The 57,671-nt window shown below is 38.4% G+C and carries 40 protein-coding genes and 1 pseudogene (1 of these 41 running past the window's edge); 22 read left to right on the forward strand and 19 right to left on the reverse strand.

Annotation, left to right across the window (positions count from 1 at the left end):
- The coding region (locus ACFFHT_RS04365; protein ID WP_382373818.1) for a tetratricopeptide repeat protein at positions 1–362 on the forward strand (362 nt) is incomplete at its 5' end.
- A gap of 57 nt (positions 363–419) precedes the next feature.
- Here the strand turns inward: ACFFHT_RS04365 and cysS are convergent.
- Positions 420–1,799: a cysteine--tRNA ligase gene (cysS, locus tag ACFFHT_RS04370; RefSeq protein ID WP_382373820.1), complete on the reverse strand. Its 1,380-nt coding sequence runs from the start codon at positions 1,797–1,799 to the stop codon at positions 420–422.
- Between the two features lie 117 nt (positions 1,800–1,916).
- On the opposite strand from cysS, the gene ACFFHT_RS04375 reads away from it, so the two are divergent.
- Entirely contained in the window at positions 1,917–2,429 is a 513-nt protein-coding gene (locus ACFFHT_RS04375; protein ID WP_382371825.1) for a peptidylprolyl isomerase, read from the forward strand.
- Positions 2,430–2,519: 90 nt separating this feature from the next.
- Here the strand turns inward: ACFFHT_RS04375 and zapB are convergent, their stop codons facing one another.
- The gene (gene zapB / locus ACFFHT_RS04380; RefSeq protein ID WP_065235139.1) at positions 2,520–2,759 is read right to left on the reverse strand and encodes a cell division protein ZapB; all 240 of its coding nucleotides are present in this window, start codon (positions 2,757–2,759) and stop codon (positions 2,520–2,522) included.
- A gap of 171 nt (positions 2,760–2,930) precedes the next feature.
- Between zapB and glpX the strand changes: the two genes are divergently transcribed.
- Positions 2,931–3,947, forward strand: coding sequence for a class II fructose-bisphosphatase (gene glpX / locus ACFFHT_RS04385; protein WP_382373822.1), 1,017 nt, complete (start codon positions 2,931–2,933; stop codon positions 3,945–3,947).
- A gap of 58 nt (positions 3,948–4,005) precedes the next feature.
- On the opposite strand, the gene rpoC is transcribed toward glpX, so the two are convergent.
- The 11 genes from rpoC to ACFFHT_RS04440 form a co-directional block, all read right to left on the reverse strand.
- The gene (rpoC, locus tag ACFFHT_RS04390) at positions 4,006–8,229 is read right to left on the reverse strand and encodes a DNA-directed RNA polymerase subunit beta' (RefSeq protein WP_382373824.1); all 4,224 of its coding nucleotides are present in this window, start codon (positions 8,227–8,229) and stop codon (positions 4,006–4,008) included.
- 74 nt (positions 8,230–8,303) lie between these two features.
- Complete coding sequence (gene rpoB / locus ACFFHT_RS04395) at positions 8,304–12,341, reverse strand: DNA-directed RNA polymerase subunit beta (protein WP_382373927.1); 4,038 nt, start codon at positions 12,339–12,341, stop codon at positions 8,304–8,306.
- Between the two features lie 251 nt (positions 12,342–12,592).
- Positions 12,593–12,964, reverse strand: coding sequence for a 50S ribosomal protein L7/L12 (gene rplL, locus ACFFHT_RS04400; protein ID WP_382373825.1), 372 nt, complete (start codon positions 12,962–12,964; stop codon positions 12,593–12,595).
- A 52-nt stretch (positions 12,965–13,016) separates the two neighbouring features.
- Positions 13,017–13,514 (reverse strand): 50S ribosomal protein L10, encoded by a 498-nt coding sequence (gene rplJ / locus ACFFHT_RS04405; RefSeq protein ID WP_382371817.1) that lies wholly within the window; start codon positions 13,512–13,514, stop codon positions 13,017–13,019.
- 262 nt (positions 13,515–13,776) lie between these two features.
- A complete protein-coding gene (gene rplA / locus ACFFHT_RS04410) occupies positions 13,777–14,466 on the reverse strand; it encodes a 50S ribosomal protein L1 (protein WP_382373827.1) in 690 nt (229 codons plus the stop codon).
- A 3-nt stretch (positions 14,467–14,469) separates the two neighbouring features.
- Positions 14,470–14,898 carry a 50S ribosomal protein L11 gene (rplK, locus tag ACFFHT_RS04415; RefSeq protein ID WP_039133696.1) on the reverse strand — a complete coding sequence of 143 codons (429 nt, stop codon included), beginning with the start codon at positions 14,896–14,898 and terminating at the stop codon, positions 14,470–14,472.
- 230 nt (positions 14,899–15,128) lie between these two features.
- Positions 15,129–15,518 carry a hypothetical protein gene (locus ACFFHT_RS04420; protein ID WP_382373829.1) on the reverse strand — a complete coding sequence of 130 codons (390 nt, stop codon included), beginning with the start codon at positions 15,516–15,518 and terminating at the stop codon, positions 15,129–15,131.
- Between the two features lie 95 nt (positions 15,519–15,613).
- Positions 15,614–16,165: a transcription termination/antitermination protein NusG gene (gene nusG, locus ACFFHT_RS04425; protein ID WP_382373831.1), complete on the reverse strand. Its 552-nt coding sequence runs from the start codon at positions 16,163–16,165 to the stop codon at positions 15,614–15,616.
- A 2-nt stretch (positions 16,166–16,167) separates the two neighbouring features.
- The gene (gene secE / locus ACFFHT_RS04430; RefSeq protein ID WP_382373833.1) at positions 16,168–16,578 is read right to left on the reverse strand and encodes a preprotein translocase subunit SecE; all 411 of its coding nucleotides are present in this window, start codon (positions 16,576–16,578) and stop codon (positions 16,168–16,170) included.
- 147 nt (positions 16,579–16,725) lie between these two features.
- Entirely contained in the window at positions 16,726–17,193 is a 468-nt protein-coding gene (locus tag ACFFHT_RS04435) for a threonine/serine exporter family protein (protein ID WP_382373835.1), read from the reverse strand.
- Positions 17,194–17,195: 2 nt separating this feature from the next.
- Positions 17,196–17,972: a threonine/serine exporter family protein gene (locus tag ACFFHT_RS04440; RefSeq protein ID WP_382373837.1), complete on the reverse strand. Its 777-nt coding sequence runs from the start codon at positions 17,970–17,972 to the stop codon at positions 17,196–17,198.
- Positions 17,973–18,336: 364 nt separating this feature from the next.
- Here ACFFHT_RS04440 and ACFFHT_RS04445 point away from each other — a divergent pair, with 364 nt between their 5' ends.
- The 3 genes from ACFFHT_RS04445 (at position 18,337) to proA (ending at position 21,977) form a co-directional block, all read left to right on the forward strand.
- Complete coding sequence (locus ACFFHT_RS04445; RefSeq protein ID WP_382373839.1) at positions 18,337–19,530, forward strand: sugar transporter; 1,194 nt, start codon at positions 18,337–18,339, stop codon at positions 19,528–19,530.
- Between the two features lie 83 nt (positions 19,531–19,613).
- On the forward strand, positions 19,614–20,708 hold the full coding sequence (gene proB / locus ACFFHT_RS04450; protein ID WP_382373841.1) for a glutamate 5-kinase: 1,095 nt from the start codon (positions 19,614–19,616) through the stop codon (positions 20,706–20,708).
- A gap of 9 nt (positions 20,709–20,717) precedes the next feature.
- A complete protein-coding gene (gene proA, locus ACFFHT_RS04455; protein ID WP_382373843.1) occupies positions 20,718–21,977 on the forward strand; it encodes a glutamate-5-semialdehyde dehydrogenase in 1,260 nt (419 codons plus the stop codon).
- A gap of 70 nt (positions 21,978–22,047) precedes the next feature.
- Here proA and rho read toward each other — a convergent pair whose 3' ends face one another.
- Positions 22,048–23,310 (reverse strand): transcription termination factor Rho, encoded by a 1,263-nt coding sequence (gene rho, locus ACFFHT_RS04460; protein WP_382373845.1) that lies wholly within the window; start codon positions 23,308–23,310, stop codon positions 22,048–22,050.
- Between the two features lie 156 nt (positions 23,311–23,466).
- Here rho and rhlB point away from each other — a divergent pair, with 156 nt between their 5' ends.
- The 11 genes from rhlB to ACFFHT_RS04515 all read left to right on the forward strand — a co-directional run bounded on the left by rhlB (position 23,467) and on the right by ACFFHT_RS04515 (position 34,695).
- Positions 23,467–24,687, forward strand: coding sequence for an ATP-dependent RNA helicase RhlB (gene rhlB / locus ACFFHT_RS04465; RefSeq protein ID WP_382373847.1), 1,221 nt, complete (start codon positions 23,467–23,469; stop codon positions 24,685–24,687).
- 214 nt (positions 24,688–24,901) lie between these two features.
- On the forward strand, positions 24,902–25,204 hold the full coding sequence (rsfS, locus tag ACFFHT_RS04470; RefSeq protein WP_382373849.1) for a ribosome silencing factor: 303 nt from the start codon (positions 24,902–24,904) through the stop codon (positions 25,202–25,204).
- A gap of 4 nt (positions 25,205–25,208) precedes the next feature.
- The gene (rlmH, locus tag ACFFHT_RS04475) at positions 25,209–25,679 is read left to right on the forward strand and encodes a 23S rRNA (pseudouridine(1915)-N(3))-methyltransferase RlmH (RefSeq protein WP_382373851.1); all 471 of its coding nucleotides are present in this window, start codon (positions 25,209–25,211) and stop codon (positions 25,677–25,679) included.
- Between the two features lie 5 nt (positions 25,680–25,684).
- Positions 25,685–27,595: a penicillin-binding protein 2 gene (gene mrdA, locus ACFFHT_RS04480; RefSeq protein ID WP_382373853.1), complete on the forward strand. Its 1,911-nt coding sequence runs from the start codon at positions 25,685–25,687 to the stop codon at positions 27,593–27,595.
- Complete coding sequence (gene mrdB / locus ACFFHT_RS04485; RefSeq protein ID WP_382373855.1) at positions 27,592–28,704, forward strand: peptidoglycan glycosyltransferase MrdB; 1,113 nt, start codon at positions 27,592–27,594, stop codon at positions 28,702–28,704. The genes mrdA and mrdB overlap by 4 nt, the downstream gene beginning before the upstream one ends.
- Before the next feature lie 43 nt (positions 28,705–28,747).
- On the forward strand, positions 28,748–29,578 hold the full coding sequence (locus ACFFHT_RS04490; RefSeq protein ID WP_382373857.1) for a septal ring lytic transglycosylase RlpA family protein: 831 nt from the start codon (positions 28,748–28,750) through the stop codon (positions 29,576–29,578).
- A gap of 132 nt (positions 29,579–29,710) precedes the next feature.
- Positions 29,711–30,895, forward strand: a complete 1,185-nt coding sequence (locus tag ACFFHT_RS04495; RefSeq protein ID WP_382373859.1) for a serine hydrolase — start codon at positions 29,711–29,713, stop codon at positions 30,893–30,895.
- Positions 30,896–31,031: 136 nt separating this feature from the next.
- Positions 31,032–31,304 (forward strand): DUF493 family protein YbeD, encoded by a 273-nt coding sequence (gene ybeD, locus ACFFHT_RS04500; protein ID WP_382373861.1) that lies wholly within the window; start codon positions 31,032–31,034, stop codon positions 31,302–31,304.
- Between the two features lie 14 nt (positions 31,305–31,318).
- Entirely contained in the window at positions 31,319–32,029 is a 711-nt protein-coding gene (lipB, locus tag ACFFHT_RS04505; protein WP_382373863.1) for a lipoyl(octanoyl) transferase LipB, read from the forward strand.
- Positions 32,030–32,040: 11 nt separating this feature from the next.
- Positions 32,041–33,003 (forward strand): lipoyl synthase, encoded by a 963-nt coding sequence (lipA, locus tag ACFFHT_RS04510; RefSeq protein ID WP_382373864.1) that lies wholly within the window; start codon positions 32,041–32,043, stop codon positions 33,001–33,003.
- A gap of 162 nt (positions 33,004–33,165) precedes the next feature.
- A complete protein-coding gene (locus ACFFHT_RS04515) occupies positions 33,166–34,695 on the forward strand; it encodes a YifB family Mg chelatase-like AAA ATPase (RefSeq protein WP_382373865.1) in 1,530 nt (509 codons plus the stop codon).
- Positions 34,696–34,771: 76 nt separating this feature from the next.
- Here ACFFHT_RS04515 and dcuC read toward each other — a convergent pair whose 3' ends face one another.
- The 5 genes and pseudogenes from dcuC to ACFFHT_RS04540 all read right to left on the reverse strand — a co-directional run bounded on the left by dcuC (position 34,772) and on the right by ACFFHT_RS04540 (position 52,913).
- Positions 34,772–36,130, reverse strand: a complete 1,359-nt coding sequence (dcuC, locus tag ACFFHT_RS04520) for an anaerobic C4-dicarboxylate transporter DcuC (protein ID WP_382373867.1) — start codon at positions 36,128–36,130, stop codon at positions 34,772–34,774.
- 10 nt (positions 36,131–36,140) lie between these two features.
- On the reverse strand, positions 36,141–37,448 hold the full coding sequence (pepT, locus tag ACFFHT_RS04525) for a peptidase T (protein WP_382373869.1): 1,308 nt from the start codon (positions 37,446–37,448) through the stop codon (positions 36,141–36,143).
- 238 nt (positions 37,449–37,686) lie between these two features.
- Positions 37,687–49,188: an Ig-like domain-containing protein gene (locus tag ACFFHT_RS04530; RefSeq protein ID WP_382373871.1), complete on the reverse strand. Its 11,502-nt coding sequence runs from the start codon at positions 49,186–49,188 to the stop codon at positions 37,687–37,689.
- Between the two features lie 706 nt (positions 49,189–49,894).
- Positions 49,895–51,827 (reverse strand): annotated as a pseudogene (locus ACFFHT_RS04535) (nitric-oxide reductase large subunit).
- A 165-nt stretch (positions 51,828–51,992) separates the two neighbouring features.
- Entirely contained in the window at positions 51,993–52,913 is a 921-nt protein-coding gene (locus ACFFHT_RS04540; protein WP_382373872.1) for a LysR family transcriptional regulator, read from the reverse strand.
- Between the two features lie 106 nt (positions 52,914–53,019).
- On the opposite strand from ACFFHT_RS04540, the gene ACFFHT_RS04545 reads away from it, so the two are divergent.
- From ACFFHT_RS04545 to dctA, 5 genes are all read left to right on the forward strand, one after another.
- Positions 53,020–54,123, forward strand: a complete 1,104-nt coding sequence (locus ACFFHT_RS04545; protein WP_382373874.1) for a 4-oxalomesaconate tautomerase — start codon at positions 53,020–53,022, stop codon at positions 54,121–54,123.
- 1 nt (position 54,124) lies between these two features.
- The gene (locus ACFFHT_RS04550; protein ID WP_382373876.1) at positions 54,125–55,156 is read left to right on the forward strand and encodes an amidohydrolase family protein; all 1,032 of its coding nucleotides are present in this window, start codon (positions 54,125–54,127) and stop codon (positions 55,154–55,156) included.
- 3 nt (positions 55,157–55,159) lie between these two features.
- The gene (ligK, locus tag ACFFHT_RS04555; protein WP_382373878.1) at positions 55,160–55,855 is read left to right on the forward strand and encodes a 4-carboxy-4-hydroxy-2-oxoadipate aldolase/oxaloacetate decarboxylase; all 696 of its coding nucleotides are present in this window, start codon (positions 55,160–55,162) and stop codon (positions 55,853–55,855) included.
- 10 nt (positions 55,856–55,865) lie between these two features.
- Positions 55,866–56,780: an amidohydrolase family protein gene (locus tag ACFFHT_RS04560; RefSeq protein ID WP_382373880.1), complete on the forward strand. Its 915-nt coding sequence runs from the start codon at positions 55,866–55,868 to the stop codon at positions 56,778–56,780.
- Between the two features lie 79 nt (positions 56,781–56,859).
- A protein-coding gene (dctA, locus tag ACFFHT_RS04565) for a C4-dicarboxylate transporter DctA (protein ID WP_382373882.1) crosses the window boundary here: on the forward strand, positions 56,860–57,671 show its 5' portion. Its footprint extends 448 nt past the window's final position; only the first 812 of its 1,260 coding nucleotides appear in the window; the start codon lies at positions 56,860–56,862; its stop codon lies off the right edge, out of view.

Here is a 57,671-nt window from a genome sequence, read left to right on the forward strand (position 1 = left end):
TAGGAGATGGTGTTAGACAAGACTATCAACAAGCTAAATACTATTATGAATTAAGTGCAAAACAAGGAAATAGCGAGGCCCAATGGCGCTTAGGAACTCTATATGCTTTAGGAAATGGTGTTAGACAAGACTTTCAACAAGCTAAATACTATTATGAATTAAGTGCAAAACAAGGAAATAGCGATGCTCAATTGAACTTAGGACTTCTATATGAACATGGAGTTGGTGTTAGACAAGACTATCAACAAGCTAAATACTATTATGAATTAAGTGCAAAACAAGGAAATAGCTATGCCAAAGAAGCTTTAAAACGTATAGAACGTAACTATTACCAACCAAAAAGAAGAGGATTTATAAATTAATAATATTGGATTTCAAATGGTTACCAATTATAGGTAACCATTTTTGATCATTTCAAATTACCCTTTCCGCCAAGTGGTACCATTTGCCCCATCTTCAATCACAACACCCATCTCATTTAGCTTGTTGCGTGCAGCATCTGCAGTAGCCCAATCTTTATTCGCTCGTGCTTGATTACGTTGTTGAATTAACGCTTCGATAATCGCTGTTTCGTCATCATCTAAGCCAGCTTGTAAGAAAGTTTCTGGATCTTGGTATAGCAAACCTAATACGCCAGCTAATTCACGCATTCTCGCAGCAAAGGCATTGGCTTGCGGATCATTTTCCGCTTTTAATTTATTTAATTCGCGTGCCATATCGAATAGCACAGACAATGCACCTGGAGTATTAAAATCATCATCCATTGCAGTTTTAAAAGCATCAATAAATGCTTCACCACCTGCAGGCGTAGCATTTTCATCTGTACCACGCAAGGCAGTATATAAACGCTCTAATGCCGAATGCGCTAATTTGAGGTTTTCTTCACTATAATTCAGTTGACTACGATAATGTGCCGTTAATAGGAAATAACGCACACTCTCTGCATCATAGTGCTGTAATACATCACGAATGGTAAAGAAATTGCCTAACGATTTCGACATTTTCTCTTTATCAACCATAATCATTCCTGAATGCAGCCAGTAATTAACGTATTCACCACCATGCGCACAGCAAGATTGGGCGATTTCATTTTCGTGATGTGGGAACATTAAATCTGAACCACCACCGTGAATATCAAAATGCTCGCCTAATTGCTTACAATTCATTGCCGAACATTCAATATGCCAACCTGGACGCCCTGCTCCCCACGGCGATTCCCAACTTGGTTCATTCGCTTTCGACATTTTCCACAAGACAAAATCCATTGGGCTTTTCTTAATTTCATTAATCTCAACCCTTGCTCCCGCCTGTAATTGGCTCAGATCTTGACGAGATAATTTGCCATAATCTGCAAACGAATTGACATCAAACATCACATCACCATTCTCAGCAATATAAGCATGGCCGTTATTAATCAGCTTTTGTACTAATGCAATAATTTCAGCAATATGGTGGGTTGCACGAGGCTCAAAATCAGGACGTAAAATATTTAATGCATCAAAATCTTGATACATCTCTTGCACCATCCGATCGACTAATTGTTCACAAGTTTCGTGATTTTCTAAAGCACGTTTAATAATTTTATCGTCAACATCAGTAATATTACGCACATAGGTTAATTGGTAACCTAAATAACGTAGATAACGTGCAATCACATCAAAACTCACAAAGGTTCTACCATGACCAATATGACAAAGATCATAAACAGTTACACCACAAACATACATTCCGACTTGGTTTGGGTGAATTGGGGTAAAAATTTCTTTCTCTCGTTTTAATGTATTGAAAACCTTTAACATATTACTGACCTTTTACAAATAATGAACGTTTGTCATTCGATTTCACAAAAATAGACCACTTTTGCATTTTGTGGAATAATAACGCCGTTTTTACAACGCTATTTAAGGAAAGAGCTAATGATAATACTACATACTAATTTTGGCGATATTAAAATCGCATTAAATTTTGAAAAAGCCCCAATTACAGCAGAAAACTTTTTAAATTACTGCAAAGAAGGCTTCTATAACAATACTATTTTCCATCGTGTTATTGACGGCTTTATGATCCAAGGTGGCGGTATGGAAGTTGGTATGAAAGAAAAAGCAACTAAAGCCCCAATTCGTAATGAAGCCAATAATCGTTTAAGCAATAAACGTGGCACAATTTCTATGGCTCGCACTTCAGATCCACATTCAGCTTCTGCACAATTTTTTATTAATGTGGCAGACAACACATTCTTAGATTATCGTGCGAAAGAGATGTTTGGTCGTGAAGTGGTACAAGAATGGGGTTATGCCGTATTTGGTGAAGTGGTTGAAGGTATGGACGTTGTTGATAAAATTCGTGGTGTAAAAACAACTCGTAAAGGATATCACGATGATGTTCCTGTCGATGATGTCATTATTCAATCTGTTACTGTAGAAGCGTAATCTGTTAATCACGCTTGCCCCAAAAATAAACCCACTTTTACCATTAAAATCAACACGATAAAAGTGGGTTTTTAATACTACACAAAAAAATTAAACGTTCTCAATTTGTCCAATTAATGAACGTAAACGCTCTTGCCAGCGTTGTTGTTCTTCTTTTAATTGTGCATTTTCTGCATTAAGTTGAGATTTTTCTGCTTGAAGAGCTTGATTTGCTTGTTCTGCATTTGCTTTTTGCTCTTTTAACTCTTCAATTTCAAGTTGAAGAAGTTGGATAGTTTCTACCGCTTGTTTAATTTTTGCTTCAAGTTGATCTAAAATTTCTAAAGACATTGTTATTCTTCCTCATTAGTTGTCCAATACATCAGGATGGGTAACATTCTATCCTAGATAAGATTCCATTTCATCTAAATTAAAAAATTCTTCAATAAATTAGTTAAGCAATCGTTTGCCAAATGCTAGAATTAAGCGTTTTTTGGTCATCCATTAGGGTAAGGAAATATTATGAAACGAGCATTAGCTATTGAATTTTCTCGAGTTACCGAAGCTGCCGCTTTAGCAGGATTCTCTTGGTTAGGGCGTGGCGATAAAAATGCTGCAGATGCTGCTGCTGTCAAAGCAATGCGTACCATGCTAAATCAAATTGAAATGAATGGTGAAATTGTTATTGGTGAAGGTGAAATTGATGAAGCACCAATGTTATATATCGGAGAAAAATTAGGTAAAGGCACTACTGAAGAACCTATTGCGATTGCCGTTGATCCTATCGAAGGAACGCGTATGGTTGCAATGGGGCAAGCTAATGCAATTGCAGTACTCGCCGCTGGCGGCCCAAATACATTTTTACGGGCACCAGATATGTATATGGAAAAACTTGTAGTTGGTCCTGAAGTAAAAGGGATGGTGGATCTCAATTTACCATTGGAGCAAAATCTACGTCGCGTTGCCTCTAAAATGGGGAAACTATTATCACAGCTCACCGTAGTTACTCTAGATAAACCTCGTCATAAAAATGTCATCTATAAAATGCAACAACTGGGCGTGAAAGTATTAGCAATTCCAGATGGTGATGTTGCAGCAGCTTTACTTTGTTGTTTACCTGATACAGGCGTTGATATGATGTACTGCATTGGTGGTGCTCCAGAGGGTGTTGTCGCCGCAGCAGGTATTCGTGCCTTAGGTGGAGAAATGCAAGCCCGCTTACTTACGAGAGAAGTGGTAAAAGGCGATAGTGAGGAAAATCGTAAATTTGCTGAAAGCGAACGCCGTCGCTGCCAAGAAATGGGGGTCGAAATCAATCAAGTTTTATCGCTCGATCAACTTGTTCGTGATGATAATCTTGTGTTCTCTGCAACTGGTATTACACATGGTGATTTACTTAAAGGTGTTCATCGTAAAGGCGATATTGCCACCACTGAAACCTTATTGATCCGTGGACGTTCTCGTACCATTCGTCGTATCCAATCATTCCATTATCTAGATCGTAAAGATCCTGAAATTTATCGTTTAATTAATCAATAACAGATAAAAAAATACCGAATCAGATGATTCGGTATTTTTAATTCTAAGTGATAACGTATTATTCAGCTTCGCTCATATTTAACATTTCAGCTAAATTTGCCACTGCCTCTTCAGCACTTACCACAGACTCTTCTACGGCAGCCACATTATTCATTGCAGCATGACGTTTTTTCGCTCTGCTTTGGTGATAAGCAAAACCTGTACCTGCAGGAATCAAGCGACCAACGATGACATTTTCTTTCAAGCCACGTAACTCATCACGTTTACCTGCTACTGCTGCTTCAGTAAGTACACGAGTAGTTTCTTGGAATGACGCTGCTGAAATAAATGATTCTGTCGCTAATGATGCTTTAGTAATACCTAGTAATTCACGTTCAAATTCAACTAATGGCTTACCTTCCGCAGCACGTTTGCGATTCACTACTTTCACACGAGCCACTTCTACTTGTTCACCTTCAAGGAACTCTGAATCGTATGCATTAGTAATGATACATTTACGCAACATCTGACGTACAATCACTTCAATATGTTTATCGTTGATTTTTACCCCTTGTAAGCGGTAAACATCTTGTACTTCATTTACGATATACTCTGTTACTGCACGCACACCACGTAAGCGAAGAATATCATGTGGTGATTCTGGACCATCAGAAATAATATCGCCACGTTGTACCATTTCACCCTCAAATACGTTAAGTTGACGCCATTTAGGAATCATCTCTTCGTATGCTTCGCCTTCGCTTGGCGTAATCACTAGACGACGTTTACCTTTTGTTTCTTTACCGAATGAAACGATACCAGAAACTTCTGCTAAGATCGCAGGTTCTTTTGGTTTACGTGCTTCAAATAAGTCTGCAACTCGTGGTAAACCACCAGTAATATCTTTAGTACCTGAAGATTCTTGTGGAATACGAGCTAATGAATCCCCGATATTTACTTCAGCATTATCATCTAACGTTACGATTGCTTTACCTGGTAAGAAGTATTGTGCTGGAACTTCTGTACCTGGAATTAAGATGTCATTACCATTCGCATCAACAAGTTTTAATGCTGGACGAAGATCTTTACCTGCCGTTGCACGTTCACCGACATCTTGTACCACGATTGATGAAAGACCTGTTAATTCATCGGTTTGACGAGTTACAGTTAAGCCATCAATAATATCGACAAATTTCACAAAACCTTTTGCTTCAGAAACAACTGGCATTGTGTGTGGATCCCAGTTAGCCACAGTTTCACCCGCAGTAACTTCATCACCATTTGCTTTATTTAAGATAGAACCATAAGGTAATTTATAGTGCTCTTTCGTACGACCAAAGGTATCGATCACAGTTAATTCTGTATTACGTGATGTAATAACTAGTTTACCTTCTTGGTTAGTAACAAATTTCGCATTAGTTAAACGAATAGTACCTGTATTCTTAACTTGTACACTTGATTCTTTCGCTGCTGCAGATGCTGCACCACCGATGTGGAATGTACGCATGGTTAACTGTGTACCTGGCTCACCGATAGATTGTGCCGCAATAACCCCGATTGCTTCACCTTGGTTAATTAAGTGGCCACGAGCGAGGTCACGTCCATAACATTTCGCACACACCCCGAAATCAGTATCACAAGTTACCACTGAACGTACTTTGATGCTATCTACTGAGTGCTTATCAATAACTTCACACCATTTTTCATCTAATAATGTATTACGTGGAATTAATACTTCTTCTGTACCTGGTGCAAATACATCTTCTGCTGTTACACGACCTAATACTAACTCTCTCAAGCTAACTTTTTCATCACCACCTTCAATCAATGGGGTCATGACAATGCCTTCGTGAGTACCACAGTCATCCTCTACAACTACTAAGTCTTGTGCCACATCTACTAAACGACGAGTCAAATAACCTGAGTTTGCTGTTTTCAATGCTGTATCTGCCAAACCTTTACGTGCACCGTGGGTTGAAATAAAGTATTGAAGAACGTTCAAACCTTCACGGAAGTTAGCAGTGATTGGTGTTTCAATGATCGAACCATCTGGACGAGCCATCAAACCACGCATACCCGCAAGCTGACGAATCTGAGCAGCAGAACCACGAGCTCCTGAATCAGCCATCATAAAGATACTGTTAAATGAACTTTGTTTTTCTAACTCACCATTTCTATTCACAACTTCTTCAGTAGAAAGGTTTTCCATCATCGCTTTAGCAACACGCTCATTTGCTGCTGCCCAAATATCGATAACTTTGTTATAACGTTCGCCTGCTGTTACTAAACCTGAGTTAAATTGTTCTTGAATCTCTGCAACTTCTTCTTCCGCAGAAGCAATAATTTCATATTTCTTCTCTGGAATCACCATATCATCAATACCAACTGATGATCCTGAACGAGCAGCATATGCAAATCCTGTGTACATAATTTGGTCTGCAAAAATAACACTGTCTTTCATTCCTAGACGGCGATAACTTTCATTGATAAGTTTAGAAATTGCTTTTTTACCTAATGTTTGGTTGAACAAGCTAAATGGCATACCTTTTGGCGCAATCATCCATAAAATTGCACGGCCGATAGTGGTATCGGTTAAGGTTGTTTTTGCTTCAAATTCACCATTAGCATTTTTCTCATATTCAGTAATACGCACTTTCACACGAGAATGTAATTCTGCTTGACCTGTACGATACGCTTTTTCAGCTTCACGTGGATCTTGCAATAACATTCCTTCGCCTTTACCGTTTACTTTTTCACGGGTCATATAGTAAAGACCTAACACCACGTCTTGTGATGGAACGATAATCGGATCACCGTTTGCTGGTGAGAGAATGTTATTAGTTGACATCATTAATGCACGTGCTTCTAACTGTGCTTCTAATGTCAATGGTACGTGAACCGCCATTTGGTCACCATCGAAGTCCGCGTTGAATGCCGCACAAACGAGTGGATGTAACTGAATAGCTTTACCTTCAATCAAAATCGGTTCAAATGCTTGAATACCTAGACGGTGCAATGTTGGTGCACGGTTAAGCAGAATTGGATGTTCACGAATAACTTCTGCCAAGATATCCCACACAATCGCATCTTCACGTTCAACCATTTTCTTCGCTGCTTTAATGGTTGAAGCAAGACCACGACTTTCTAATTTTGAATAGATAAATGGACGGAATAATTCCAATGCCATTTTCTTTGGTAAACCACATTGATGTAAGCGTAAGTAAGGTCCTACAGTAATTACTGAACGACCAGAATAGTCAACACGTTTACCTAATAAGTTTTGACGGAAACGACCTTGTTTACCTTTGATCATATCCGCTAATGATTTTAATGGACGTTTATTTGAACCAGTAATTGCACGACCACGACGACCATTATCCAATAACGCATCCACAGATTCTTGTAACATACGTTTTTCATTACGCACGATAATATCTGGTGCGATTAAATCTAAAAGACGTTTTAAACGGTTGTTACGGTTAATCACACGACGATAAAGGTCGTTAAGATCTGAGGTTGCAAAACGACCTCCATCAAGTGGTACTAATGGACGTAAATCTGGTGGTAAAACTGGTAATACAGTCAATACCATCCATTCTGGTTTGTTTCCAGATTGAATAAATGCTTCGAGTAATTTTAAGCGTTTAGTGATTTTTTTACGTTTTGTTTCTGAGTTAGTTTCTTGTAATTCTTCACGTAAAGTTTCACATTGATGCTCAAGATCCATATCACGAAGTAAGGCCTGAATAGCTTCTGCCCCCATCTTCGCTTCAAACTCATCACCCCAGCGTTCTTCTGCCTCTAAGAACTGTTCTTCGGTCAATAATTGACCTTTTTCTAAATCAGTCATACCTGCTTCAATCACAATGTATGATTCGAAATAAAGAACTCGTTCAATATCACGCAATGGCATATCTAACAATAAACCGATACGAGATGGTAGTGATTTTAAGAACCAAATATGTGCAACAGGAGAGGCTAATTCAATATGCCCCATACGTTCACGACGAACCTTAGCTTGAGTAACTTCAACACCGCATTTTTCACAAATAACACCACGATGTTTTAAACGTTTATATTTACCGCATAAACATTCGTAATCTTTGACTGGTCCAAAAATTCTTGCACAGAATAGACCATCACGCTCAGGTTTGAATGTACGATAATTGATCGTTTCTGGTTTCTTCACTTCACCGTAAGACCATGAACGAATCATGTCTGGCGAAGCTAGACCAATTTTAATCACATCAAAATCTTCTCTTGATTTAGATTGTGTTTTTAAAAACTTAACTAAGTCTTTCACAGATTTGCTCCCATCGGAGTTAAACTTGATGCAAGTGTAGTACTCCTACACTTGCGCTAATCTTATTGGCTGAATTATTCAGCTTCCTCATCACCCAAATCAATGTTAATACCCAAAGAACGAATTTCTTTAAGTAATACATTAAATGACTCAGGCATACTTGGATCCATCTCATGCGTACCATCAACGATGTTTTTATACATCTTCGTACGACCATTGACGTCATCTGATTTCACAGTCAACATCTCTTGTAAGGTATATGCTGCACCGTATGCTTCTAGTGCCCATACTTCCATCTCACCAAAACGTTGACCACCAAATTGAGCTTTACCACCAAGCGGTTGTTGGGTAACAAGACTATAAGAACCTGTTGAACGGGCGTGCATCTTGTCATCAACTAAGTGGTTAAGTTTCAACATGTACATATAACCAACGGTTACTGGACGCTCAAATTTTTCCCCAGTACGACCATCATAAAGGGTAATTTGTCCTGATGTTGGCAAGCCTGCTAATTCAAGCAAACCTTTGATTTCTTTTTCTTCTGCACCATCGAATACTGGTGTAGCAAGTGGTAAACCTTTACGCAAGTTTTGTGCTAAACGCATCACTTCTTCATCAGTAAAAGTACTGAGATCCACTTTCTGACAAGCATCTCCTAAGTCATACGCTTTTTGGATATATTCACGTAACTTAGCAACTTCTTGTTTCTCTTTAATCATACGATTAATTTGATCACCAATACCTTTTGCTGCAAAGCCTAAGTGCGTTTCAAGGATCTGACCAATGTTCATACGTGATGGTACCCCTAGTGGGTTTAACACGATATCAACTGGTTGACCGTTTTCATCGTAAGGCATATCTTCTACTGGATTAATCTTCGAGATAACCCCTTTGTTACCATGGCGCCCCGCCATTTTATCCCCAGGTTGAATCTGACGTTTCACTGCAAGATAAACTTTAACAACTTTTAATACACCTGGTGCAAGATCATCGCCTTGAATAATCTTATTACGTTTAATTTCTAACTTACGATCAAATTCTTTACGCAATTCATCTAACTGTTCAGAAAGTTGCTCTAATTGAGCTTGTTTTTCTTCATCAGCGAGAGATTGCTCAAGCCATTTCATACGATCTAATTTTTCAAGTTTCTCTTCAGTAAAGCCATTTGCTAACAAGAGAGAACGAACTCGAGTGAATAAGCCTGCTTCAAGAATATCTAATTCCGCAGTTAAATCTTTTTTCGCTTGTTTTAACTGCATTTCTTCGATTTCTAAAGCACGTTTATCTTTCTCAACACCATCACGGGTAAAGACTTGAACATCAATAACAGTACCTGAAACACTGTTTGGTACACGTAAAGAAGAATCTTTCACATCAGAGGCTTTTTCACCAAAGATCGCACGCAATAATTTCTCTTCTGGCGTTAATTGTGTTTCGCCTTTTGGTGTTACTTTACCTACAAGGATATCGCCACCCTTAACTTCTGCACCGATATAAACGATACCTGACTCATCAAGCTTACTTAATGCAGCTTCACCCACGTTTGGAATATCTGCTGTAATTTCTTCTGAACCTAACTTAGTATCACGGGCAATACAAGATAACTCTTGAATATGAATAGTAGTGAAACGATCCTCTTGAACAACACGTTCAGACACTAACATCGAGTCTTCGAAGTTATATCCATTCCATGGCATAAATGCCACACGCATATTTTGACCTAACGCTAATTCACCTAAGTCAGTTGATGGACCATCCGCTAATACTTCACCACGACCGATTGGCTCTCCTAAAGAAACACAAGGCACTTGGTTAATACAAGTATTTTGGTTAGAACGGGTATATTTGGTTAAATTGTAAATATCAATACCAGCTTCACCTGGAATAGTTTCATCTTCATTCACTTTCACTACAATACGTGAAGCATCAATATATTGAACATAACCACCACGTTTCGCAACAACCGTTACCCCTGAGTCAACCGCTACGGCTTTCTCAATACCTGTTCCTACTAATGGTTTATCTGCACGCAATGTTGGTACGGCTTGACGTTGCATGTTTGCTCCCATCAATGCACGGTTCGCATCATCGTGCTCTAAGAATGGGATTAATGCTGCCGCAACAGAAACCACTTGTTGAGTAGAAATATCCATATAGTGAATATCTTCTGGACGATATAGACCAGATTCACCATGCTCACCACGTGCGGTAACGAAAGTATCTGTGAAACGGAAATTCTCATCTAAGTTTGAGTTCGCCTGAGCGATAACATAGTTACCTTCTTCAATCGCTGATAAATATTCGATTTCTTCAGTAACTTGACCGTTTACCACTTTACGATATGGTGTTTCTAAGAAACCATAATCATTAGTACGCGCATAAACAGAAAGTGAGTTAATCAAACCGATATTTGGACCTTCAGGTGTTTCGATTGGACATACACGACCATAGTGCGTTGCATGAACGTCACGCACTTCGAAACCAGCACGCTCACGAGTTAAACCACCTGGACCTAAAGCAGAAATACGACGTTTGTGAGTTACTTCTGATAACGGGTTATTTTGATCCATAAATTGGGATAATTGTGATGAACCAAAGAACTCTTTTACTGCTGCTGAAATTGGTTTTGCATTAATTAGATCTTGTGGTGTGACTGAATCAAGATCACCCAAAGATAAACGCTCTTTTACTGCTCTTTCAACACGAACTAAACCAATACGGAATTGGTTTTCTGCCATTTCCCCCACTGAACGAATACGACGGTTACCTAAATGGTCAATATCATCAACTTCACCACGACCATTACGGATATCAATCAATTTCTTCATTACTAAGATGATATCTTCTTTACTAAGGATGCCGTTACCTTCACCTTCAGGAATATCTAATGAGCGATTAAACTTCATGCGACCTACAGCAGAAAGATCATAACGATCTGCTGAGAAGAATAAATTATCAAATAAACCTTCTGCAGCTTCTTTTGTTGGTGGTTCACCTGGGCGCATCATGCGATAAATTTCAACTAATGCACTAAGACGATCATAAGACGGATCAACACGTAAAGTTTCTGAAATATATGGTCCGTGATCGAGATCATTAGTAAATAATGTTTCAATAGTCGTGTAACCTGCTTGACTTAAGTTGGCTAACATTTCCAAACTTAATTCCGCATTAGCTGGACAAATGACTTCGCCAGTTTCTAAATTCACATAATCTTTTGCGGCAACTTTTCCTACAATATATTCAGCAGGAACAACAACTTGTGAAATATTATCTTTTTCTAATTGACGAATATGACGAGCAGTAATACGACGTCCACGCTCAACATAAACTTTGCCATTAGCCTCAATATCGAAAGTCGCAGTTTCACCACGTAATCTTTCAGGGACTAATGTCATTAATAATTGATTATCTTTAATTTCAAATACAATTTTATTGAAGAAAAGGTTTAAAATTTCTTCTGTAGTGTAGCCTAAAGCACGTAAAATAATGGTTGCTGGTAATTTACGACGACGGTCGATACGCGCGAAAAGATTATCTTTTGGATCAAATTCAAAATCTAACCAAGAACCACGATAAGGAATAATACGCGCATTGTATAAAATCTTACCTGAAGAATGCGTTTTACCTTTATCACTATCAAAGAACACGCCTGGACTACGATGTAATTGAGAAACAATTACACGTTCAGTTCCATTGATCACAAAAGTACCATTATCGGTCATTAATGGGATTTCGCCCATATATACATCTTGTTCTTTTATATCTTTAACTGTGCCTGGCGCAGCATCTTTATCATAGCTAACAAGACGAAGTTTAACGCGTAATGGCGCTGCATAAGTTGTGCCTCTGATTTGGCATTCTCTTACATCAAATACAGGCTCACCTAACTTATAATCCACATATTGCAACTCAGTATTGCCATTATTGCTCACAATAGGAAATACTGAACGGAATGCAGCTTCTAAACCTTGCTGACCTTCAGGATCTTTCTGGATAAACTTCTCAAAAGAGTCTAATTGGATAGTTAATAAATAAGGAATATTTAAAACTTGCGGACGTTTGCCGAAGTCTTTACGAATACGTTTTTTTTCGGTATAGGAGTAAACCATAGGTTCCTCTGCTTGCTGTTCAGACCCACAATCCACACACTCTCGCTGTATTATACAAGGTGGCAGTGTAAAATTGATACCGTTAGGATTGTTTTACTAATTAAAACAATAATTTAAATTTAGTCGTTAATTGACTTCATTTGTTTAAAAACTGTGAGTGTTAAACGGTAATTTCTCTCAGTTTCTGAAAGGCACAAAATGGCTGATGATAAAATCACCAGCCATTTTTGCTAAAAATCAAATAATATCAATTATTTAATTTCAACTTGTGCACCAGCTTCTTCTAACTCTTTCTTAAGAGCTTCAGCTTCTGCTTTAGCAATACCTTCTTTTAAGGTTGCTGGAGCTGATTCAACTAAGTCTTTAGCTTCTTTTAAGCCTAAACCAGTTGCACCGCGAACTGCTTTGATTACTGCAACTTTGTTTGCACCAGCTGCTGCTAAGATTACATCAAATTCAGTTTTTTCTTCAGCTGCTGCTGCTTCACCGCCAGCTGCTACTGCTACTGCAGCTGCTGCTGCAGAAACACCAAATTTTTCTTCCATTGCAGAAATAAGTTCTACAATTTCCATTACTGATTTTTCAGCAATTGCTTCAATGATTTGTTCGTTAGTTAATGACATAACAATCGTTTCCTAAAGTAAGTAAAATTTTTAAACCAATAAACTACTAATATTAAGCAGCTTCTTTTTGATCGCGAATCGCCGCAATAGTACGTACAAGTTTTCCAGCCGCAGCTTCTTTCATTGTACCCATTAAACGTGCAATTGCTTCTTCGTATGTTGGTAGAGTTGCTAAACGATCGATAGCTTTTGCTTCGATGAACTCACCTTCAAAGGCTGCGCCTTTAATTTCGAACTTATCGTTTGTTTTAGCAAATTCTTTGAACAAACGTGCTGCAGCACCTGGATGTTCGTTAGAGAATGCGATAAGTGTCGGACCTTTAAACGTATCTTTCATGCATTCAAATGCGGTACCTTCAACGGCACGACGTAATAAAGTATTACGTACAACACGCATATACACGCCAGCTTCACGAGCTGATTTACGTAATTCAGTCATTTTGTCTACTGTTACACCACGAGAATCCGCAGCAACAGCAGATAACGCACCCTTGGCAACTTCGCTTACTTCAGCAACAACTGCTTGTTTATCTTGAAGATTTAATGCCATTGGCTTTTAGCTCCTGAAATACATTTATCTAGTTTCCTAGACATAAAAAACCCAATCTGACAACTTAACAGATGGGGACGAATTTCGGTGCCAGAAGCAGAAATATTCTTATCTGTACACCATCTACGCAGGATAATTAAGAAATTTCTTTCCCCTGCGGTCTTGGATGAGGCTTGAATAGGTCAAGCACCAACCAGAATTTTTTGATTAAAAAAATCAAGGTTGTAGATTATAGAGATAACCTACAACATTGTAAAGCTGATTATAAACTGCTTTGATCAACTTCAACACCAGCGCCCATAGTAGTAGAAATGCTTACTTTCTTGATATAAACGCCTTTTGCTGTAGTTGGTTTTGCTTTAGTTAATGCAGCTAATAAAGCTTGTAAGTTTTCTTTGATTTGATCTGCTTCAAAGCTCACTTTACCGATAGTGGTATGGATAATACCATTCTTATCGTTACGGTAACGAACCTGACCAGATTTTGCATTCTTCACTGCTTCAGCTACGTTTGGTGTTACAGTTCCCACTTTAGGGTTTGGCATTAAACCACGTGGACCAAGGATTTGACCTAATTGACCAACAACGCGCATTGCATCTGGAGAAGCAATAACAACATCAAAGTTCATTTCGCCTTTTTTCACTTGCTCTGCAAGATCTTCCATACCAACTAAATCAGCACCAGCTGCTTTAGCCGCTTCTGCATTTGCACCTTGTGTAAATACAGCAACGCGTACAGTACGACCTGTTCCGTGTGGTAATACAGTTGCACCACGAACGTTTTGGTCTGATTTACGAGCATCAATACCTAAGTTTACAGCAACATCAACGCTTTCAACGAATTTTGCAGTTGCTAACTCTTTTAATAAAGCAACTGCTTCATTGATTTCATATGCTTTAGTTGAATCTACTTTGGCTCTAATTGCTTTCATGCGTTTGGTTAGTTTTGCCATTGATTAGTCCTCCACTACCAAGCCCATTGAACGTGCAGTACCTTCAATAGATTTCATCTTAGTTTCAATTGTTGCACCAGTCATATCAGCCGCTTTAAGTTCTGCAATTTCGCGGACTTGTTGACGAGTTACTTTACCCACTTTATCTTTGTTTGGTTTACCTGAACCAGACTTAATACCAGCTGCTTTCTTCAATAATACTGCTGCTGGAGGAGTTTTAGTAATGAAAGTAAAAGAACGGTCTGCATATACAGTAATTACAACTGGAATTGGTAAACCTTTTTCTAAGCTCTCAGTACGAGCGTTAAATGCTTTACAGAATTCCATGATGTTAACACCTTGTTGACCCAATGCTGGACCAACTGGTGGACTTGGGTTTGCCATACCAGCTGCAACTTGCAACTTAACGTAGGCCTGAACTTTTTTTGCCATAGTTTATTTCCTCGTTTTGGGTAGTGACGCCTTTCGGCTCCCCGTTGTTAAAAACACTATTGAATCTTAGTGTTATACACAAAAATACGAGCAAGGATGACTTGCTCGTAAAATAGGTTGCGAATTATACTTTATCTATGAATATATTGACAAGTAAATTTATGCTTAATTCTCTATCATATCTACTAATTAATATATTCATCTAAATAACAATAGCTTGAAATGAAAGCTCAAAAGTATTCGCATTTAACTGTTGCTAGCTCTTTTCCGTTTTTAGAAACAGTTACGCCACCTTCTAATTTATGTTCTTCTGTCATACGGTCAACAGCTTTATACACTACATAAGAATAATCACCATTTTGTAAATTATATTCTTCCCAGTATGTTGCACCAACACCATTCCATTTCTGTGAACGTTGTTCAACTTCTGCAACCGTATTACTAAAGTACAGTTCTGGTTTTCCTGGTTTACCAAAACTATATTCATAGTGACCATTACTTTCCACAATAGCAATTTGTTTCGCATTTTTAGTAAAACAAGCAAAGATAATTGAATCAGCAGCCATTACAGAATGCGATAACATTCCGCCAATTAAACAAACATATATCAATTTCCTCATGACATGTTTTCCTATCATAAAATCTGCTTGTAAAAGCTATAAAAAAGGTGAGTTTTACTCACCTTTTTTTTCACACGTTAATATTATTTTAAATATTAAATTGTTTTTTCTACCTGACTAAATTCAAGTTCAACTGGTGTTGCACGTCCGAAAATAGACACAGATACTTTTAAGCGGCTCTTTTCATAATCCACTTCTTCTACTGTACCATTAAAGTCTGCAAAAGGACCTTCTTTAACACGAACTTCCTCACCTGGTTGGAACATAGTTTTTGGTCTTGGCTTATCACTATTTTGTTCTAAGCGATTTAAGATCATTTCAGCTTCACGATTAGAAATTGGTGCTGGATGATCTGGAGTACCTCCAATAAAACCCATTACACGTGGTACGCTACGAACTAAATGCCAAGTATCATCATTCATTACCATTTGTACTAATACATAGCCTGGGAAAAATTTTCTTTCGCTTTTTCTACGTTTTCCACCAACGTTTTCCACTACTTCTTCAGTAGGTACTAACACTTCACCAAATTGATCTTCCATATGATGTAATTTGATGTATTCACGTAACACTGTTGCAACACGTGATTCAAATCCTGAAAAAGCTTGTAATACATACCAACGTTTTTGCGTTGTATTCTCACTCATAATTAGAACCTCAAGTTGGTAATAAAGTTAATTAAAGATACGATTAAAGAATCTAGGCCCCATAAAATTAATGAAACCACCACAGTTACACCCATCACAATCAATGTTGTTTGAGTTGCTTCTTGGCGAGTAGGCCAAATAATTTTTCTTAACTCAATACGAGATTCTTTTAAGAATGTTCTAGCAGTTTTACCTTGGAATGTAAATGCGGCTGCAACTAACGCTAATAACAATAATACAACCATTGCAGGAACACGAATAGCCGCTGCAAATTGATCTTTAAAATAAATATTACCAATGGCTGCGACTAAGACTAAAATCACTGCAACAATCCACAGGAATATGCTGTCTAGTTTTTTAAATCTATTATCCTCTCCTGAGGATGTTTTTTGTTTCTCAATTTCTGAACTCATTATGAACCTACATAAAACCTAATAAATAAAACTTATAGGGAGATTTTTAAGCCCGCAATTCTAGCACTTTATTGTTAGATTTCATACAAAAATTATCTGAGCAAATAAATTTTGCTAAAAAAGGAAATAATCTTGCTACTCTTCGCCTTAAATTACAGGCTTACTACGATAGAAAAGTAATCCTGGGGAGGCTAAACCAAAAACAATCGCTGCTAAAATAAAACCTGTCTTAATAAAAAACTCTAATGCTTGTGCTAATAACGCTTCGCTGTAACCATAATGTGCAATTTGCACAATCGCAATCATCGCTTTATAAGCATAAACACCTGGAATCATAGGAATAATCGCTGCTACCGTAAAAACTTTAGGATGTGCTAAAAAACGTTGAGATAAATATACACCAATAAATCCTATTAATGCTGCTGCAAAAAATGTACCAAACACCAATGGAACATGACAATAACTTACTAGAATAGTCCGAAAACAATGCCCCAATGCTCCCAGTGAGGCACAATATTTGAGTGCTTTTGTTGGAACATTAAAAATCAGTGCAAACCCAACTGCTGGAATTGCAGTAAAAAAGAGGTCATTCAATAATGTTAATACAACATTCATTATTAACTCCAAGCATTAATATGTAATACCGCTAAGGCAAACACGATACCGATACAAGCCCCGAAAGTTAACACTGTTGCTATTGCCCAACGCCCTAATCCCATATTCACATACCCTTTTAGTACGTCTGAAAGTGAATTAATTAATGGGAAACCAGGAACAAGCAATAGTACACTAGAAGCTAACGCAATTTCTGGCTCATTGCCCCAACTATGTAACAGTGCTTGACCAGAGATACATGACGCTACGAAAGCAGTTACTGCAAAATTAATCAAAGGATTATAGTGTCGTTTTCCTAACTCTTGACGGACAAACATCCCTAATCCAGAAGCAAAGAATGTAATCAAAGAAATAATAACATCACCACCAGCCAACCTAGCAAAACTAGCACAAGACAATCCCACCATTAATACCACAAACCAGCGATTATATTTCAATGGTTTTACTTCATTTAGTTTTTTTCTAACTTGATAAATGCCATAAATTTTATGTTCTGCTGCAATGGCAATCCGTTGTACTTGTGTTACAACCGCCATATTAATCCCACTATCATAGTTACGTCTTGTAGTGGTAATACAATGGTCATTGTATCGTGTCGTTAATACAATCGCATTTGGGGTGAGCGCAGCTTCGACACTTTCTACACCAAGTGCCTTTCCTAATCGACAAGCTACCTGATCAACTAAAGTACTTTCTGCACCATGTTGTAACATCAATAACGCCGCTGTAGCACATAAACGCGTTATCTCTTGCTGATCTTCATGTGATAATTCAGACATACTTTTTATCCTATAAATTTGAAGTGAGCATTATAAAAGAAAGCATTTCATCCCACTATGAATATAGATCAAATATTATCCGTAAAAAGAGTGTACCATGCGGCAAATAAGGATTAAAATTAACCACTATTGGTAGTCTTGATTTTTAACTACTAACTCACAATTCAATGATTGCACTTTAGCTAATTTTACTTTTTATCCATATAAATCTAAGTAATTACAATAAGATAGAGTCATTAACGCTAAATCTCTGCAACAACAAGTATTCATTTTATTATTTTTTATTGATATGCCAGTTAGATACTTATCAGTCACTCTATTTTGGCAATCAATCACTATTTTATTAAGGGAAAATTTAGACAATATGTTATCTCGAAAAGCTGCCCGTCGTATTGAATATTCACGGGTTATTACTATGGCTTTTGCAGCCTTTGTGTTTAATACTACCGAATATATTCCAGTAGCATTACTTACTGATATAGCAACTAGTTTTGCCATGCCTGTTGCACAAGTTGGCTTAATGATCACAGTTTATGCCTGGATTGTCGCAATAATGTCCTTACCTTGTATGTTAATGACCTCTCAATATGAACGTCGTAACTTATTGATTAAATTATTTCTTTTATTTATTGCAAGTCATATTCTTTCGGCTATTGCATGGAATTACTGGATACTACTACTCTCTCGGATTGGCATTGCATTAACTCACTCTGTATTCTGGTCTATCACTGCCTCACTCACAATGCGGATTGCACCGAAAGATAAGAAAGTACAAGCATTAGGCTTACTCGCTATGGGGTCGGCACTTGCTATGGTATTAGGCCTACCACTTGGTAGGATCATTGGACAATGGTTAGATTGGCGAACAACTTTTGCCTTAATTGGTATTGTTGCTGCAATTATTCTCTTTTTTATTATACGCTTACTTCCTTATTTACCGAGCAAAAATGCTGGCTCACTTAAAAGTTTGCCAATCTTGCTTCGGCGTCCAATGTTAGTGGGTATTTATCTATTTACAGCATTAATTATCTCTGCACATTTTACTGCTTATAGTTATATTGAACCGTTCCTCATTCAAATTAGCCAAGTATCAGCAACTGCCGCAACCGCAGGATTATTAGTCTTTGGCCTAGCAGGTATCATTGCAAGTATCCTATTCAATTTATTTTATCGTTTGATGCCAATTAATTTCCTTGCAATAACCATGACAATATTGATTTTCTCCCTATTATTCCTTTCTCATCTTGGTCATAGTGTCATCGCTATATTTATTCTAATTTTTATTTGGGGAATTGGTATTTCAGCTTTAGGGTTAGGCATGCAAATGCGAGTATTACAACTGGCACCTGATGCAACAGATTTAGCCTCATCAATTTATTCAAGTATTTACAATATTGGTATTGGCGGCGGTGCTTTAATTGGCAATCAAGTTATGCACTATTTCGGTCTAAATCAAATCGGTTATATCGGTGCGTTATTAGGCTTATTCGCCAGCTTATTATTTATTTTTATTCATTTAAAATTTAGGCATACACGAATAACGTTATCCACTAGCTAAGCTAGAAAAATTTAGCGATTATCTTCGTTTTTTCAATGTTTAGTGTTACCTTAAACGCTTTCAATTTCGTCATAAGAATTACTATGAAAACTATCGTTTTAAAATTTGGAACAAGCGTCTTAACGCAAGGGTCATCAAAACTGAATCGCCCACATATGTTGGAAATTGTGCGTCAATGTGCCGCACTGCATCAACAAGGCTATCGAATTATTATTGTGACTTCTGGTGCGGTTGCTGCTGGTCGTCATTATTTAAATTATCCTCAACTCCCCGCGACTATTGCGTCTAAGCAGTTACTGGCTGCTGTTGGGCAAAGCCAATTAATTCAAACGTGGGAACAACTTTTTCAAATTTATGATATTAAAATTGGGCAAATTTTATTAACCCGTGCCGACTTTGAAGATCGCGAGCGTTTTTTAAATGCTCGTGATACCTTGATGGCATTACTTGATAATCAAATTATTCCTGTCATTAATGAAAATGATGCGGTTGCTACCGCAGAAATTAAGGTCGGAGATAACGATAATTTATCTGCTCTGACAGCTATTTTAGCCCATGCTGATCAACTCTATTTGCTTACTGATCAACAAGGTCTATACGATTGTGATCCAAGAAATAATCCTGATGCCAAACTGATTTCTGTAGTCGATAAAATTACTGATCACACGCGTGCGATTGCAGGTGGGAGTGTTTCTGGCTTAGGTACTGGCGGAATGTCCACCAAAATTACCGCTGCTGATATTGCTACTCGCTCTGGAATTGAAACGATTATCGCGGCTGGGGGTAGAAAAAATGTGATTGCCGAACTCGCAAATGGTGCCATGATTGGTACAAAATTTACTGTACCTGATCATGCAATCGATAGTCGGAAACAATGGTTATTTGCCGCCCCTATTGCAGGCAAAATTACAGTTGATTCAGGTGCAGAAAATGCGTTAATCGTACAACATAAATCATTACTACCAGCTGGAATGAAAGAAATTGAAGGTACATTCTCTCGTGGCGAAGTGGTATTACTCCAAAATATGAATGGCAAACCTCTCGCTCGCGGTATGGTACGGTATAACAGCGATGCCTTACAACGCATTCAAGGACAACAGTCCCAGAAAATTAACGATATCCTCGGATATGAATATGGTTCTGTTGCGATTCATTGTGATGATCTCGTTTTATTATAGGAACACGTTATGACAGATTTACAACAATTAGGACAACAAGCTAAGCAGGCTTCATTTCGTCTTGCCGAACTCTCTCATCAACAAAAAAATGCCGTATTATTACGCATTGCCGAACAACTAAAACATCATCAAGCAGAAATCTTAGCGGCTAATGCGCTCGATATTCAACAAGCAGAACAACAAGGATTAAGTCCTGCACTCATTGACCGACTATTACTTACCGAACAACGGCTTGATAATATTATTCATGAGGTCAAACATATTGTTTCCTTAGCCGATCCTGTTGGTAATCTGATTGACGGTACTGAGTTAGATAGTGGCATCAAAATTGAACGAAAACGTGTCCCACTTGGCGTGATTGGCGTGATTTATGAAGCTCGCCCTAATGTTACCGTTGATGTTGCTTGCTTGTGTTTAAAAACAGGAAATGCCGCCATTTTACGAGGAGGGAAGGAAACACAACAAACCAACCAAATCCTCGTCAAAATCATTCAACAGGCGTTAATTGCTGAGCAATTACCCGCTACCGCTATCCAAGCCATTACCAATCCAGATCGTCAACTCATTACCCAATTACTTAAACTCGATCAGTATGTTGATATGATTATTCCTCGTGGTGGGGCTGCATTACATCAACTTTGCAAAGAGCAATCAACCATTCCTGTGATTATCGGGGGGATTGGAGTATGTCATCTGTTTGTAGAAGAATCTGCTGATATAAGCAAATCATTGCGAGTCATTCATAACGCCAAAACCCAACGTCCAAGCACCTGCAATACGTTGGAAACGTTGCTTGTACAAGAAAGTATTGCGGAAAAATTCTTAGCGGAACTTGCCCAATATAATCAACAACCTGCTATAACTTTCCATGCGGATCCGCAAGCGATCTCAATTCTCAATCAATATACTGATCGCGTAAAACCATTAATGGAAGAAACCCTTAGTCAAGAGTGGCTCTCTCTGGATCTTAATGTCGTTATTGTGAAAGATATTGATCACGCTATCGATCATATCCGCCATTATGGTAGCCAACATTCAGATGGCATTTTGAGTCAAAATCCACAATTATTAATGCAGTTTGCTCAACAAGTCGATTCTGCCGCAGTTTATCTCAATGCGAGTACACGATTTACTGACGGTGGCGAATTTGGTTTAGGGGCTGAAGTTGCAGTAAGTACGCAAAAACTACACGCTCGTGGTCCAATGGGATTAGAAGCACTTACTACTTATAAGTGGATCTGCTCTGGTGATTATGCAGTGAGGAAATAGCAGAATATAAAAAACCGTATTGATAAATTATTACCAATACGGTTTTTTTAATCACAAACAATTCTATCAATTATGAACGTTTCATCGCTTCAAAAAACTCTTCATTTGTTTTGGTCATTGATAGCTTATCAATTAAAAATTCCATTGCTTCAATTTCACCCATAGGATGAACAATTTTCCGCAGAATCCACATTTTTTGCAATTCATCTGGCGTAGTTAACAACTCTTCTTTACGTGTACCAGAACTATTGAAATCAATCGCAGGGAAGACACGTTTTTCTGCAATTTTACGTGAAAGATGAAGTTCCATATTCCCTGTTCCTTTGAACTCTTCATAAATAACTTCGTCCATCTTAGAGCCTGTATCCACCAATGCCGTAGCAATAATAGTTAAGCTCCCCCCTTCCTCAACATTACGTGCAGCCCCGAAGAAACGTTTTGGACGATGTAGCGCATTAGCATCTACCCCACCAGAAAGCACTTTTCCTGAAGCTGGAGTCACCGTATTGTAAGCGCGAGCTAAACGGGTAATGGAATCTAATAAGATCACCACATCTTTTTTATGCTCAACCAAACGTTTTGCTTTTTCGATTACCATTTCTGCTACTTGTACATGACGTGCCGCAGGTTCATCAAAGGTAGAAGCGACCACTTCACCTTTCACCAAACGTTGCATCTCTGTAACCTCTTCAGGACGCTCGTCAATTAATAACACCATCAAAATACATTCTGGGTAATTATAAGTAATACTCTGTGCAATATTTTGCAGGAACATTGTTTTACCAGCTTTCGGCGGGGCTACAATCAACGCACGCTGCCCTTTGCCGATTGGTGCTGCTAAATCTAAAATACGAGCAGTTAAATCTTCTGTTGAACCATTACCACGTTCCATACGTAAACGGTAATTAGCGTGTAACGGCGTTAAATTTTCAAAGAGGATTTTATTGCGGGAGATTTCAGGGCGGTCGTCATTGACTTGATTTACTTTTAATAAAGCAAAATAGCGTTCACCTTCTTTTGGCGGTCGAATTTTACCTTCGATCATATCACCTGTACGCAGGTTAAAACGGCGAATTTGACTTGGTGATACATAAATATCATCTGGACCAGCTAAATAAGAACTATCTGCAGAACGTAAGAAACCGAAACCATCTGGTAAAATTTCTAATACACCATCACCAAAAATATCTTCACCACTCTTAGCGTGCTGTTTTAGGATAGCAAAAATAATATCTTGTTTTCTTAGACGAGCTAAATTTTCTAGCCCCATTTGTTCTTCGCCCAATTTCACAAGCTCAGAAACAGGAGTATTTTTTAATTCTGTTAAATTCATAATAACTGAAATGTTGTTGTAGATTAGATTAAAACGGATTGTAAATTGGATATGAGATAAAAAACGGTCGTAAAATTACCATTAAAAAAGACTATTGTCTAGTTTTAGAGTAGAATTCGTCCTGAATTAAATAAAATTTCAATCAAATTTATGCCTATGGAACATCAGTACCTTACTTCAACACCTTTTAGTCGCTTTCCGTTACATCCCTCGATCCAATCTGCTCTGCAACAAATGGGCTTAGAATACTGTACACCTATTCAAGCCTTATCATTACCTTACTCTTTACAGGGTAAAGATATTGCTGGGCAAGCGCAAACTGGTACAGGGAAAACCGTTGCTTTTCTTACAGCACTCTTTCAACACTTATTACAATCTCCTACGGCTAAACAACACTTATCAGCAATAATCCTTGCACCAACTCGAGAATTGGCAGTACAAATTCATCATGACGCACAGATTTTTGCACAACATACAGGTTTAACACTTGGTTTAGCTTATGGTGGTGATGGTTATGAACAGCAATTACAGACATTGCAACAGGGTGTAAATATTCTCATTGGTACGACTGGACGAATTATTGATTATGTCAAACAGCGCATCATTTCATTAAATCAGATCGAATGTGTTGTCCTAGATGAAGCGGATAGAATGTTTGATCTCGGTTTTATCCGAGATATTCGTTATCTATTACGCCATTGTCCACCACCAACCGAACGGCTCACCATGCTTTTCTCCGCTACCCTTTCATTCAAGGTAAGAGAGTTAGCTTTTGAAGATATGAATGATCCTCATTATGTTGAAATTGAATCAACTTATAAAACTGCCGATAGCGTCAAAGAAGAACTGTTCTATCCTTCTAACCAAGATAAAATGAAATTGTTACTGACGCTCATTGAAGAGGAATGGCCTGAGCGTTGTATTATTTTTGCCAATACCAAACATCAGTGTGAAAAAATTTGGCAATATTTAGCTGCTGATGGGCATCGTGTTGGTTTATTAACAGGAGATGTTCTACAAAAGAAACGCTTCAAATTATTAGAGCAATTTACTCAAGGGCAGTTAGATATTTTAGTCGCAACGGACGTCGCCGCACGTGGTTTACATATTCCTCAAGTTACACATGTGTTCAACTATGATTTACCAGACGATTATGAAGATTATGTTCACCGAATTGGGCGTACTGGTCGTGCAGGAGAAACTGGCATATCCATTAGTTTTGCCTGTGAAGATTACGCCATCAATTTACCTGCGATTGAGCAATATATTGGACATCATATTCCAGTAAGTCACTATGATCCTGATGCTTTATTACCCTTACCTAAAATAAAAAGAAGCGGTAAACGTTACTATTCAAAGACACGAAATAACGCATAATTTCTATTTAGTAAAAGTCACACGCTTAGTGACATATAGAATTAGTCGCCCTAAAGGGCGACCTATCTATCCATTATATTTATCCTCATAAATCGCATTTACTAATTTTATCCTCACGCAATCTTGTTCTAATTTCCCTCAAAACAGATATCGTGATACAATTCGCGCCTTAATTTTTAAGATGTATCATTTTTAAACAAAAAAGGGCTTTAGCGTGTTAGAAACTATTATCGATGAACTAGATAATTTAAAAGCAAAAGATATTTTAGTTCTTGATGTAAAAGGGAAATCACCTATCACTGACCATTTAATTATTTGTACCGGTAACTCGACTCGCCATGTAGCGTCTTTAGGCGAAAACCTGATGACCGCTTGTAAACAAAAACAGATTGAAAACTTTGGTGCAGAAGGTTTCAACACGAGTGATTGGATTGTTGTTGATTTCGGACAAGTGATGGTACATATCATGCAAGAAGAAGCTCGCAACTTATACCAATTAGAAAAATTGTGGGCATAAATCAATGAAATTACAGCTAATTGCCGTTGGAACTAAAATGCCTTCTTGGGTGACCGAAGGTTTTGAAGAGTATCAACGCCGTTTTCCAAAAGATCTACCACTGGAGTTAATTGAAATTCCTGCTGGCAAGCGTGGTAAAAATGCAGACATTAAACGTATTCTTGAAAAAGAGGGAGAATTAATGTTAGCTGCCTGTGGGAAAAATAGCTTAATTGTTACGCTAGATATTCCTGGTAAACCTTGGACAACCCCACAATTAGCACAACAACTCGAAAGCTGGAAACAAGATGGACGTGATGTCAGTCTGTTGATTGGTGGTCCAGAAGGCTTATCACCCGAATGTAAACAAGCCGCAGAACGTAGTTGGTCATTGTCACCATTAACCTTACCACATCCATTGGTACGTATTGTGGTAGCGGAAAGCCTTTATCGTGCTTGGAGCTTAACCACTAATCATCCTTATCATCGAGAGTAATCCAGATGAAATTCACGAAATTTTTGCAAGAAAAAGAGACCATTCGTGACAATCAAGCAGAAAGTAATCTGTTTGCGCGTCGTGCATTAATTTCATTTATTGGGGTATTAGTACTAACAGGTGTATTAATTACTAACCTATATAATCTACAAGTTGTCAATTATGAAACCTATAAAACGCGTTCTAATGGCAATCGAATTAAACTATTACCTATCGCACCAACCAGAGGCATTATTTACGATCGTAATAACAAAATTTTAGCGGAAAATCTCACTTTCTTTGGTTTATACATTGTTCCTGAAAAAGTCGATAATTTAGAAGAAACTTTTAATCAATTACGCCAAATTGTTGGTCTCACTAATGACGATATAGAGGCATTTAAAAAAGAACATCGTCGTTCACAACGCTATACACCAATCCTATTAAAAGCAGATTTAAGTGAAGAACAAATCGCTCGTTTTTCCGTTAATCAATATGCCTTTCCAAGTATTGAAATCAAGCCTTACTTTAAGCGTCATTATCTCTATGGAGAACCATTAACCCATATCCTTGGCTATGTTGCTCGTATTAACGATCGTGATGTAGAACGACTCAAACAAGAAGAAAAAGAAGCAAATTATTCAGGCACACACGATATTGGTAAATTAGGTATTGAACGTTATTACGAAGATGTTTTGCATGGCCAAGTTGGTTTTGAAGAAGTTGAGGTTAATAGCCAAGGGAAAGTTATTCGAAAATTACGAGAACAACCAGCTGTTGCAGGTAAAAATGTTCGTTTAACTTTAGATGTTGACCTGCAACGTTATATTTTCAATCTTCTTGGTGATCAAAAGGCGGCCGTTGTTGTAATGAATCCAAAAGATAGCAGTATTCTCGCTATGGTTTCTACACCGAGTTATGACAATAATCTATTCGTAGATGGTATTTCTTATAACGATTATCAGCGTTTACTAAATGATAGTGATCGTCCATTGTATAGCCGAGCATTACAAGGTGCTTACCCACCCGCTTCAACAGTAAAACCTTTCATTGCCGTTTCTGCATTAACTGAAGGTGTCATTACCCCAAATACAACTTTTTATGACCCTGGCTATTTTGCTATTCCTAACACGACTAAACGCTTCCGTGACTGGTTAAAAACTGGGCATGGTTCAACGAATGTGATTAAAGGGATTACTGAATCTTCAGATACCTTTTTCTATAATGTGGCTTACTTGATGGGGATCGACCGTCTAGCTGAATGGATGCAAAAATTTGGTTTTGGTCAATCTACTGGCATTGATATTTTAGAAGAAACAAATGGTGTGATGCCAACCAGAGAATGGAAACAAAAACGTTATAAAAAGCCTTGGTTCCAAGGCGATACGATTCCTGTTGGAATCGGGCAAGGTTACTGGACAGCTACACCATTACAATTAGCAAAAGCACTTGCAATATTAATTAACAATGGGAAAGTCAATACCCCACATTTAATGCAGGAAATCATGGGCAATCAAATTGAACCTTATGAAGATAAACATCCCTATCCTGATATTACAGAACCAAGTGATACAGCTTGGAATATTGCCAAACAAGGAATGTATGGTGTAGTAAATAGCCCAAATGGTACAGCAAGAAAAGCCTTTATTGGTACACCTTATAAAGTCGCAGGAAAATCAGGAACTGCTCAAGTATTTAGCTTGAAAGAAAACGAAACTTACAATTCTAAAAATCTTTCTAAGCATTTACACGATCACGCTTGGTTTAACGCATTTGCCCCATTTGATAATCCAGAAGTCATTGTAACAATTATTATGGAAAATGCTGGCGGTGGTTCAGGAAATGCCGCACCAATCGTGCGTCAAATTTTTGACTATTATTTTGCGCATAAACAAACAAATAGCCAATTTAATCCTAGTGGAGTATCGACACAATGAGCGAAAAGCATACAATAGTATCTTTATGGCAGAAGCTACATATTGATTTAAAACTACTGCTAGGTTTAATTGTTATTGTTATTTATGGCCTAATAGTGTTATATAGTGCATCGGGTGGTAGCGAGAAAATGTTTGATAATCGCTTAATGCAGGTCGCTATGGGCTTTACGGTGATGCTTGTCTTTGCACAACTACCACCACGTTTTTATCAAAAACTTGCACCTTACTTATATATTGTTGGTATTATTCTACTCGTTTTAGTTGACTTAATTGGTACAACCAGTAAAGGTGCACAACGTTGGCTAGATTTAGGTGTTTTCCGTTTCCAGCCCTCTGAGTTGATCAAACTCTCTGTGCCATTAATGGTGGCAACGTTCTTAGGAAAACGCCAATTACCACCGAGTTTACTCAATACGGTAATTGCTTTAATGTTAATTATTGTGCCTACTTTATTGGTTGCAATTCAACCTGATTTAGGTACTTCAATCCTTGTTGCTGCTTCAGGAATCTTTGTTGTTTTCCTAGCAGGAATGAGTTGGAAACTTATCGCTACTGCCGTAATCGGCGTAGCTGGTTTTATCCCTGTTTTATGGTTTTACTTGATGCATGATTACCAAAAAACACGGGTATTAACACTGCTTGATCCTGAGAAGGATCCATTAGGTGCAGGGTATCATATCATTCAATCCAAAATTGCTATCGGTTCTGGTGGTTTATTTGGTAAAGGTTGGATGATGGGAACGCAATCACAATTAGAGTTTTTGCCTGAGCCACATACTGATTTTATTTTTGCAGTACTCAGTGAAGAGCATGGACTCGTTGGGATTATTATTTTATTAACCATTTATTTATTTATTATTGGGAGAGGATTAATTATTGGTGCGAAAGCACAAGACGCCTTTGGTCGTATTTTGACTGGCGCTTTAACATTGATATTCTTCGTTTATGTCTTTGTTAATATTGGTATGGTGAGCGGTATTTTGCCTGTTGTAGGAGTTCCATTACCACTTGTAAGTTATGGTGGAACTTCATTTGTGACATTAATGGCTGGTTTTGGGCTAATAATGTCGATACATACACATCGACGAATGCTTTCTCATGGAAGCTAATTTCCATTTGAGCAATCAAAGAAAGTTAGGGAACATATTTAATATGAAACTAAAGAAATATTTAACTGTATTGGCAGCACTTTTTTTTCTGGTTCAGACGACCAGTGCGTTAGCCAAAACAGAAGTGAAAAATGAAACTAAGAAAGTTTATGGTATTGCGGGTCCCAAGTTACAATATCATCCTAAAAAGACTACTAGTAGAACTTATACAGTAAAAGGTGTTCGTTACCGTACTGTAACAACGAAAGAAGCGACAAAATATGCCAAGCAAGGCACAGCGACTTTCTATCATCCTAAATTTGTAGGACAGAAAACATCTAGCGGTGAAGTCTATAACGATAAGTTATTTACTGCCGCACACAAAACACTTCCACTCAATAGTTATGTATTAGTAACCAATTTGCGTAATCATAAAAGAGTGGTCGTACGAATTAATGATAGAGGACCTTTTCACTCTAATCGAATTATCGACCTTTCTAAAGCGGCAGCAAAAGAGCTAGGCATGACAGCTCGTGGAACTGCAAATGTGAAGTTAGATATGGTTATTATTGATCGTCATGGTAATCTCTCTGGAGATGGTGGAAAAACTTTACTTGCTGCTCGACAAAAGCTACAAAATAAAGTTCAACACAATGATAAAACAATGAGTGGTCAATTCCAATTAACGGCAAGCAATATAGAAAGTCGAGAAAAAGCTGAAAAATTGGTTTCTGAATTAGCTATGAATGATGTAAAAACTGAAATCATTCAGAATGGTGATAAATTCAATATCAACTTTGGACCATTACTCGATCAAGCAAAAGTAAATAGCATTAAGCTAGCCTTTTCCCGTTTAAATTCAGATAATAGTCAGCTTTATACTTATCGCTATTAGTGTTAAACACGACTAAAGGTTTAAAACCTTTCTTTTATCGCGATATAATTAATAAGTATCTCAATCGGTACAACACATAGTGCAAACTATGTGTTGACCATATATTCAAAAATATGTTGTAAGGAAGGAAAAATGTTGTTTTATTCTAAAAAACTGAAAAAACTTGCTTTTGCGAGTTTACTCAGTTTTTCTAGCATCTCACTTGCGTATGCCGAAGGACTTTATGATATCGCTCCACCACAAGTGAATGCACAAACTTATATTTTAATGGATTATCATACTGGTGCTGTGCTTGCAGCATTAAATCCTGATCAAAAACATTATCCTGCTTCTTTAACCAAAATGATGACAAGCTATGTTATTGGACAAGCATTAAAAGAAGGCAGAATTCACAATACTGATATGGTAACTATTGATGAAGAATCTTGGGGTAAAAATTTCCCTGGCTCTTCAAAAATGTTCTTGAATGTTAACCAACAAGTTTCAGTCGCAGATTTAAATAAAGGTATTATTATTGCCTCTGGTAATGATGCTTGTGTTGCCATGGCAAAATATCTTGCTGGTTCACAAGCTAATTTCATCAATATGATGAATCAATATGTTGATCAATTTGGGCTTAAAAATACACATTTTGAAACCGTACATGGACTTGACCACGACGGGCAATATTCCACTTCACGAGATATGGCAATTATTGGTGCTAAATTGATCCGTGATCTACCAGAAGAATATCATATCTATGCAGAGAAAGAGTTTACTTTCAATAACATCAAACAGCCAAATCGTAACGGGCTATTATGGGATAAAAACCTTAATGTTGATGGTTTAAAAACAGGTCATACAGATGAAGCTGGTTACAACTTAGTTGCCTCTGCTGTTGACAATAATATGCGTCTGATTTCAGTTGTAATGGGGGTTAGCTCATTTAAAGGACGTGAAGTCGAAAGTAAAAAATTATTGCAATGGGGCTTTGCTAATTTTGAAAATGTAAAACCATTAGCTGCAAATCAAATTGTTTCTGAACAACCAATTTATTATGGTAAAGAAAACAAGGTGAAATTAGGTACACTCTCAGATGTTTACTTAGTGATCCCTAAAGGTAAAAGCCAATCCGTTAAGGCTCGTTATCAACTTAATCAAAAATTCTTAGAAGCACCATTGAAAAAAGGACAAGTTGTTGGTTCTATCGTATATCAACTTGATGGTAAAGATATTCAAACAGCTAATCTTCAAGTTATGGATACCGTTGAGGAAGCAGGTTTCGTTGGTAAAATTTGGGACTGGATAGTGCTTACTGTGAAGAGTATTTTTAGCTAGAAATACCAACATTATTGAGCAGTATTATTTATTCCCTTGAAAATGAACTAACCCACCCCATATGCGGTGGGTTAAATTCCATTAATAGCTGATCTATTTGGATTATTTACAAGTTATTGAGTAAAAAGAGAAAATTATGCAACAAGAACAACCTAAATTGAAAGACTTACTTGAGTTTCCATGTGAATTTCCATACAAAGTTGTTGGTTTAGCACACCCAGAATTAACCGATCTTGTTCTTGCCGTTGTGCAACAACACGCACCAGGTGATTACAGTCCATCAATTAAACCAAGCCGTAATGGCAAATATCATTCTGTATCTATTACCATTACTGCACACAATATTGAGCAAGTCGAAACGCTATATAAAGAATTGGCTGAAATTGAAATTGTGAGAATGGTGCTATAACAGGGACGGTATCTATGGGAAGTACAACAGAGCATTTAGAACAGCAAGTTATTATTCGTCAACTTGGCGTGCAACCTTACGATACCATTTGGCACCGTATGCAAGAATTTACTGATCAACGTACCCCAGAAACGATGGATGAAATTTGGTTAGTCCAACATCCTCCCGTTTTTACACAAGGTCAGGCTGGGAAAGCAGAACATATTCTGATGAAAACAGAAATCCCCATTATACAGTCTGATCGTGGTGGCCAAGTGACTTATCATGGGCCAGGCCAACAAGTGATGTATATTCTGGTGGATATCAAAAGACGTAAATTAATTGATAAATTATCTGGTAATGAAGCCCCTCTTTCTGTCAGAGATTTGGTTACTTACTTAGAACAATGTGTTGTTAATACATTGGCGGATTACAATATTCAAGGTTATCCAAAGCCTGATGCACCAGGAGTATATATTGATGGAAAGAAAATTTGTTCACTTGGATTGCGTATTCGCAAAGGTTGTTCTTTCCACGGTTTAGCATTCAACATTCATATGGATTTATCGCCATTTCATGCAATTAATCCTTGTGGCTACGCTGGTTTAGAAATGTGTCAACTACAAGATTTTGTTGATACTGAAATTACTTGTGCAGATGTTGCACCAAAACTTATTGAACATTTCACACGCTTAATTGGCTATCAACAACTTCACTTCGTTGATGGTTTACCCAATACAAAATAAGGAATAGTAATATGGGCACCCCATTTAAAATGGAACGTGGCGTCAAATATCGTGATGCTGCCAAAACATCAATTATCCCAGTAAAAAATATCGATCCAAACCAAGAGTTATTACCAAAACCAGAATGGATGAAAATTAAATTACCCGCCAGTTCCGAGAAGATCTTAAATATCAAAAAGGCAATGCGTAAAAATGGATTAAACTCCGTTTGTGAAGAAGCTTCTTGCCCAAACCTAGCAGAATGTTTCCATCACGGTACTGCGACTTTTATGATTTTAGGTGCTATCTGTACTCGCCGTTGCCCATTCTGTGATGTTGCACATGGTAAACCTTTGCCACCCGATCCAGAAGAGCCGAAAAAACTCGCCCAAACCATTAAAGATATGGGCTTGCGTTATGTGGTGATTACCTCAGTTGACCGTGATGATTTACGAGATGGTGGTGCTGGACACTTTGCCGAATGTGTAAAAGAAATTCGTGCCTTAAATCCAAATATTAAAATTGAAATTTTAGTTCCAGATTTCCGAGGAAGAATTGAGGTTGCCCTCGAAAAACTAGCACAAAATCCACCTGATGTGTTTAACCACAATCTAGAAAATATCCCTCGTTTATATAAAGAGGTTCGTCCAGGTGCCGATTATCAATGGTCATTACGTTTATTAAGAGAGTTCAAACAAATGTTCCCAAATATCCCAACAAAATCAGGTTTAATGGTGGGATTAGGTGAAACCAATGAAGAAATTCTCGAAGTTATGCAAGATTTACGTAGTAATGGCGTAACTATGCTGACATTAGGACAATATCTACAACCAAGTCGTCATCATTTGCCAGTAGCACGTTATGTTCCACCAGCAGAATTTGATGAGTTCCGTAGTAAAGCAAAAGAAATGGGGTTTGAACACGCTGCTTGTGGTCCATTTGTCCGCTCATCTTACCACGCAGACTTACAAGCCAAAGGTGTAGAAGTAAAATAATCTTCCTTGCTACATTTATTTCTAAACCCACAATGATTATCAAAAAATTGTGGGTTTATTTGTTATTTTCGACCCAATTCACAAAATTACACTTTATTTCCAGCTCTCTCATATATTGCAAATTACACTTCGCTTTATTTCCCCTCCCCAACGAGAGAATTTATGTCATTAGCGATTGTGTATAGCAGGGCATCTATTGGCGTGCAAGCACCATTAGTTACAATTGAAGTGCATATTAGCAAAGGTTCACCTGGATTAACCTTAGTTGGTTTACCTGAAACAACCGTTAAAGAGGCTCGTGATCGTGTACGTAGTGCATTACTCAATGCAAATTTTCGTTATCCACCACAACGTATCACCATAAATCTTGCCCCTGCGGATTTACCTAAAGAAGGAGGGCGTTTTGATCTGCCTATTGCCTTAGGCATTTTAGCGGCTTCTGGGCAGATTGATATCAAACGTTTACAAGCATTTGAATTTGTCGGTGAATTGGCTTTAACAGGTAATTTGCGTGGTGTACAAGGTGTCATTCCTGCTATTTTAGCTGCCAAACAAGCTAAACGAGAATTAATTATTGCAAAACAAAATGCCTCAGAAGCAACACTTGTTGCCAATGTACAGACCTACTTTGCTGATTCATTACTCGATGTTGTTTGTTTTCTGAATCAACAACAATCACTTCCTATTGCTCAAGAAATGCCACCTCCTACAACTACATACTCCCAATATCCGCTTGATATAACTGATATTATTGGTCAACAACACGCTAAGCGAGCCTTACTGATTGCCGCTGCAGGTCAACATAATCTTTTATTCCTTGGCCCACCTGGAACAGGCAAAACCATGTTAGCCAGTCGTTTAACAACCCTATTACCAGAAATGAGTGAACAAGAAGCGATTGAAACTGCGGCAATTAATAGTCTAGTACAACATCATTTAGATTATCGTCATTGGAAACAACGTCCTTTTCGTGCACCACATCACAGTGCTTCAATGGCTGCCTTAGTCGGTGGTGGTACAATTCCAAAACCAGGAGAAATTTCTCTCGCTCATAATGGGGTACTTTTTCTAGATGAACTCCCTGAATTTGAACGCAAAGTACTTGATGCCTTACGAGAACCATTGGAAAGTGGAGAAATTGTGATCTCTCGAACCTCTGCTAAAGTGACCTTTCCTGCAAAATTTCAATTAATTGCTGCAATGAATCCTAGTCCAACAGGGCATTATCAAGGCACACATAACCGCACCTCACCGCAACAAATTATGCGTTATCTCAATCGATTATCAGGGCCATTCTTGGATCGTTTTGATCTCTCAATTGAAGTACCATTATTGCCACAAGGGACATTACAACAACTCCCCAAAGATGAGAATAATAGTGAAAAATTACGACAAATTGTGATTCAAATTCGGGAAAAACAATTAGAACGTGCTGGAAAAATTAACGCTAATTTATCAGGCAAAGAGATCGAAAAATATTGCAAATTACAACAAAATGATGCGATTTTCTTAGAAACCGCTTTAAATAAATTAGGGTTATCTGTGCGAGCTTATCACCGTATCTTACGAGTTTCGCGCACGATTGCTGATCTTGCTGATGAACAACAGATTCAACGTCCTCATTTAGCCGAAGCCTTAGGTTATCGGGCAATGGATCGGTTATTACAACGTTTAACCTCTGGTATGGAATAGATCAAAAACCGTGCTAAAAATAATTTTTAACACGGTTTATACCTAACAATTCAGGCTTTCATACAACTTTTACTGATTATATATGCAAAGGAATTAACACCAACGTATAAACAATGATTACCGCAATGCCAGCAAATAATGGGACACAAGTCCGTTTAACCAATAGCATTGGTGAAATATTTGCACTTCCTGAAACTGCAACAATTACACCCGAAACAGGAGATAATGCTCGCCCTGTATTAGATACTTGCATCATTGGTGCAATCAAATAAGCTGGATTAATACCTAACTGACCTGCAAGACGTGGTGCTAATTCAACAAAAGCAAAAAATGCAGCATTTCCTGAACCTGATGCAATCGCAACTAATAAGGTAATTAACACTAATGCTAGCATCATCACGGTTGCCGCTGTACCGAGATTTTGTGCTACATTAATTAAATCTTCTGTAAAACCAATACGACTTAATCCTTCAGCAAATACCCCTGCAGCGATAATCAACATCACAACACTACTAAAGGCTTCCGCCATACCACTATAACATTTCTCCAACCCTGCAAAAACTTCACTTGCACTGCGAGTCCGAATTAATTCAATTAATGCACTAATAATAAGCGTTAAAATTAATAATCCGCCCAAAGAAATTTCAGGCAGAACTTTACCATCAAAAATAAATAAACCAATAATTGGTAAGAATGGCAAAATCGCATAATAAACTGGGGCATTACCATTTAAGATATGTGATGGATCGATTTCATTTAATCCACCAGCTTGTACTAACCCTTCTTTAATATCGCAATAACGTTGCCAGAAAAAATGCACAATCCCAATCACCAACATCGCTAATAAACTCATTGGTAAAATCACTTGGAAAGCAAAATGTTTCAAAGTATCACCTGCTTGTTCTGCTGCTAAAATCACATCAACGGATGTCGGAGAAAGATTTACCACCGCCGTAGTCGCACAAATCGCGGCTGCACTTGGTGCAGAAATACCTAAACGGGTCAAAATTGGGAATAAAGTCGCCATTAAAAAGACCCCTAATGCCGTTGCAGACGGAATCGCAAATGAGATAAATGAGGCAATCCAGAACCCACCAATTAACAAAATATAAGGAGATTTAATCCGCCGTAAAGGTTTATAGAGTAAACGGACAATCACATCATTCGCCCCAATATGACTCATATAAACCGAGAATCCGATCAAGACCATCACAATCATCCCTAAACCACCACCCCGTTTTTCAAAGAGTGAATAGAGGTAATTGCCAATATCAACAAAGAAAATCCCTGTACTGTCTTTCACTGGTGGTGCAATAAAAGAGGCTATGATCAACAACACAATCCCTGCACACAACAATAAGCCTTTCGCATTTTGCCCTTTAATAATCCAATAACCCACCAATAAAATTGCTAATGCACCAATAATTAAACTCATTTTTTACTCCTTACTTTGTTAATTGACTAAACGCATTAGCAATACCAACAATGACACCAACCGATTGATTCATCACATCAATCGAAACAAACTCAAATTTTCCGTGAAAATTCTCTCCCCCAGTAAACAGATTCGGGGTAGGTAAATTCATAAATGATAATCTGGCACCATCTGTACCCCCTCGAATAGGTTCAATTTTAGGTTGTACTCCTTGTGCGATCATGACCTGTTCTGCCAGATCAACCAAATAACGGTGTTGTTCCACTTTTTCTCGCATATTTCGGTAATGCTCATGTACCTCAAGTTGAATACTTTTTTCACCATACTGTTGTTGGTAGGCTTGAACGGCATTGGCTAACAGTTGGTGACTCGCTTGTAAGCCCTGTTGTGTAAAATCACGCAGAGCATAATGTAATTGGCAATGTTCTAATGAGCCATCAATCTTGCGTAAGAAAATAAAACCTTCATAACCTTCACTAGTTGCTGGTGTAAGATGCGGAGGCAAGTTGGCTTGAAATGCACATGCACGTTCCCACGCATTCACCATTTTACCTTTTGCCGTTCCTGGATGTACTGAGCGTCCGAAAAGATGTACCGTCACTTCATCGGCATTAAAATTTTCATACTGCAATTCACCAACCACACTACCATCTAAGGTATATGCAACATCCGCAGCAAACTTCGCCACATCAAAATGATCAGCTCCACGCCCAATTTCTTCATCTGGGGTAAAACCGATACGAATTTTTCCATGTGGAATCTCTGGATGCGTTTGTAAAAACTCAATCGCAGATAAAATAATCGCAATCCCTGCTTTATCATCAGCACCTAATAGCGAAGTGCCATCCGTAGTCATTAACGTATGCCCAACTAACTTTTGTAAATTTGGGAAATCTTTTGGAGAAAGCACATCACCAGAACCAAGCAAATCAATCTCTTCTCCTGCATACTGTTCAATTATTTGTGGCTTAACATTCTTGCCATTAAAATCAGGCGCGGTATCAACGTGTGCTAATAAACCTAATACAGGAACAACTTTCTCAATATTGGCTGGTAAGGTAGCAAATAGATACCCATTATCATCCAATATAATCTCTGTTAATCCCATTTCAGTTAATTCATCTTTAAGCAAACGTAATAAATCCCATTGCTGTGGTGTGCTAGGAACGGTATCACTAGAGGCATCAGAGGTAGTATGTATTTTCACATAACGGGTAAGACGTTCAATTAATTGCGGTTTCATCGCCGTATTAATCTTCGGAGTAAAATTATTTACAGACATCATTTCAATTCTTCTTTTATCAGTTAATTTCATCATATTTCAGATAGTGATTGCTTTATAATCATTCAAATTGGAATGAAAATAGAGCGAATTCCACTAATCTTGACGTAATTTTAACAGATAAAATATCTTCAATCTGGAATAAGAAAGTATTTCCTAAAAAAGAGCTGATCTCAATCAAACGTTATTCAGTCTTTGCTTAATTAAGGAATATAAAAAAACCCACCATACCGAAGTAGGGTGGGTTTACTTATCTATCAGTAGATACGGTTAATTAGATAATCATCGTGGTAATATGATCATCGATATATAATTTCTCCGTTACGTTGTCGTGGCTATAGGTATAAAGTTTATAGCCTATTTGGTCTGAGGTTGCCGATGTCCAATCGTTTGTAATCTCAACCTTGTTTTTACCCAACGCAGTCGCATCCAGACTTTCAGTACCTTTGATATAAAGTTGATGTTCATCATTCAACTTAGTGGCATTCACTCTGACCTTATCACCCACATTGGAAGAGTTAAATAGAATTTCTTCCATACCCCACAATTGGGTAGAACCAGAATTGTTACCACCAACTACAAAGTTATCTTGTCTATCATCACCAGCATTACCAATAATGACTTTATCATGACCAGCACCACCATCAATGATGTTGGTGTTATCGCTAGTTACTTTACCATACAGAGCGATGATATCGTCGCCGGCACCGGCGTGAATCCAGTTGTTGGTGCCTTTAACGTTGTACAGTTGGATATCGTCATTACCTGCGCCGGTGTAAACAAGGTTATTGCTGTTTACATTGTTCAACATTACCAAGTCGGTATCCGGTTTGTCGGCTGTTGCGGTTTCCGAGCCAGTCCAAATACGGGTGTTATTGATTTCACCGGCAAAATTTTGACCAGTGATACCCAACACGATGCTATCGTTACCATTACCACTGATGATACGTGCGCCGGTTGTGCTGCTGCCAACGCTAAAGCTATTGTTACCCTCACCCAAGTCGATACGCGCAGCTGTGTAGTGGTTGTTATCCCAAATACCGTTGCCAAAATCGGTACCTCTACCGCCGGCTCTGGCAGCGCTTGCCTGCAAGTGTGCGATGATTTGATCTTCCAATTCGGTATGGCTTCCGCTCATATTACCGCCACTCATTATATTGCCATAGAATGTACGGTAGTACGACATACCATAGTCATTATAGTCCTGGTACAAGTTTTCTCTGTAGCTAGAGGAAGCAGCGGCTTCTTCATTGCCACGGAACATATCGTACAACCATTCGATATCATTGGCTTGACCGCTGGTACCACCAAGATAGAGGTTGCCATCGATACGCATTTTATCATCGCCATCGCCCATCAAGGCTGCGACTTTACCGCTCAACGAGCCATGGATTTGGACATCGCTGCCGTCTTCGGATATAAGCGCAAAGCGTGAGAAACCGCCATCTACCGCAACATCGCCATTGACAGTCAATTTATCGTTGCCTGTACCCAAGTTGATGATATTGCTGCCTTCCCAGGTGTCATCATTTTGGGAAGTGATTTTGCCTGTGGTCATCACGTCGTTACCGGCGCCGAGGTTGAAGTAGTTACCGGCTGAAGTTTCGTTACCTGCCAAGACAGTACCAGCAATCTTCAAGGTATCATCGCCACTGCCCATATCAAATTTAGCATTGGTATAGTGCAACGACACACCTTGAGAACCAGCCACGGTCAAGCCAGTATCGTATGCTGTGCTGGTGATATCAATCAAGTCGTTACCGTCCCCCATAAAGAACTGTTGCGAACCGTTAAAGTTGATATTCCAACTGTTGTTGGTACCAGACAAGAATTTGGTACGGATAGTATCATCGCCTTCATTGGTACTGATTCGTGTGTTACCAACAATCGCTTCCGATTGGATATAGTCGGCACCGCCGGCTTGCGTATTCAAATCAAAACGTCTATCGCCGCCAATTGTACCAATTACACCTTGGATAATTGCATCACTCCAGCTATCATCAGTGCGGACTTTAGCAACATTGATGATATCGCCACGAGTGTTGTCGCCATTCCAAGTATAGTAGTGGGCGTCGTTATCCGTTGTATTTGCCCAACCTACAGCATGGTCGCTATGGTATTCTTTACCATTGTCGTTATCGCCGGCAGCCCAGCCATAATATGGGTTCGCATCGTCTTCCCAACGCATCAACCAGTCGAGTTTCGGGTTAGCAACAGCTTTGTTACCAACATTGTGGACTTTGTCTGCTTGTGGCGTACCAAAGTTTTCGGTATTACCGTCAACAGTCACACTATTGTTGGTAGAAGTTACTTTACCATCTAATGATTCATCGGCATCAGAAACGTTGTCTACACGTACAGTTTGGGTAGTTTTTGGTGCAATATTTGCATCATCCGCTACAGACACTTTCACTTCATAGTTGACGCCATTTTTGTGGGTCAAGTCGGTGAATTTACCGGTGTAGTGGGTTGTATCCTCTGTAATGTCTTGAGTTACAGTTTTTTCAACCTGTTGTGTGTCTTTGTTGATCAACTCAACTTTGACTTTCTTCGTAGTGTCTAAAGGATCTGCCAAAGTGTAGTCGTAGGCAATTTCGGTGCCTGAAGTATCAACAACATTAGCTGTAAAGTTGTTTTCATCTGTTGTTGTGATAGAAGCACTGTCGATAGACATCACTGTTGGTGCAGCTTCTGTTACATCGCTTGCTGGTGCAGATGTATTACCAGCTTTGTCGGTAGCAGTTGCTGTTACTGTTGTACCTACTGTCAAATCGCTGACTGTTACAATATTACCATTAATAGTTGGTGTAAAGTCGCTACCCTCTTGAACATCCCAACTATCGCCATTTTTCACCAAAGTCGCAGTTTTGTTATCTGATGTTGTGATGGTTACAGTGGTTGCATCGGCATCAGTTGGCAAGTTCACTGTCGCAGTGTTTTCTTTTGCACCTACAGTAACAGCTGGTGCAAACGCATCGTACCAGTAGCTGTGTTCAATCGCTGTTGCTTCACCCCCTTTTGATGTGTAAGTCGCTTTCAACGTCAACGCTTGACCGTCAGTTTTGCTTGGATCGATGTCAAAATTGTAAGTCAACTCTTTACCCGCTTTGTACGTATCTACTTTAGCTTGAGTATCCAATGTGATTGTGACTGGTTGACCTGCATTGTAGAACGTAATCTTGTCACCAATTTGTGCATCACTTGGTGCATAGATTTTATACGGAATGTTAGTCGCATAAGTCGAACCATATTGAGTCATTGCTGATTCAGTACCGTTCAGCACTGCTTCATAATAACCAATAACCGCAGCGTCATTGGTTGTTGCATTGTTCACCAATGGGATCAAGTCGAATTTATCAGAACCATATTTAATGTTGAATACATCGTTATAGCTTTGAGTTTCGCCATTAGAAGTTACTGCATCTACTTTGATCGCTTGTGGTTGGCTACCAATCACTTGAGCAGTTGTTGGTTTTTCTGTACCAGTCAATAATTTTTGAACATCGGCAACAGTCAACGCAACTGTCTGATCTGAACCATTGTTGGTAATTTCTTTAGTTACTGTCGCACCATTGGCAGACGTCAATGTCAAGGTTGTAGTTGTACCTGCTGGACCATTTACAGACAACACACCACTTAATGCTGCTGCACCAATCGTATCGATGGTGTTGTTTTCGTTGTCTTTTGTGTTCAATGCTGGTTTATCACCTTCTGTCAAGTCTTTGATAGTCACAGTAAACTCTGCTGGAATATCAGGTACTACTGCAGCAACGCTTACATCAGTAGCAGCGGCTTCGTTACCTGCAGGGTCTTTGGCAACTGCATGAACTGTCTGACCGCCGGCATTTTTCACAGTAGCTGTAGTAGCTGTAGTACCATCTGGATTGACAGTCACGCTATCGTTATTAGACGATGTCCATGCTGAGCCATTGTATGTCAATGTTACAGGTGTACCATCACCTACAGTCACTTCTACAGTGTCACCATCTTTTGGTTCAACTGGCAATGTCAATGTTGCTGTACCGTCATTATTAGCTGCTAATGATGGTGCATTTACAGTTGTATCAAGTACAACATTTTCCAACACTGGGCTAGTTACGCTATGACCTGCTGGGTCTGTAGTCGTTACGCGTACATTGTAAGTACCATCTTCAGGCAAGACATATTTGCCGTCAGCATTTGGACTTAATTGAGCCCAATCGTCGCCGTCTTTTTGATACTCGACTTTGTTAGTATTGGCTGAATCCACATTACCAACAGTCAATTCACCATTTTTGGTGATTTTATCGCCTGCTGTACCAGTATCTTCTGTCAATGTAACAGTTGGTTGGGCTGGAGAAACATTATCCAACTTGATAGCATCACTTGGTGTGCTGACATTACCTGCTTTGTCGGTTACTTGGACTTTGTATGCTGTACCGTCGGCAGTAATATCAGGGAATGAGAAATTACCAGTACTATCTACATCGGCAGTTACAGGTTTGCCATCTTTCATCACAGGTGAGCCGTTGGCATCCAACAATGTAGCTTTGTCACCTTCGCCGGCATTTTGTACTGTACCAGAAAGTACGCCATTATCGGCATAGCCATCGCCGTTGCTATCTGTCCAAACAGGCGTACCTGATGGCGTTTTATCTACAATCGCAGAAACTGTATTTGATGGTTTAGACTCACGACCTGCATCGCCCGGTTCTTTCACGGTAGCGGTCAAGGCGTAATCGCCTTCTGCAGCAAATTTATCTTTTGGAAGAGGAACCTCAATCACAACACCTGCTGAAGTATTGGTACCTACTGGGATGGTGTAATCTGTAATAACATCATCACTATTTTTGATAATGATATGGTCGCCTGGTTCTACACCTGCTGGTAAAGTCACTTTGGCAGGGATAGTAGTAGCGTTTGGATCGTTTTTCAATTCGTTAGCATTCAAGTAACCATCTGTCGCTGCTGGGATAAGCAAAGACGGACCAGTATCGGCGACACCATCGTTAGAGTTGTCACCTGGTACCAAACGGTCGATATCAATTGTTGCATCGGCAATGCGAGGTGTTTCACCACTCTTATTGATTTTCACTTCAACATGTGTAGTAACTTCGTTGGTTGCAGCAGTTACAGGAGCATTAATTACAACAAAAGTATCAACTTTGTTATTTGAATCTGTCGGTCCTACAATAGATGATGTTTGAATCATATCCCGTGTAACTGGATAGTCTTTACCATTGATAATAACTTTAATGGTATCACCATTACTAAGATCAATACCATCTGGTAAGTTGATACGTACCGGTACCTTGTTATCTGTGATTTCACCAGCAACCAATTTATTATCGCCATTGGCATCACTGGTATAAGTGATAGCAACAGATTCACTGCCCACATTCCAGTTATAGTCAATGTCAGCGTTAGTACTTACAAATTTGTTAACACCATCAGTTACACCAGCAGTTAAAGATATTTCACCTTCTGCATGCACTGCATCTATTGTTGCAGGCAATGTAACATCAAGAACCACTTTTTTCGCTGCAATCTCATCAGCAGTTAATTGGTGCTCAATACGTTGCCCATCTGATGTTTGAATTGTAGTCTCTGCCCCATCCTTAGGCGTTTGTGTTCCTATTAGAGCAATTGTGTCACCTTCTTTTAAGCCCTCCATGTTTTCCAAACCGACTGTCACATGGATCACGTTATCGTTACCGATTTCGTTACGTTCCAACTTATTGTCTTGCGGTTGGGTATCATCACTGTAAGTCAAAGTGAGTGTACCTGTCGGCGCAACAGTATCGATATTCACAGTTTTTGGTGTGCTAGATACGCCTGCTGGGCTAGTGGTTTGTACGGTGTACTTACCATCAACTGGTGCATTGACACTAAATGTACCGTCTGGATTGATATTGGCTGTACCTACAACAGTGCCTTGTTCATTCAACAACTCTACTGTACCAGAGGTTACAAGCTTGTCCGCACCATCTTTGACTGTACCAGTCACTTTACGTGTATTGCCATCAGCTGCATATTCTGCGGCAGTAATTTTGCCGTCGCTAGCAGCATTGGTCAATGCAATATTTGGCGCACGTAAGTCTAGTGCAGTTGCTGTACCTGGTTTAGATACATTGTGATCATCATCTTCTGCTGTTGCTGTAACAGTTTCACCATTCGTTAATGGGTCGCCTGCAACAGGAGCACTATATTGACCATTAGCTGGCACGTCTTCTACAACAATAGGATCTTTACCTGGAACACCTGGAACAGTAATCGTTACTTTGCTACCTGGTTCGGCTGTACCGCTAATTGTTTTACCATCAGCAGAAACTTGGACAGTCGGTGCCTCTGGTGCTGTAGTATCTTTAGCTTTTGCTGTTGTTTTGTCTGCAACTTCTGGAGAAGTGTTACCTGCTGCATCGGTAGCAGTTGCTTTAACAGTTTCACCATTGGTTAATGGTTTAGTTGGAGTAGCAGTAAATGTACCAGAATGTGCAGGATCTTCTGTCGCAGTCAAATCTGGAGTACCATCACCATTGGTGTCAAGTTTAACTGTGCTACCTGCTTCAGCTTTTACAGTAATTGTTGAACCATCTGGAGAGATAGTCACACTCTGAACTTCTGGTGCTTCGGTATCTAGATTTACTTTACCAGTACCAGCAACAGAACGGTTACCTGCAGCATCTTTGACATAAGCAGATACGTTCAAATCACCTTGTTGTGCTGTTACAGACGCAGTGTAACCGTTACTAAGCATATCGCTTGTGATGATTACTTCTTGTTCTGTATCTTTATTTACAGTATATACCAATTTGTCGTCTACTTTACTACCCTCTGGGATAGAAATGTGGACTTTGACAGTATTGTTTTGGTTACCCATTTCGGCAATATTCAAATAGCCTTTTGGCAATGCTGTATCTTGTGGGAATGTGATGACTGGTGCTTTATCACCATAAGTATCATTATCCAATGGGCTGTCTGCACCACCAGGAACAGTTGTATCTACAGTAAACTCAATCGCATTCGATGGTTCAGATTCACGACCTTTCTCACCGTTTACTGTTGGTTCTGCTACTGTTGCAGTAACGAGTACATTCAAACCATCAGTCAATTTAGCAGCTGGGATAGTGATCTCTACAGGTTTACCAGCATCTAGGTCAGCTTTTGTTACAGTATGTGGTTCCACCAATGGTTGGCCCGTTGTTTGGTTGGTCAAGGTAATAATATCACCGACTTGTGTACCTTCTGGCAATGCCACTTTGGCAATAACCCCATCTTTCGCTTCTGTAGCATTCACTGCACCATCTTCAGCTTTTTCAATGATCAATTCTGGAGCACCTGTTGGATACTTATCATTCACAACTAATACTTTTTCTGCTGGTACTGGTGCTTTTGAAGTATCATTTGGCACATATTCTGCTTTGACTTTAGTTTGATTTACACCATTAACATCAACCACGCCTGCATTGATTATGATGTACTGTTCACCATCGCTAATTGCGACTTTATGATCGCCAACAGTAACATTATCTTCACTAACTTTTACAGACAATTCTGTTACTTCACCATTGATGGTTACTTTCACTTTATCGCCAGTTGCCATGTTATTTGGTAAGACGATTTTAGCCTCAACCTTGCTAGGTGTTTTTTCTATTTCGCCATCGGTACCTACACGTAATACACCATTATGATTGGTATCTTGTGGATATTCCACACGTGGTACGCCATCAATAGTACGATTGATAAAGACTTTAGTAATATCAGATGGTACAGACTCTTGACCCACAGGGTCTACTACTTTGGCTGTCAATGTCCAATCTTTTTGATCTTGACCAACAGAAACACCTGTAAATGTAGCTTTCCCTGCATCAATATCAGCTTTTTCCAATACTTTGGTATAAGTATGACCTTGGTTATCCACCAAAACAACTTCATCACCAACACTCACATTGCTGGTAGGCAATTTCACATCGATAGATACTGTGCCATCTTTACCAATTTCTTTACGGTTCAATATACCGTCAGCAGGACTATTGTTGTCAAGGATTGTCACCACAGGTTTTTCGGCAGCACTAGTATCTGCTTTGCCATCGTCTGAAGCATCGCCTGGTACTTTGGTATCGACTGTAACTGGTGTAGTTGTCGCACTTGGCAATCCTGGTTGACCATTTGCACCTTTATCTGTTACGCCAACTTGATAATCGCCATCAGAAACATCCTTAAAGGTGAATTTACCAGTTTCTGGATCGATAGGTGCTGTTGCAACAACCTTGCCATCTTTATCCAACAATGTAGCTGTACCACCTTTGGCATCTTCGGCTGTACCAGAAATATCTCTGTTACCTTGAGTTTTTACATCTGCAGCAGTCAAATCGCTATCATTAGCTGGTGCATCCAATTGTGGTGCATTTGGTGCTGTAGTGTCTGGTGCATTAGTCGTCACTGGGTCAGATGTGTTGCCAGCGTCATCTGTTGCTGTTACTTGCAACTCTTCGCCATTAGACAATTGCGGTGTAACTGGGATTTCAAAGTGCCCTTCTTGATCTGCAGTATCAGTGAACTCTTTGCCATTTGGTGTTGTTACAGTCACCGTGCTATTTGGTTCAGCTTGACCAGATACCACTGTCGAATCATTGATATTTTCAACTTTATCTACAGTTGGGGCTACTGGTGGTGTTTTGTCTTGTGCAGTAGCAGTAGCTTGTGAACTATTACCCACCTTATCAGTTGCAGTAGCCGTTACAGTTTCTTTGTTAATCAACGGCGTGGTTGGGGTGGCAGTAAATGTACCAGAATTAGCAGGATCTTCTATCGCGGTCAAATCTGGTTCGCCATTGCCATCGGTATCCAATTGGACTTTGCTGCCTGGATCAGTCGTAACAGTGATAGATTTACCATCATCAGCAATAGTCACTTTTGGTGTTGTTGGTGGTGTGGTATCTGGTGCTTTAGTCGTTGCTTTTGGAGATGGATTACCTGCATCATCTGTAACAGATGCAGTAACAGTTTCGCCATTGGTTAATGGTTTATCCAATTTTACGCTATAGTTACCATCTTTATCTGCTGTGGTTGTTTTTTCAGGTGTACCATCACCATTAGTGTCGATGTTTACAGTGCTACCTGGCTCGGCTTTACCTGTAACAGTTTGGTTATCTGCACCCAATTTGACAGTTGGTTGTGTAGGCGCAACAACGTCGTCTGCTGTAACAGGTTGAGATTTATTACCTGCAGCATCTTCAACTGTAGCTTTTACATCATCACCTTTGCCTAATACAGATGGATCAGTTACTGGAATGGTTACACTCTTACTACCAGTTGGGATAACACCAGTTAAATCTGGTTTACCATCGTTATTGGTATCAATAGTAACTTTAGTAGGGCTATCAACATTACCATTCAAAGTCACCGTAACGCCTGTTGGTTTGCCATCAACATTTTTGTCTACAGTAACACTATCAATAACAGGTATTGTTGTATCAACATTTACAGTTTTGCTAATTGGTTTTGTATCGCCGTTTGGATTCGGTACAGACACTTCAATGGCTTTGCCATCAACATCTGCTTTTGGAAGGTTAATGGTTGCAGTGCTGTCAATATTGTATGTAATTGAAGGCTTATCAACTGGCGTACCATTTACTGTTACAGTAATTGGTTGACTGCTATCAACATTAGTAACTTTAACGTCAACAGTATTTTTGTCTTGCAACTCAGCCGCATTCAAATAGCCTTTTGGCGAGCCAGTATCTTGGGTGAATGTAATGACTGGAGTTTCTGGCGCAATAACTGGTGCGGTACCTGTTCCAGGTTCAGATTTGTTACCAGCGTCGTCAGTAGCTACTGCTTTGACTTCTTCACCTTGGGTTAATGCAGGATCCAAAGTCGCCTCAAAATGACCATCAGGATCGACTTGTACTGGTTGGCTAATTGGGTTGCCATTTTTATCTGTTACAACAACAGTCTCACCTGGTTTGGCTTTACCAGTCACAGTTGTACCATCATCGCTAACAGTAACATTTTGTGGCGCATCTGGTGGTGTAGTATCTACAGTCACTTTTGGATTGTCTGCTGGATTACTTGTGTTGCCTGCAGGGTCTGTTACACCAATGCTATATTTACCATCTGGTACATCATCAAATTTAAAGTTGCCATTGTCATCAATTGGCGCAGTAATATCATTACCCTTTTCATCTTTGGCAGGTGTGCCATCTGAGGTTAACAATGTCGCTGTACCACCTTTGGCATCTGGTGCAGAACCGCTAATGACGCCTTTGTCTTGTTCTTTGGCAGTTTTGGCTTCGTCAGCATTAACCATACCATCAGCTGGTACATTTAAGGTTGGTGCTGTAGGTGCTTCGGTATCCACTGTCACTTTTGGATTGTCTTTGGTACTTTGGTTACCTGCGGCATCTTTTACAGCAACAGTATAGTCACCATCTGGGACATTATTAAATGTAAACGTACCGTTTTCAACAGGCACAGTAATGTCATCACCTTGAGCATCTTTAACTGGGTTACCATCTTTATCCAAAAGTACAGCTTCTGTCGCATCGCTTGGTGCTTTACCACTAATGGATGTCCCCTCGTCACTGTTGAGATAAGCATCATCAGCTGGTGCATTCAAGGTCGGTACTACTGGCGGTGTAATATCTGGGGCAGTTACAGAATCTGATTGTTCAGACTTATTACCAGCATTATCAGTCGCAGTAGCAGTTACTGTTTCTCCATTTTTTAATGGTTTTTCTGGTGTAACTTCATAATTACCATTTTGGTCAGCTGTAGTAGTTGCATCTGGTATATTGTCACCATCAGTATCAATATTGACTGTGCTATTTGGCTCAGCTGTACCTATGATTTTAGTACCATCATCAGATACCTTCACTGTCGGTGCTTGTGGAGTAACAGTATCCGCAATAGCCTCTGTAGGATCAGAAGTATTACCTGCATTATCTGTTGCAGTTACCTTCACTGCTTCACCATTGTCCAATGTATCTACTGTAATACTAAAATCACCGTTGTTATCAGCTGTGCCTATGCCAATTACATTGTTTTGGTCATCAGTGATTTGAACAGTACTACCTGGTTCTGCTTTACCAGAAATAGTTTTACCTTGGAAAATATGTACATCAGTTGGTGCAGAAGGGGCAACTGTATCTATTGGAGTCTGATGACTGCCTAAACTCGAACCTCTATCAACATTAGTACCATTACTATTATTGTTACCGCTACCGTTATTGCTATCGTTATTATTATTGCTACCGTGGTTATCGCTATTGCTACCGTTATTGCTATTGTTATTATTATTGCTACTGTGGTTATCGCTATTGCTATTGCTACCGCTACCACCACCACCGCCGCCAGCACCAGCTGCAATACCTAATAGGGCCGCTCCGCCAAGTCCTGCATAAATCCAAGGACTGATTGTATGTCCTTCAGGTAAAATACCTACCATACCAGCTTCAAATGCACTGACATCTGGACCAGTTTGAGTAACAATTACTTGACCAGCTTCTACTGTTTCCGTTGCTGGCACATCAAAAATTGCATAACATTGATCGTTAGGAGAACATTCATGCCAAAACTCATCGATGATGACCTCCATATTTTCTTTTTCACTACTGATAATAAGATCATCTCCTTTACGAGAGACTTTCACATCCTCAGGTGTTTTCCCCGTGGCTGAATCAATTAAATAATACTCTTCACCTGGTACAGCCAATTCGGTATATTTCCCGCTTTTAGCTAATTTTGATAAATTAACTTGCTTCCCAGATTTTTTTGCAATAAGTAATAAAGCCATATACGCTCCTTCCTTTATAGTTACTTTTAATAAATAACACTCTTAATATTATTCTTAGTAATAAGGGGGGGGGGATTTTATATTATTTGTGAATATTAGCAATATACTTATTCCTTAAAGACTTATACCTAAATCTTTAACAGATATCTAATGCTTAACAAATAAAAAAAATTAGAATTACTAAATAAAAAAAAATAAATTAACAATAAATTAACAACCAATATATAAAATCCTTTTATTGGAATAAAAAACAAAAATTATTTACTTAAACTTACCGTTGTTAATAGTAAGTGGTTATACGAAATTTCTTATTAAGCATTACATTAATAAGTAATAACTATCATATTAATAAGTAATATCTAGCAAATTTAGTTTATTAAAAAAACGTTTATTGAATAATAAACAATCAATTAAGATTTCAGCTTTTGAGTTTTATTTGAGTAAAAATACAGAATAATATTTATTCATTTTCCAAATAAATATTCTCTTTATTTATAAGATATCTTTAAGAAAATTGGGAAATGTGGGGAGTACTAAGTACTTTCTATTATGACAATAGAACATAGACATAGTTTAAATAAAAGTGGCTATACTTAAATCTGATTAATTATTATGCTTTCAATAATGATTAGATGGCAAAAATCAGCCCATATAATGGGCTGATCTTACATATCTGAATTCAGATATGTAAAGTAAATCTTTTTTATCAACGACTAAACGTTAATTTAGTAACTTGGTACGCAAATAACACAGCACCGAAGATTAAGATAATATCGCCAATAGTACGCAGCCAACGTAAGGTTTGTAAGAAATCTTGTTGTAAGAAGCCTTCACTACGCGCATACCATAAGCCTTGACCGATACTTGCAGAAACTTGATATAAACCACTGGCAATAAACTGATCGCTATCATTAACACTAACCCTAAATTCATTGCTCAGAAACCTACTGTCATTGCTTTTTCATTAAACTCAAAGTTTGGTTTTAAGTAACGTACCACTAACAGAACAAACCCTAACGCTAAGAAGCCATACACACCAAATAATGCTGCGTGTGCATGCACTGCGGTCGTATTTAATTCTTGTAAATAGAAGAGTGAAATTGGTGGATTAATTAAGAAACTGAATACTCCTGCACCAAGCATATTCCAGAATGCCACCGCTACAAAGCACATTAATGGCCAACGTAAACGTTTCATCCATGGTGTTGCATGTTGATATGACCAATGTTCATATGCTTCATGACCAAGTAAAACAAGCAATAGACCTACACCGACAATCGAAGAGATAAAGATAGCCAGTAAATTTTTATCACTCCCTTGTTTAAACGCATTGCGTGTACAACGCAACATTAGCCATAGCCAAACAATAAAACCAACGAATAATAGAATTTGCCAGAAACGACCTAAATCCAAATATTCATAACCTTGATGCCCAAACCAGAAATTTAATTCTGTTGGGATTTGATGACTTAAAGCAAAGAAATTACCTGTGTAAGAACCAAGAACGACTATTAATAGTGCTAAGAATAAGAAATTTACCCCAAAGGCTTGGTACTTAGGATCTTTTCCACCATTAATAATTGGTGCTAAAAATAATCCTGCGGTAAGGAAACCTGTTGCAATCCAGAACACAGTGCGGTTTGAATATGCCAAGTACGTATCAACAAATTTGGGAATAGCTGAGAAATATCAATACCATAGAATTTTTGTCCCTCTACAGTATAGCGTGCTAATACGCCACCTAATGCTACTTGCACCACAAATAACGCTAAAGTTAAGAATACATATTTGCCTAATGCTTTTTGTGATGGTGTTAAATTTAATTTTAGTAATGGATCAGTTGCAGGTGGTGTCGGTTCTTGATTTTGGTGATTACGTAAAAAAGAATAACCCCAAACTAAGAAACCAACACCAGCAATCAAACACACAATCGAAATAAACGACCACATAATATTTTCTGTGGTTGGAACATTATTAATTAATGGTTCATGCGGCCAGTTATTAGTATAAGTAACTTCTACATTTGGACGATCTGTTGATGCAGCCCATGCTGTCCAGAAGAAAAATTCCGTAAGATGTTGGCGTGCTTCCAAACTTGGTAAAGTATTATCCTTCATCGCAAAAGATTCGCGAGTAGATAACATTGTCGGATCATCACCATAAAGTTTGATATAGTAATTCGCAGTTTCTGCAATCGCCTGCAATCTGGTTGGCGAGAGAACCACTTTCCCCACTTCATTCACTCTACTCTGATGACGATACTCCTCTTGTAGTGCAACTTGTAAGAAGGCCTGATTTCCCTTATCAAGATCTTGGTAAGGTTTACCAAATTGAGCTTTGGCAGTGATATCCAACCACGCCATTAATTCTCTATGCAACCAATCAGCCGTCCAGTCTGGTACTTGATAAGCCCCATGACCTAATAATGCCCCTAATTCCATACCGCCTGTTGTCTACCACGCAGTTTGTCCTTTTAATACATCTTCTTTACTGATAACTGTTTTTCCATCTTGCGTAACATAGGCTTCAGGAATTGGTGGGGCTTGACGATAAACTTCTACACCGATATATCCTAATAAAGTAAAAGTTAGTATTAGTGTGGTAAAGAGAATGATCCACAGCTTTTTATATTTTCCCATTTAAACTCACTCCATAAGTTAAAATTTTTATGTACCCTATAATCCTCGTATTTAGTTATTAATACCTGACTAATTTAGTCAACTAAATACCTGACTAATTATATAAGTTATTATTGGGAAAATAATACCTGCTTAGGAGTAATCCATTTGATCTAGATTCGGTTTTTATACAATTACCTTATTTCTATCTGGTAAACGATGTTCTAATACTTCTCTGATAATTTTCATTAATTCCAGTTGCAAACGACTAGGTTTCGTTTTACTGCTAATTGCCATATATAAATAACAAGGTAGTTCTGGTTCTTTAATAGGAATCGCTCGCAAATTATTATGATGATCCTTAACAGAAAGTGTCATTGGCAATAAGATTGAATTACCTATACCATCTTCAACTAAATCTAAAATTAACTCTTTACTATCTACTTCAAGAATAATATTGCTTTTCTTCTGAAGCTTTGCCATTTCTGTATCAAATAGCTGTCGATAAGTATTATTTTTGGTTGGAATGACTAAAGGAATTTTTTGTAAATCTTCTGCAGTAATTACCTCTTTATTAATAAAATCTGGATTATCTTTTCTCACAATTAACATTAAATGTACTTTACTTAATAGCTCATAATCTAAATTCTTTAAAAAAATCGGATTATGTAATAAAGCGACATTCAATCGATCAATACTTAAACGATCTTGCAGATCTCTTGTTAATCCTTCATTTACAATCAAGTTAGCTTCAGGTAAACGTTGATAAAATACTTTAATAATATCTCTTGCTAATAACTTAGATAATGTGGGAGGGATGCCTAGCGTAATCGAACCTGTTATTTTCCCTGTCGTAAGACTAAGATCCTCTTTTAGCATCTGGACTTGATTAAGAATTTGATGACAGTGTCGCAAAAGAATTTGTCCAGCTTCTGTTGTTGTTACACCTCTACCATTTCTTACCAATAAATTTCTGCCTAATTCTGTTTCTAATTGCCTAATGTGCCTACTTAACAAAGGTTGTGCAATATCTAACTCATCAGCTGCACGTGTATAACTGTTTAATTCTGCTACTTTAGCAAAATACATTAGCTGTTTGAGATCCATACAATACCTATCAAATTTGTTATAACTGTTAGATAGTTTATCAACTTTTTAATAGTTATTCGAATCTCTACAATGTTTTCCAACATATATTGTTTGGGAGACTAAAATGGCTAAACAAATTTCAATTCCTTGCATGTTAATGCGAGGCGGCACTTCTAAAGGTGCTTTTTTTGCTTTTGATGATTTACCTATGGACATTCCCACTAGAGACAAAGTCCTATTAGCGATTATGGGATCACCTGATAAACGCCAAATTGATGGATTAGGTGGCGCTCACTCTTTAACAACAAAAGTTGCAATGATTCGTAAAAGCCAACAAGAAAATGTTGATTTAGAATTTTTATTTGCACAATTACAACCTGATAAAGATACCGTAGATACCAAACCAAATTGTGGCAATATGCTTGCTGCCGTGGTTCCTTTTGCTCTAGAAAAAGGTTTAATTGCACCACAAGGTGATACCACAACTGCTAGAGTGTTAACACTAAATACAGGCATGCTTGCCGATATTACCGTACAAACACCTGATGGTTATGTCAATTATGATGGCGATGCACGTATTGATGGTGTGCCAAATACTGCAGCCCCAATCCAAATTCGTTTCCTAGATACTGAAGGATCTGTCTGTGGAACTTTATTACCAACAGGAAATATAAAGGATACTTTTACTATTCCAAATTTTGGTGTTCTAGAAGCAACTTGTATCGACAATGGTATGCCGATTGTATTAGTTAGAGCAACGGATCTCAATCGTACTGCCTATGAAGATGTTGCCCAATTAAATGTAGATACAGAACTTAAAACGATCCTCGAAAATTTACGCTTACAAGCTGGCTTAAAAATGGGATTGGGTGATGTTAAAGAAAAAAACTACCCAAAAATGTGCCTTATCAATACCCCGATTCATGGTGGAAATATTCATACACGTTGTTTTATCCCTCATGTCTGCCACGAAGCAATTGGGGTGCTTGCTGCAGTCACTATCGCAACAGCGTGTGTAATACCAAATAGCGTAGCCTATAGTTTTTCAAATATAGATTTATCTATTAATCCTAATTTCTCCGTAGAACACCCTAGTGGTGAATTTACCGTATCCCTTAGCCTTGATGAACGAGGAAACGTAAACAGCGCTGCTTTATTACGTACAGCACGTTTATTGATGAAAGGTGAAGCTATGATTTCTAATCAAATTTGGCAAAAAGGAGCATAATATGAGTTTAATTATTGACTGTCATGGTCACTACACTACTGCACCAAAAGCACTTGAAGAGTGGAGAAAAAGACAAATAGCCGGCATTACCAATCCATCAGAAATGCCTAAAGTTTCAGATTTAAAAATTAGTGATGATGAGATTCGTGAAAGTATTGAATTAAACCAATTAAAATTTATGAAAGAACGCGGTTCAGATATTACTATTTTTTCTCCGCGTGCTAGCTTTATGGCTCATCATATAGGTGACTATAATATTTCTGCAACGTGGGCTGCTATCTGTAATGAACTTTGCTATCGCGTTTCTCAACTATTCCCAGAGAATTTTGTCCCTGTTGCGATGTTGCCTCAATCGCCAGGTGTTCCTACTGAAACCTGTTTAGCTGAAATCGATCGTTGTATTAAAGAATATGGGAATGTTGGGATTAATCTAAATCCAGATCCATCAGGCGGTCACTGGACTTCTCCACCATTAACTGATCCTTATTGGTATCCAATTTATGAAAAAATGGTGGAATATGATATCCCAGCAATGATCCATGTCAGTACTAGTTGTAATCATTGCTTTCATACCACTGGTGCTCATTATCTTAACGCTGACACCACAAGTTTTATGCAATGCTTGCAAGGTGATCTATTTAAAGAGTTCCCAACCTTACGTTTTATTGTGCCTCATGGTGGTGGTGCAGCGCCATATCACTGGGGACGTTTCCGTGGTTTAGCAATGATGCTGAAAAAACCTATCTTAGAAGAACATTTATTAAACAATATTTATTTTGATACCTGTGTTTATCATCAACCTGGTATTGATTTATTACTTGATGTGATCCCACACAAAAATGTTCTATTTGCTTCAGAAATGATCGGTGCAGTACGCGATATAGATCCTCGTACTGGACACTATTTTGATGATACCAAACGTTATATTGAAGCAAGTCGCTTAACTCAAGAACAAAAACATCAAATTTATGAAGGCAATGCCCGTCGAGTATTCCCGCGCTTAGATGCATTACTTAAATCAAGAGGATTATAAATTATGGAACTTCAAGTTAATCAATTAGGTGTTGTAAAACGCAATATAAAACGTGCCAATAAATCTGCTGTTGAAAAATTATCTAAATTTGGCGTAGCAACTATTCACGAAGCAATGGGAAGAGTAGGTTTAATGAAACCTTATATGCGTCCAATTTATCCACACGCCAAAATTTGTGGTACTGCTGTTACTGTACTACTACAACCAGGTGACAACTGGATGCTTCATGTCGCTGCTGAACAGATCCAAGAGGGGGATATCGTCGTTGCTGGATGTACTACTGATTCAACAGATGGTTTCTTTGGCGAACTTTTAGCGACTTCTTTTAGAGCTCAAGGATGTAAGGGCCTTATCATTGATGGGGGTGTTAGAGATACAACTGAACTAGAACAAATGGATTTTCCTGTATTTAGTAAAGCTATTCATTCCAAAGGTACTGTAAAAGCAACACTAGGTTCAGTCAATGTACCGGTTATTTGTGCTGGTGCTGTTGTTTACCCTGGTGACGTTGTCATCGCAGATCATGATGGTGTTGTAGTTGTACCTGCAGACCAAGCTGAACTGGTTGCAGAAGCTGCACAAAAGCGTGAAGACAATGAAGCACTAAAACGCCCTCAATTCCAAGCAGGTGTTTTAGGTTTAGATCTCTACAAAATGCGAGAAAAACTTGAAAAAGCTGGTTTGAAATATATTGACTAAGGAGCTATCAATGAAATTTGACATCACCCCAGGTTGGTTACCATTCCATCCTAACCCATCTAAACCACATCTAAAACTACCTAAAGGCGCAGTAGATGCACATTGCCATGTTTTTGGCCCTGGTGAAATATTCCCGTATGCACCAGAACGGAAATATACTCCTTGTGATGCCCCAAAAGAAAAGTTATTTGCATTACGGGATTTACTTGGTTTTGAACGTAATGTCATTGTCCAAGCAACTTGTCATGGTGCAGATAATCGTGCCTTGGTCGATGCTTTACAGAGTGCCAATGGAAAAGCCAGAGGTGTCGCCACAGTTCGCCGTGATATAACACCAGAACAATTACAAGAGTTACATGATGCCGGTGTAAGAGGGGTACGTTTTAATTTCGTTAAACGACTTGTAGATGCCCCTCCTAAAGATACTTTAATGGAAATTGCACAAAAAATAGCGCCATTTGGTTGGCATATTGTTATCTATTTTGAAGCCGCTGATTTAAAAGAATATTGGGATTTTTTTACCAGTTTACCCACTACAGTAGTTGTAGATCATATGGGGCGGCCTGATGTGACCAAACCAGTTAATGGGGAAGAATTTGAATTATTTGTCAAATTAATGAGAGAACACACAAATTTTTGGAGCAAAGTTTCTTGCCCAGAACGATTAAGTAAAACTGGACCTAAAGCATTAAATGGTGAACAACATGCTTATACCGATGTTGTACCATTCGCCCGTCGTTTAGTACAAGAGTTTCCTGATCGCGTACTGTTTGGTACAGACTGGCCTCACCCTAATTTAAAAGATCATATGCCTGATGACGGTTTATTAGTTGATTATGTCGCTCAAATTGCCCCTTCTGAACAAGAACGCCAGCAATTATTGGTTGATAATCCAATGCGTCTGTATTGGCCTGAAGAAAGATAATCGAAACTGTTAGCACTTATTTTAGCTTAATAAAATTAGTGCTACGTTGATTCCTATTAACTATGTAAAGGAACACAAAATGAACAAGAAACCTTTCTATAAAGAGTTATACTTTCAAGTACTTATTGGTATTCTCGCTGGGATTGCATTAGGCTATTTCGCTCCGGAATTTGCTGTAAAATTTAAACCTCTTGGTGATGCATTTATTAAGTTAATTGCAATGATCATTGGTCCTATTATCTTTTGTACTATCGTTGTTGGTATTGCTGGTATGAAAGATATGCGTGAATTAGGACAAGTTGGTGGTAAGGCTCTTATTTACTTTTTCGTAATGTCTTTTATTGCACTTGCTTTTGGTTTGATTTGGGGGCATATCGTCCAACCAGGCATAGGTTTTAATGTAGATCCAGCAACTCTCAATACATCAAGTCTAACAAAATATACAGATGGGGCTAAAAATGTAAATCTTACCGATTTTGCTATGAATATTATTCCATCTACATTCGCTGGCGCATTTTCATCTGGAAATGTTTTAGCAATCTTATTAGTTTCGATTTTATTTGGTTGTTCTCTTTCTGTTATCGGTGAAAAAGGTAAGCCAGTTTATAACTTTATTGATAGTGTATCTAAAGTTTTCTTCCATAACGTTCATTTAATTTCTAAATTATCTTCAATCGGTGCTTTTGGTGCGATTACTTATACTATTGGTGCTTATGGCTTACAATCATTAATTCCACTAGCAAAATTTATTCTTGGCTTTTACGTATTATTAATTCTATTTGTTATCATTGTTTATGGCATCATTGCTAAAATTTGTGGAGTAAGCTTAATTTCTTACTTAAGATTCATTAAAGAAGAATTACTCATTATTTTAGGAACAGGTTCTTCTTC

Origin of the sequence: Gallibacterium melopsittaci, assembly GCF_042433085.1 — a bacterium.
GTDB classification, from domain to species: Bacteria; Pseudomonadota; Gammaproteobacteria; order Enterobacterales; family Pasteurellaceae; genus Gallibacterium; species Gallibacterium melopsittaci.

What these genes read in the sequence shown, in the direction of transcription:
- ACFFHT_RS04490 (WP_382373857.1), top strand. Translation starts at nt 28,748, where the DNA reads ATGAAACTAAAGAAATATTTAACTGTATTGGCAGCACTTTTTTTTCTG.
- ACFFHT_RS04375 (WP_382371825.1), top strand. Translation starts at nt 1,917, where the DNA reads ATGATAATACTACATACTAATTTTGGCGATATTAAAATCGCATTAAAT.
- cysS (WP_382373820.1), bottom strand. Translation starts at nt 1,799, where the DNA reads ATGTTAAAGGTTTTCAATACATTAAAACGAGAGAAAGAAATTTTTACC.
- ACFFHT_RS04550 (WP_382373876.1), top strand. Translation starts at nt 54,125, where the DNA reads ATGAGTTTAATTATTGACTGTCATGGTCACTACACTACTGCACCAAAA.
- dcuC (WP_382373867.1), bottom strand. Translation starts at nt 36,130, where the DNA reads ATGAGTTTAATTATTGGTGCATTAGCAATTTTATTGGTGGGTTATTGG.
- mrdA (WP_382373853.1), top strand. Translation starts at nt 25,685, where the DNA reads ATGAAATTCACGAAATTTTTGCAAGAAAAAGAGACCATTCGTGACAAT.
- ACFFHT_RS04435 (WP_382373835.1), bottom strand. Translation starts at nt 17,193, where the DNA reads ATGAATGTTGTATTAACATTATTGAATGACCTCTTTTTTACTGCAATT.
- ACFFHT_RS04420 (WP_382373829.1), bottom strand. Translation starts at nt 15,518, where the DNA reads ATGAGGAAATTGATATATGTTTGTTTAATTGGCGGAATGTTATCGCAT.
- rpoB (WP_382373927.1), bottom strand. Translation starts at nt 12,341, where the DNA reads ATGGTTTACTCCTATACCGAAAAAAAACGTATTCGTAAAGACTTCGGC.
- proB (WP_382373841.1), top strand. Translation starts at nt 19,614, where the DNA reads ATGAAAACTATCGTTTTAAAATTTGGAACAAGCGTCTTAACGCAAGGG.
- rlmH (WP_382373851.1), top strand. Translation starts at nt 25,209, where the DNA reads ATGAAATTACAGCTAATTGCCGTTGGAACTAAAATGCCTTCTTGGGTG.
- mrdB (WP_382373855.1), top strand. Translation starts at nt 27,592, where the DNA reads ATGAGCGAAAAGCATACAATAGTATCTTTATGGCAGAAGCTACATATT.
- ACFFHT_RS04495 (WP_382373859.1), top strand. Translation starts at nt 29,711, where the DNA reads ATGTTGTTTTATTCTAAAAAACTGAAAAAACTTGCTTTTGCGAGTTTA.
- secE (WP_382373833.1), bottom strand. Translation starts at nt 16,578, where the DNA reads ATGAGTTCAGAAATTGAGAAACAAAAAACATCCTCAGGAGAGGATAAT.
- ACFFHT_RS04560 (WP_382373880.1), top strand. Translation starts at nt 55,866, where the DNA reads ATGAAATTTGACATCACCCCAGGTTGGTTACCATTCCATCCTAACCCA.
- rplJ (WP_382371817.1), bottom strand. Translation starts at nt 13,514, where the DNA reads ATGGCATTAAATCTTCAAGATAAACAAGCAGTTGTTGCTGAAGTAAGC.
- ACFFHT_RS04545 (WP_382373874.1), top strand. Translation starts at nt 53,020, where the DNA reads ATGGCTAAACAAATTTCAATTCCTTGCATGTTAATGCGAGGCGGCACT.
- ACFFHT_RS04445 (WP_382373839.1), top strand. Translation starts at nt 18,337, where the DNA reads ATGTTATCTCGAAAAGCTGCCCGTCGTATTGAATATTCACGGGTTATT.
- lipA (WP_382373864.1), top strand. Translation starts at nt 32,041, where the DNA reads ATGGGCACCCCATTTAAAATGGAACGTGGCGTCAAATATCGTGATGCT.
- ACFFHT_RS04530 (WP_382373871.1), bottom strand. Translation starts at nt 49,188, where the DNA reads ATGGCTTTATTACTTATTGCAAAAAAATCTGGGAAGCAAGTTAATTTA.
- rplK (WP_039133696.1), bottom strand. Translation starts at nt 14,898, where the DNA reads ATGGCAAAAAAAGTTCAGGCCTACGTTAAGTTGCAAGTTGCAGCTGGT.
- proA (WP_382373843.1), top strand. Translation starts at nt 20,718, where the DNA reads ATGACAGATTTACAACAATTAGGACAACAAGCTAAGCAGGCTTCATTT.
- ACFFHT_RS04440 (WP_382373837.1), bottom strand. Translation starts at nt 17,972, where the DNA reads ATGTCTGAATTATCACATGAAGATCAGCAAGAGATAACGCGTTTATGT.
- rho (WP_382373845.1), bottom strand. Translation starts at nt 23,310, where the DNA reads ATGAATTTAACAGAATTAAAAAATACTCCTGTTTCTGAGCTTGTGAAA.
- ACFFHT_RS04540 (WP_382373872.1), bottom strand. Translation starts at nt 52,913, where the DNA reads ATGGATCTCAAACAGCTAATGTATTTTGCTAAAGTAGCAGAATTAAAC.
- rplA (WP_382373827.1), bottom strand. Translation starts at nt 14,466, where the DNA reads ATGGCAAAACTAACCAAACGCATGAAAGCAATTAGAGCCAAAGTAGAT.
- ACFFHT_RS04515 (WP_382373865.1), top strand. Translation starts at nt 33,166, where the DNA reads ATGTCATTAGCGATTGTGTATAGCAGGGCATCTATTGGCGTGCAAGCA.
- rhlB (WP_382373847.1), top strand. Translation starts at nt 23,467, where the DNA reads ATGGAACATCAGTACCTTACTTCAACACCTTTTAGTCGCTTTCCGTTA.
- pepT (WP_382373869.1), bottom strand. Translation starts at nt 37,448, where the DNA reads ATGATGAAATTAACTGATAAAAGAAGAATTGAAATGATGTCTGTAAAT.
- ligK (WP_382373878.1), top strand. Translation starts at nt 55,160, where the DNA reads ATGGAACTTCAAGTTAATCAATTAGGTGTTGTAAAACGCAATATAAAA.
- lipB (WP_382373863.1), top strand. Translation starts at nt 31,319, where the DNA reads ATGGGAAGTACAACAGAGCATTTAGAACAGCAAGTTATTATTCGTCAA.
- zapB (WP_065235139.1), bottom strand. Translation starts at nt 2,759, where the DNA reads ATGTCTTTAGAAATTTTAGATCAACTTGAAGCAAAAATTAAACAAGCG.
- rplL (WP_382373825.1), bottom strand. Translation starts at nt 12,964, where the DNA reads ATGTCATTAACTAACGAACAAATCATTGAAGCAATTGCTGAAAAATCA.
- glpX (WP_382373822.1), top strand. Translation starts at nt 2,931, where the DNA reads ATGAAACGAGCATTAGCTATTGAATTTTCTCGAGTTACCGAAGCTGCC.
- nusG (WP_382373831.1), bottom strand. Translation starts at nt 16,165, where the DNA reads ATGAGTGAGAATACAACGCAAAAACGTTGGTATGTATTACAAGCTTTT.
- ybeD (WP_382373861.1), top strand. Translation starts at nt 31,032, where the DNA reads ATGCAACAAGAACAACCTAAATTGAAAGACTTACTTGAGTTTCCATGT.